The sequence below is a fragment of the Marmoricola sp. URHB0036 genome (genome assembly GCF_000426045.1).
GTDB lineage: Bacteria > Actinomycetota > Actinomycetes > Propionibacteriales > Nocardioidaceae > Marmoricola.
Genome location: NZ_AUEP01000014.1, coordinates 114,448 through 168,927, shown reverse-complemented (window position 1 = coordinate 168,927; position 54,480 = coordinate 114,448). Strand labels below are relative to the sequence as shown.

57 protein-coding genes (2 of these 57 cut by a window edge) are annotated in these 54,480 nt (G+C 70.4%); 24 read left to right on the top strand and 33 right to left on the bottom strand.

The annotated features are described in order from the left end of the window. Positions 1 to 649 carry the 5' portion of an ABC transporter ATP-binding protein gene (locus H976_RS0116990; RefSeq protein WP_051276951.1) on the bottom strand. It extends 527 nt beyond the left edge of the window, so 649 of the gene's 1,176 nt are visible here — the first part of the coding sequence; the start codon lies at positions 647 to 649; its stop codon lies beyond the left edge, outside the window. Continuing rightward, positions 633 to 1,826, bottom strand: a complete 1,194-nt coding sequence (locus H976_RS26955) for a spermidine/putrescine ABC transporter substrate-binding protein (RefSeq protein WP_036226957.1) — start codon at positions 1,824 to 1,826, stop codon at positions 633 to 635. Before H976_RS26955 ends, H976_RS0116990 begins: the two co-directional genes overlap by 17 nt. A 184-nt stretch (positions 1,827 to 2,010) precedes the next feature. On the opposite strand from H976_RS26955, the gene H976_RS0116980 reads away from it, so the two are divergent. The 3 genes from H976_RS0116980 (at position 2,011) to H976_RS0116970 (ending at position 4,465) form a co-directional block, all read left to right on the top strand. Continuing rightward, positions 2,011 to 2,490, top strand: coding sequence for an Lrp/AsnC family transcriptional regulator (locus H976_RS0116980; RefSeq protein WP_027862514.1), 480 nt, complete (start codon positions 2,011 to 2,013; stop codon positions 2,488 to 2,490). Continuing rightward, entirely contained in the window at positions 2,475 to 3,866 is a 1,392-nt protein-coding gene (locus H976_RS0116975) for an FAD-binding oxidoreductase (RefSeq protein ID WP_231388969.1), read from the top strand. Before H976_RS0116980 ends, H976_RS0116975 begins: the two co-directional genes overlap by 16 nt. A gap of 128 nt (positions 3,867 to 3,994) precedes the next feature. Next, the gene (locus H976_RS0116970; protein WP_027862512.1) at positions 3,995 to 4,465 is read left to right on the top strand and encodes an Lrp/AsnC family transcriptional regulator; all 471 of its coding nucleotides are present in this window, start codon (positions 3,995 to 3,997) and stop codon (positions 4,463 to 4,465) included. Here the strand turns inward: H976_RS0116970 and H976_RS0116965 are convergent. Then, positions 4,462 to 6,114: a long-chain fatty acid--CoA ligase gene (locus H976_RS0116965; RefSeq protein WP_027862511.1), complete on the bottom strand. Its 1,653-nt coding sequence runs from the start codon at positions 6,112 to 6,114 to the stop codon at positions 4,462 to 4,464. The two genes, H976_RS0116970 and H976_RS0116965, sit on opposite strands and share 4 nt — an antisense overlap. Before the next feature lie 88 nt (positions 6,115 to 6,202). Between H976_RS0116965 and H976_RS0116960 the strand changes: the two genes are divergently transcribed. From H976_RS0116960 to H976_RS0116950, 3 genes are read left to right on the top strand one after another with little or no spacing between them, the layout of a single operon-like run. After that, positions 6,203 to 7,084 carry an SDR family oxidoreductase gene (locus H976_RS0116960; RefSeq protein ID WP_027862510.1) on the top strand — a complete coding sequence of 294 codons (882 nt, stop codon included), beginning with the start codon at positions 6,203 to 6,205 and terminating at the stop codon, positions 7,082 to 7,084. An 11-nt stretch (positions 7,085 to 7,095) separates the two neighbouring features. Beyond that, the gene (locus H976_RS0116955; RefSeq protein WP_027862509.1) at positions 7,096 to 7,635 is read left to right on the top strand and encodes a carboxymuconolactone decarboxylase family protein; all 540 of its coding nucleotides are present in this window, start codon (positions 7,096 to 7,098) and stop codon (positions 7,633 to 7,635) included. Position 7,636: 1 nt separating this feature from the next. Beyond that, positions 7,637 to 9,430, top strand: a complete 1,794-nt coding sequence (locus H976_RS0116950) for a gamma-glutamyltransferase family protein (protein ID WP_027862508.1) — start codon at positions 7,637 to 7,639, stop codon at positions 9,428 to 9,430. On the opposite strand, the gene H976_RS29010 is transcribed toward H976_RS0116950, so the two are convergent. Beyond that, the gene (locus H976_RS29010; protein ID WP_051276950.1) at positions 9,431 to 10,369 is read right to left on the bottom strand and encodes an SCP2 sterol-binding domain-containing protein; all 939 of its coding nucleotides are present in this window, start codon (positions 10,367 to 10,369) and stop codon (positions 9,431 to 9,433) included. A gap of 36 nt (positions 10,370 to 10,405) precedes the next feature. Next, positions 10,406 to 11,350 (bottom strand): DNA-3-methyladenine glycosylase, encoded by a 945-nt coding sequence (locus H976_RS0116940; RefSeq protein ID WP_027862507.1) that lies wholly within the window; start codon positions 11,348 to 11,350, stop codon positions 10,406 to 10,408. 41 nt (positions 11,351 to 11,391) lie between these two features. On the opposite strand from H976_RS0116940, the gene H976_RS0116935 reads away from it, so the two are divergent. Continuing rightward, positions 11,392 to 12,933 carry an ATP-dependent DNA ligase gene (locus tag H976_RS0116935; protein ID WP_027862506.1) on the top strand — a complete coding sequence of 514 codons (1,542 nt, stop codon included), beginning with the start codon at positions 11,392 to 11,394 and terminating at the stop codon, positions 12,931 to 12,933. A gap of 11 nt (positions 12,934 to 12,944) precedes the next feature. On the opposite strand, the gene H976_RS0116930 is transcribed toward H976_RS0116935, so the two are convergent. Next, complete coding sequence (locus H976_RS0116930) at positions 12,945 to 13,127, bottom strand: hypothetical protein (protein ID WP_027862505.1); 183 nt, start codon at positions 13,125 to 13,127, stop codon at positions 12,945 to 12,947. Positions 13,128 to 13,259: 132 nt separating this feature from the next. Between H976_RS0116930 and H976_RS0116925 the strand changes: the two genes are divergently transcribed. Next, positions 13,260 to 13,934 carry a TetR/AcrR family transcriptional regulator gene (locus tag H976_RS0116925; protein ID WP_027862504.1) on the top strand — a complete coding sequence of 225 codons (675 nt, stop codon included), beginning with the start codon at positions 13,260 to 13,262 and terminating at the stop codon, positions 13,932 to 13,934. 108 nt (positions 13,935 to 14,042) lie between these two features. Here the strand turns inward: H976_RS0116925 and H976_RS0116920 are convergent, their stop codons facing one another. Then, positions 14,043 to 15,323, bottom strand: a complete 1,281-nt coding sequence (locus tag H976_RS0116920; RefSeq protein ID WP_027862503.1) for an acetyl-CoA C-acetyltransferase — start codon at positions 15,321 to 15,323, stop codon at positions 14,043 to 14,045. Positions 15,324 to 15,550: 227 nt separating this feature from the next. On the opposite strand from H976_RS0116920, the gene H976_RS0116915 reads away from it, so the two are divergent. Continuing rightward, positions 15,551 to 16,888 carry a 3-oxoacyl-ACP reductase gene (locus H976_RS0116915; protein ID WP_027862502.1) on the top strand — a complete coding sequence of 446 codons (1,338 nt, stop codon included), beginning with the start codon at positions 15,551 to 15,553 and terminating at the stop codon, positions 16,886 to 16,888. Positions 16,889 to 16,892: 4 nt separating this feature from the next. Then, positions 16,893 to 17,768, top strand: coding sequence for a MaoC/PaaZ C-terminal domain-containing protein (locus H976_RS0116910; protein WP_196804126.1), 876 nt, complete (start codon positions 16,893 to 16,895; stop codon positions 17,766 to 17,768). A 3-nt stretch (positions 17,769 to 17,771) separates the two neighbouring features. Here H976_RS0116910 and H976_RS0116905 read toward each other — a convergent pair whose 3' ends face one another. Together H976_RS0116905 and H976_RS0116900 are read right to left on the bottom strand one after the other, a co-directional pair. Further along, on the bottom strand, positions 17,772 to 18,635 hold the full coding sequence (locus H976_RS0116905; protein WP_027862500.1) for an acyl-CoA thioesterase II: 864 nt from the start codon (positions 18,633 to 18,635) through the stop codon (positions 17,772 to 17,774). 164 nt (positions 18,636 to 18,799) lie between these two features. Beyond that, on the bottom strand, positions 18,800 to 19,708 hold the full coding sequence (locus tag H976_RS0116900; protein ID WP_027862499.1) for a proteasome assembly chaperone family protein: 909 nt from the start codon (positions 19,706 to 19,708) through the stop codon (positions 18,800 to 18,802). 114 nt (positions 19,709 to 19,822) lie between these two features. Here H976_RS0116900 and H976_RS0116895 point away from each other — a divergent pair, with 114 nt between their 5' ends. Further along, a complete protein-coding gene (locus H976_RS0116895) occupies positions 19,823 to 20,563 on the top strand; it encodes a DNA alkylation repair protein (protein ID WP_027862498.1) in 741 nt (246 codons plus the stop codon). On the opposite strand, the gene H976_RS0116890 is transcribed toward H976_RS0116895, so the two are convergent. The 5 genes from H976_RS0116890 to H976_RS0116870 are packed head-to-tail and all read right to left on the bottom strand — an operon-like array spanning position 20,554 to position 25,612. After that, positions 20,554 to 21,861 (bottom strand): hypothetical protein, encoded by a 1,308-nt coding sequence (locus H976_RS0116890; RefSeq protein WP_155918379.1) that lies wholly within the window; start codon positions 21,859 to 21,861, stop codon positions 20,554 to 20,556. The two genes, H976_RS0116895 and H976_RS0116890, sit on opposite strands and share 10 nt — an antisense overlap. Continuing rightward, a complete protein-coding gene (dxs, locus tag H976_RS26945) occupies positions 21,839 to 23,779 on the bottom strand; it encodes a 1-deoxy-D-xylulose-5-phosphate synthase (RefSeq protein WP_081682981.1) in 1,941 nt (646 codons plus the stop codon). Before dxs ends, H976_RS0116890 begins: the two co-directional genes overlap by 23 nt. 55 nt (positions 23,780 to 23,834) lie before the next feature. Further along, entirely contained in the window at positions 23,835 to 24,770 is a 936-nt protein-coding gene (locus H976_RS0116880) for an SMP-30/gluconolactonase/LRE family protein (protein ID WP_036226953.1), read from the bottom strand. After that, positions 24,767 to 25,204, bottom strand: coding sequence for an NUDIX domain-containing protein (locus tag H976_RS26940; RefSeq protein ID WP_036226951.1), 438 nt, complete (start codon positions 25,202 to 25,204; stop codon positions 24,767 to 24,769). Before H976_RS26940 ends, H976_RS0116880 begins: the two co-directional genes overlap by 4 nt. A 33-nt stretch (positions 25,205 to 25,237) precedes the next feature. After that, entirely contained in the window at positions 25,238 to 25,612 is a 375-nt protein-coding gene (locus H976_RS0116870; protein WP_027862495.1) for a hypothetical protein, read from the bottom strand. Positions 25,613 to 25,785: 173 nt separating this feature from the next. Between H976_RS0116870 and H976_RS0116865 the strand changes: the two genes are divergently transcribed. The 3 genes from H976_RS0116865 to H976_RS0116855 all read left to right on the top strand — a co-directional run bounded on the left by H976_RS0116865 (position 25,786) and on the right by H976_RS0116855 (position 28,089). Then, positions 25,786 to 26,232, top strand: a complete 447-nt coding sequence (locus H976_RS0116865) for an SsgA family sporulation/cell division regulator (protein WP_027862494.1) — start codon at positions 25,786 to 25,788, stop codon at positions 26,230 to 26,232. Between the two features lie 131 nt (positions 26,233 to 26,363). Beyond that, positions 26,364 to 26,753: a YciI family protein gene (locus H976_RS0116860; protein ID WP_027862493.1), complete on the top strand. Its 390-nt coding sequence runs from the start codon at positions 26,364 to 26,366 to the stop codon at positions 26,751 to 26,753. A 112-nt stretch (positions 26,754 to 26,865) separates the two neighbouring features. Beyond that, entirely contained in the window at positions 26,866 to 28,089 is a 1,224-nt protein-coding gene (locus H976_RS0116855; protein WP_027862492.1) for a DUF6596 domain-containing protein, read from the top strand. Here H976_RS0116855 and H976_RS26935 read toward each other — a convergent pair. From H976_RS26935 to H976_RS26930, 5 genes are read right to left on the bottom strand one after another with little or no spacing between them, the layout of a single operon-like run. Continuing rightward, positions 28,086 to 28,559, bottom strand: a complete 474-nt coding sequence (locus H976_RS26935; RefSeq protein WP_051276949.1) for an XdhC family protein — start codon at positions 28,557 to 28,559, stop codon at positions 28,086 to 28,088. The genes H976_RS0116855 and H976_RS26935 overlap by 4 nt on opposite strands. A gap of 18 nt (positions 28,560 to 28,577) precedes the next feature. Continuing rightward, a complete protein-coding gene (locus H976_RS0116845) occupies positions 28,578 to 29,306 on the bottom strand; it encodes a sulfite exporter TauE/SafE family protein (protein ID WP_027862491.1) in 729 nt (242 codons plus the stop codon). 6 nt (positions 29,307 to 29,312) lie between these two features. Continuing rightward, positions 29,313 to 29,717 carry a YjbQ family protein gene (locus H976_RS0116840; RefSeq protein ID WP_027862490.1) on the bottom strand — a complete coding sequence of 135 codons (405 nt, stop codon included), beginning with the start codon at positions 29,715 to 29,717 and terminating at the stop codon, positions 29,313 to 29,315. Further along, complete coding sequence (locus tag H976_RS0116835) at positions 29,714 to 30,283, bottom strand: GNAT family N-acetyltransferase (RefSeq protein ID WP_027862489.1); 570 nt, start codon at positions 30,281 to 30,283, stop codon at positions 29,714 to 29,716. The genes H976_RS0116840 and H976_RS0116835 overlap by 4 nt, the downstream gene beginning before the upstream one ends. Beyond that, complete coding sequence (locus H976_RS26930; RefSeq protein WP_081682979.1) at positions 30,273 to 30,641, bottom strand: thiamine-binding protein; 369 nt, start codon at positions 30,639 to 30,641, stop codon at positions 30,273 to 30,275. The genes H976_RS0116835 and H976_RS26930 overlap by 11 nt, the downstream gene beginning before the upstream one ends. 90 nt (positions 30,642 to 30,731) lie before the next feature. Between H976_RS26930 and H976_RS0116825 the strand changes: the two genes are divergently transcribed. Then, positions 30,732 to 32,756 carry an ATP-binding protein gene (locus tag H976_RS0116825; protein ID WP_027862488.1) on the top strand — a complete coding sequence of 675 codons (2,025 nt, stop codon included), beginning with the start codon at positions 30,732 to 30,734 and terminating at the stop codon, positions 32,754 to 32,756. A 72-nt stretch (positions 32,757 to 32,828) separates the two neighbouring features. Here H976_RS0116825 and H976_RS0116820 read toward each other — a convergent pair whose 3' ends face one another. Next, positions 32,829 to 35,711: an aconitate hydratase gene (locus H976_RS0116820; RefSeq protein WP_027862487.1), complete on the bottom strand. Its 2,883-nt coding sequence runs from the start codon at positions 35,709 to 35,711 to the stop codon at positions 32,829 to 32,831. Positions 35,712 to 35,849: 138 nt separating this feature from the next. Between H976_RS0116820 and H976_RS0116815 the strand changes: the two genes are divergently transcribed. Further along, the gene (locus tag H976_RS0116815; RefSeq protein ID WP_027862486.1) at positions 35,850 to 36,878 is read left to right on the top strand and encodes an aldo/keto reductase; all 1,029 of its coding nucleotides are present in this window, start codon (positions 35,850 to 35,852) and stop codon (positions 36,876 to 36,878) included. A gap of 3 nt (positions 36,879 to 36,881) precedes the next feature. Here the strand turns inward: H976_RS0116815 and H976_RS0116810 are convergent, their stop codons facing one another. Genes H976_RS0116810 through H976_RS0116790 form a run of 5 tightly spaced genes read right to left on the bottom strand, consistent with a single transcriptional unit; the run spans position 36,882 to position 43,068 of the window. Then, positions 36,882 to 37,730 carry an SDR family oxidoreductase gene (locus H976_RS0116810; RefSeq protein WP_027862485.1) on the bottom strand — a complete coding sequence of 283 codons (849 nt, stop codon included), beginning with the start codon at positions 37,728 to 37,730 and terminating at the stop codon, positions 36,882 to 36,884. 43 nt (positions 37,731 to 37,773) lie between these two features. Further along, on the bottom strand, positions 37,774 to 38,121 hold the full coding sequence (locus H976_RS0116805) for an MmcQ/YjbR family DNA-binding protein (RefSeq protein ID WP_196804125.1): 348 nt from the start codon (positions 38,119 to 38,121) through the stop codon (positions 37,774 to 37,776). Then, positions 38,118 to 39,200, bottom strand: coding sequence for a class I SAM-dependent RNA methyltransferase (locus H976_RS0116800; protein WP_036226948.1), 1,083 nt, complete (start codon positions 39,198 to 39,200; stop codon positions 38,118 to 38,120). Before H976_RS0116800 ends, H976_RS0116805 begins: the two co-directional genes overlap by 4 nt. Beyond that, complete coding sequence (locus H976_RS0116795) at positions 39,193 to 40,980, bottom strand: sulfatase (protein ID WP_155918377.1); 1,788 nt, start codon at positions 40,978 to 40,980, stop codon at positions 39,193 to 39,195. Before H976_RS0116795 ends, H976_RS0116800 begins: the two co-directional genes overlap by 8 nt. A gap of 60 nt (positions 40,981 to 41,040) precedes the next feature. Next, entirely contained in the window at positions 41,041 to 43,068 is a 2,028-nt protein-coding gene (locus tag H976_RS0116790) for an APC family permease (protein ID WP_027862481.1), read from the bottom strand. A gap of 72 nt (positions 43,069 to 43,140) precedes the next feature. On the opposite strand from H976_RS0116790, the gene H976_RS0116785 reads away from it, so the two are divergent. Genes H976_RS0116785 through H976_RS0116775 form a run of 3 tightly spaced genes read left to right on the top strand, consistent with a single transcriptional unit; the run spans position 43,141 to position 44,964 of the window. Beyond that, positions 43,141 to 43,788, top strand: a complete 648-nt coding sequence (locus H976_RS0116785) for a TrkA family potassium uptake protein (protein ID WP_369759037.1) — start codon at positions 43,141 to 43,143, stop codon at positions 43,786 to 43,788. 2 nt (positions 43,789 to 43,790) lie between these two features. Beyond that, entirely contained in the window at positions 43,791 to 44,474 is a 684-nt protein-coding gene (locus tag H976_RS0116780; protein ID WP_027862479.1) for a TrkA family potassium uptake protein, read from the top strand. Positions 44,475 to 44,529: 55 nt separating this feature from the next. After that, a complete protein-coding gene (locus H976_RS0116775; RefSeq protein ID WP_027862478.1) occupies positions 44,530 to 44,964 on the top strand; it encodes an SRPBCC family protein in 435 nt (144 codons plus the stop codon). A 9-nt stretch (positions 44,965 to 44,973) separates the two neighbouring features. Here H976_RS0116775 and H976_RS0116770 read toward each other — a convergent pair whose 3' ends face one another. The 4 genes from H976_RS0116770 to dut are packed head-to-tail and all read right to left on the bottom strand — an operon-like array spanning position 44,974 to position 47,252. Further along, a complete protein-coding gene (locus H976_RS0116770; RefSeq protein ID WP_231388968.1) occupies positions 44,974 to 45,678 on the bottom strand; it encodes a DUF3159 domain-containing protein in 705 nt (234 codons plus the stop codon). 31 nt (positions 45,679 to 45,709) lie between these two features. After that, positions 45,710 to 46,078 carry an OB-fold nucleic acid binding domain-containing protein gene (locus H976_RS0116765; RefSeq protein ID WP_027862476.1) on the bottom strand — a complete coding sequence of 123 codons (369 nt, stop codon included), beginning with the start codon at positions 46,076 to 46,078 and terminating at the stop codon, positions 45,710 to 45,712. A 44-nt stretch (positions 46,079 to 46,122) separates the two neighbouring features. Continuing rightward, positions 46,123 to 46,767, bottom strand: coding sequence for a DUF3710 domain-containing protein (locus tag H976_RS0116760; protein WP_027862475.1), 645 nt, complete (start codon positions 46,765 to 46,767; stop codon positions 46,123 to 46,125). Beyond that, positions 46,764 to 47,252 (bottom strand): dUTP diphosphatase, encoded by a 489-nt coding sequence (dut, locus tag H976_RS26925; protein ID WP_051276948.1) that lies wholly within the window; start codon positions 47,250 to 47,252, stop codon positions 46,764 to 46,766. Before dut ends, H976_RS0116760 begins: the two co-directional genes overlap by 4 nt. 52 nt (positions 47,253 to 47,304) lie before the next feature. Here dut and H976_RS0116750 point away from each other — a divergent pair, with 52 nt between their 5' ends. Together H976_RS0116750 and H976_RS0116745 are read left to right on the top strand one after the other, a co-directional pair. Continuing rightward, positions 47,305 to 47,796: a DUF3093 domain-containing protein gene (locus H976_RS0116750; protein ID WP_027862474.1), complete on the top strand. Its 492-nt coding sequence runs from the start codon at positions 47,305 to 47,307 to the stop codon at positions 47,794 to 47,796. Between the two features lie 40 nt (positions 47,797 to 47,836). After that, positions 47,837 to 48,187 (top strand): DUF4235 domain-containing protein, encoded by a 351-nt coding sequence (locus H976_RS0116745; protein ID WP_051276947.1) that lies wholly within the window; start codon positions 47,837 to 47,839, stop codon positions 48,185 to 48,187. Positions 48,188 to 48,273: 86 nt separating this feature from the next. Here the strand turns inward: H976_RS0116745 and H976_RS0116740 are convergent, their stop codons facing one another. The 3 genes from H976_RS0116740 to H976_RS0116730 all read right to left on the bottom strand — a co-directional run bounded on the left by H976_RS0116740 (position 48,274) and on the right by H976_RS0116730 (position 50,658). After that, positions 48,274 to 48,564, bottom strand: coding sequence for a DUF4193 domain-containing protein (locus H976_RS0116740; RefSeq protein WP_027862472.1), 291 nt, complete (start codon positions 48,562 to 48,564; stop codon positions 48,274 to 48,276). Positions 48,565 to 48,770: 206 nt separating this feature from the next. After that, complete coding sequence (locus H976_RS26920; RefSeq protein WP_051276946.1) at positions 48,771 to 49,574, bottom strand: inositol monophosphatase family protein; 804 nt, start codon at positions 49,572 to 49,574, stop codon at positions 48,771 to 48,773. Positions 49,575 to 49,578: 4 nt separating this feature from the next. Next, a complete protein-coding gene (locus H976_RS0116730; RefSeq protein ID WP_196804124.1) occupies positions 49,579 to 50,658 on the bottom strand; it encodes a ferrochelatase in 1,080 nt (359 codons plus the stop codon). 25 nt (positions 50,659 to 50,683) lie between these two features. Between H976_RS0116730 and H976_RS0116725 the strand changes: the two genes are divergently transcribed. Genes H976_RS0116725 through H976_RS29005 form a run of 3 tightly spaced genes read left to right on the top strand, consistent with a single transcriptional unit; the run spans position 50,684 to position 53,849 of the window. Then, the gene (locus H976_RS0116725) at positions 50,684 to 51,859 is read left to right on the top strand and encodes an MFS transporter (protein ID WP_027862521.1); all 1,176 of its coding nucleotides are present in this window, start codon (positions 50,684 to 50,686) and stop codon (positions 51,857 to 51,859) included. 9 nt (positions 51,860 to 51,868) lie between these two features. Beyond that, positions 51,869 to 53,164, top strand: a complete 1,296-nt coding sequence (locus H976_RS0116720) for a D-arabinono-1,4-lactone oxidase (RefSeq protein ID WP_027862470.1) — start codon at positions 51,869 to 51,871, stop codon at positions 53,162 to 53,164. Between the two features lie 55 nt (positions 53,165 to 53,219). Continuing rightward, complete coding sequence (locus tag H976_RS29005) at positions 53,220 to 53,849, top strand: trans-aconitate 2-methyltransferase (RefSeq protein WP_155918373.1); 630 nt, start codon at positions 53,220 to 53,222, stop codon at positions 53,847 to 53,849. A 79-nt stretch (positions 53,850 to 53,928) separates the two neighbouring features. On the opposite strand, the gene H976_RS0116710 is transcribed toward H976_RS29005, so the two are convergent. Then, positions 53,929 to 54,480: the 3' portion of a trimeric intracellular cation channel family protein gene (locus H976_RS0116710; RefSeq protein ID WP_027862469.1), read on the bottom strand. The gene runs 78 nt beyond the window's last position; only the last 552 of its 630 coding nucleotides appear in the window; its start codon lies off the right edge, out of view — the gene reads right to left on this strand; it ends in the stop codon at positions 53,929 to 53,931.

Below are 54,480 nucleotides of genomic sequence, written 5' to 3'. Positions count from 1 at the left end.
TGGTGTCGGCCATGGTCATGGCCTCCTCCTGGTCGTGCGTCACGTGCACGAAGGTCAGCCCGACCTCGGTCTGGATGCGCTTGATCTCGATCTGCATGGCGCGCCGGAGCTTCAGGTCGAGAGCGCCCAGGGGCTCATCCAGCAGCAACACCTCGGGACTGTTGATCAGGGCCCGGGCGAGGGCGACGCGCTGCTGTTGCCCACCGGAGAGCTGAGCCGGCTTCTTGCGGGCCTGGGTGTCGAGCTCGACGAGGTCGAGCATCTCGCGGACCGCCTTGTCGACCTCCTTGCTCTTGCGGCGCCGCAGGCCGAAGGCGACGTTCTCGTAGATGTCGAGGTGCGGGAACAGCGCGTAGTTCTGGAAGACGGTGTTCACCGGGCGCCGGTAGGGCTTCTCCCAGGTGATGTCCTTGCCGCTCAGGGTGATCGTGCCCGAGGTGGGCGTCTCGAGACCGGCCACCATGCGCAGCGTCGTGGTCTTCCCGCACCCGGACGGCCCGAGCAGGGCGAAGAAGGACCCGGTGGGTACGTCGAGGTCCAGCGACTTCACGGCCGTGAAGGCTGCGAACTGCTTGGTCAGGCTGCGGAGGCGCAACCCCTCGTAACTCTCGACGCCCGACCGGGTCGGGGCTTCAGCCACCTGTGACATCGGAAAACTCTCCTTCGTACTTCTGCGACTGCTTCTCGTCGAGCACCATGAAGTCGAACGTGTTCTTGAGGTCTTCCTCGCTGGGGAAGATCAGTGGGTTGTCGACGAGGGTGTCGTCGATCTTCACCATCTCGTCGCGAGCGCCCTCGACCGGGCAGATGTAGTTGACCCAGGCGGCCAGCTTCGCGGCCACCTCGGGTTCGTAGTAGTAGTCGATCCACTTCTCGGCGTTGCCCTCGTGGGTGGCCTTGTTGGGCACCAGCATGTTGTCGCTCCAGAGCGACAGGCCCTCCTCGGGCACCACGAACTTGATGTTGGGGTTGTCGTACTGCGCCTGGATCACGTCGCCGGACCACGCCTCGCAGGCGACGATGTTGCCCGCGGTGAGGTCCTGGATGTACTCGTTGCCGGTGAACGCCCGCACCTGGCCGGCCCTGACGGCCTTGTGCAGCTCCTCGATCGCCTTCTCCCACTCGGCATCGGTGAACTTGTCAGGGTCGGCGCCGACGACCTTGAGCATGAACGCCATCGTGTCGCGCATCTCGGAGAGCAGCGTGATCTTGCCCTTGAGCTCGGGCTTGGTGATCAGCTCCTGGAAGCTGCCCACGCCCTTGATCAGCTTGGAGTTGTAGGCGATGCCGGTCAGCCCGCTCTGCCACGGCGCCGAGAAGTTGCGGTCCTTGTCCCAGGAGCGCCCCTGCAGCGGCTTGATCAGGTTCTTGTGCAGGTTGGGGACCTTGTCGGCATCGATCGGCTGCACCCAGCCGAGGCCGATCATCTTCGCGGCCATCCAGTCGGTCAGCACCATCAGGTCGCGCCCGATCGGCTCACAGCCGCCGAGCTGGTTGCGCACCTTGGCGAAGAACTCGGCATTGTCGCTGACGTCGTCGGTGTAGTCGACGCTGACGCCGGTCGCCGCCTCGAAGTCCTGGAGGGTGTTCTTCTGCTTCTTCGTGGCGGGGTCGATGTAGGCCGGCCAGTTGGAGACCACCAGCTTCTTCTGGGTGCTGGACAGATCGTCGGCGAAGCACTTGGCGGGGTCCTGCACCTGCGAGGGTGAGCCGAACAGCGGGAGCACCGCGAGGCTTCCGACCCCGAAGGCGGCCACACCGCCCGCCTTGAGGAAGGTGCGCCTGCTGGGGCCTGCGCCTGCCGAGCCTGTGTTCCTGCCGACCACCCGGACTCCTCCCGTTGACGGGGGTACCTTCGCACGGAGGGTGGTCCTCGGACAAGGGATTCCGTTGCGACGACACACGAACGCCACGGAACCGTTACAGCGGAGGTAGTCCAGGAACGGTTTCTTGCGTCTGAACGGGCCTGGACGCTTGCCATCCACGTGCCTGTGCCACCACGATTGCCCGATGGGCGACAAGGCTGCGAACGGGAACCGGACCCCCGTGCTCGACGACGTGTCCAAGTCCATCATCGAGCAGCTGCAGCAGGACGGTCGCCGGTCCTACGCCTCCATCGGCAAGGCGGTCGGGCTCTCCGAGGCGGCGGTACGCCAACGGGTGCAGCGCCTCACCGAGGCCGGCGTGATGCAGATCGTGGCGGTCACCGACCCGCTCCAGCTCGGCTTCGGGCGGCAGGCCATGGTCGGCATCCACGTCGACGGCGGCATCCAGCCGGTGGCCGACGCCCTGGCGGCGATGGACGAGGTCATCTACGTGGTGATGACGGCCGGCACCTACGACGTGCTGTGCGAGGTGGTCAGCACGGGTGACGAGGAGCTGCTCGACCTGGTCTCGGGCCGCATCCGGGCCGTCCCCGGCGTACGCACCACCGAGACGTTCGTCTACCTCAAGCTGGCCAAGCAGACCTACTCGTGGGGCGTCCGCTGACCGACTACCGCTCGCTCTCGCTGTGGCACGCCACGGTCGACGACGACTTCACGCCACGCCCGTCGCTGCCCGGCCCCGCGTCGTACGACGTCGCGATCGTCGGCGCCGGGCTGACCGGCCTCTGGACTGCCTACTACCTGCACCGGGCCGACCCGACGCTGCGCATCGTGGTGCTCGAGGCCGAGGTGGCCGGCTTCGGCGCCTCGGGCCGCAACGGCGGCTGGTGCAGCGCACTGTTCCCCACCTCGTGGCAGAAGCTGGTCGCCGCCTCCTCGGAGGACGGCGCCAGACGGATGCTCCGGGCCATGCAGGAGACGGTCCGCGAGGTCGGCCGGGCCGCGGCGGCCGAGGGCATCGATGCCCACTTCCACCAGGGCGGCACCGTGACGCTGGCCAGCTCGCAGGTGCAGCTGGAGCGGCTCCGCGGCGAGGTCGCGAGCGCGCATGCCCGCGGGTTCACCGAGGAGGACGAACGCCTCCTCGAGCCCGACGAGGCGTCCGCGATGCTGGCCGCCGACCCGGTCCTGGGTGGCACGTTCACTCCGCACTGCGCCGTGATCCACCCGTCGCGACTCGTGCGCGGCCTGGCTCGGGTGGTCGAGGCGAGCGGGGTGCCCCTCTTCGAGCACACCCGCGTGCAGTCCATCGCGCCCGGCCGGGTGGAGACCGACTTCGGCACGGTCCGGGCCGAGATCGTGCTGCGCGCGACCGAGGGCTACACCGCCCAGGTGGCCGGGCTGCGCCGGGCGGTGGTGCCGGTGTACTCGCTGATGGTCGCGACCGAGCCGCTGACGGACGAGATGTGGGAGACCATCGGGCTCGCCGACCGGCCCTCGTTCACCGACGCCCGCCACCTGATCATCTACGGCCAGCGCACGGCCGACGGCCGGCTCGCCTTCGGCGGTCGCGGTGCGCCGTACCACTACGGCTCCCGCATCCAACCGTCCTACGACGCGGCGCCGCGGGTGTTCCACGAGCTGCGCACCGTGCTGCGCGAGATGCTGCCGCAGCTGCGCGGGGCCGAGTTCACCCACCAGTGGGGCGGTTGCCTCGGCATCACCCGCGACTGGTCCGCCTCGGTCGGGCTGGACCGGAGCACCGGCCTCGGCTGGGCCGGCGGGTACGTCGGCGACGGCGTCGCCACCACCAACCTGGCCGGTCGCACGCTCACCGACCTGGTCACCGGGGGCGACAGCGACCTCGTGACACTGCCCTGGGTCGGCCACCGCAGCCGATCCTGGGAGCCGGAGCCGCTCCGCTGGCTCGGCATCAACGCCGGACTGCGCACGATGTCCTTCGCCGACGTCGAGGAGCGCTGGACCCACCGGCCGAGCACCGTGGCCCGCCTGATGGCGCCCCTGACAACCGGCCACTGAAGCGCGACCCTCGCCCGGAAAGCCGCCACCGCACCGCGCTCTGCGACTATGGTTTGCCGGGGACTCGGGCAGTCCGGGAGGCAATGGTGATCAAGGGTGAGATGGACCGGGAGGACGACCATCCCCTCGTGAACCGGCGTCCCGTCCGCAACCCGCTCGACCCCGTGTCGAAGTCGATCATCGAGATGCTGCAGGTCGACGGCCGCCGCGCCTACGACAGCATCGCTGCCGAGCTCGGCATCAGCGAGGAGTCGGTCGTCCAGCGGGTCGAGCAGCTGACCGACTCCGGGGTCATCCAGATCACCGCGGTGTCCGACCCGCTCCAGCTCGGCTTCGCGCGTCAGGCCATGCTCGGCATCACCACCGAGCGCACCCTGACCAAGCAGGTCGCCAAGTCCCTGGCCGAGATCCCCGACGTCGTCTACGTCGTCCTCACCGCCGGCGGTTTCGACATTCTCGTGGAGGTGGTCGGCGAGAGCGACGCCCACCTGCTCGAGCTGGTCACGGCGCAGATCCGGCCGATCGCCGGGGTGGTGTCGATCCACACCTTCCTCTACCTCGAGCTGGAGAAGCAGACCTACACCTGGGGCGTGCGCTAGCTCTTCGCGTCCTCCACGTCGATCTCGTGCTCGGCGTACCACTTGCGAATGACCTTCTTGTCGAACTTGCCGACGCTGGTGCGCGGCACCTGGTCGATGAAGGCCCAGGAGTCGGGCAGCTGCCACTTCGCGAAGTCCTTGCTCAGGAACTCGCACAGCTCGGCGGCGGTCAGCGTCGCACCCTCGCGTACGACGACCGAGGCCAGCGGCCGCTCTCCCCACTTCTCGTCCGGGATCCCGATGACCGCCGCCTCGACGACGTCGTCGTGCGCCATCAGGGCGTTCTCGAGGTCCACCGAGGAGATCCACTCGCCGCCTGACTTGATCACGTCCTTGGCCCGGTCGGACAGGCGGATGTAGCCGAGCTCGTCGATCGAGCCCACGTCGCCGGTGCGCAGCCAGCCGTCGTGGAACTTCTGGTCCACCTCGGGGTCGTCGGAGTTGTAGTAGCCACCGGTGACCCACGGGCCGCGCACCTCGAGCTCGCCCACGGCCGTGCCGTCCCACGGCTGCTCGCTGCCGTCGTCGGCCACGATCCGTCCCTCGACGCCGCAGGCGACCCGGCCCTGGCTGCCGCGGTAGGTCCACTGCGCGTCGCCGTCGGCGCCGACCGGCGGCAGCCCGGCCGACGCGACCGGAGACGTCTCGGTCATCCCCCACGCCTGCAGCACGAGCAGGCCGTGGCGCTCCTCGAGCGCCTTCTGCAGGGAGACGGGCACGGCGGAGCCGCCGCACAGGATCAGACGAAGGGAGTCGGGCTTCTTGCTGGGGTCCTTGTCGAGGTAGCCCAGCACGTCGTTCCACACGGTCGGAACGGCGCCGGAGACGGTCGGCTTGCTCTCGTTCATGAACCGGCACAGCGGCTCGGCCTGGAGCCAGCGGTCGGGCATGCACAGCGAGGCGCCGGACATCAGGGCGGCGTAGGCCAGGCCCCAGGAGTTGGCGTGGAACATCGGCACGATCGGCAGCACCCGGTCGTGGAAGCTGATCGAGCCGATGTTGCCGGTCGTGACCATCTGGGAGTGCAGCCACGCCGACCGGTGGCTGTAGACGACGCCCTTCGGGTTGCCGGTGGTGCCGCTGGTGTAGCACATCGCCGCGGCCGAACGCTCGTCCACGTCGGGCCACTCGAACTCCTCGGGCTGGTCGGCCAGCAGGTCGTCGTAGAGCAGGACCTCCTTGCCGCTCTCGCGCAGCGAGTCGAGGTCGGCCGACGCGGCGTCGGGGCCGGCGACGATCACGTGCTGGACCGTCTTCATCTCCGGCAGGTGCGGAGCCAGCAGACCGACGAGCGAGTCGTCGACGATGACGATCTGGTCCTCGGCGTGGTTGGCGATGTAGACGAGCTGCTCCGGGAACAGCCGGATGTTGAGCGTGTGCAGCACCGCCCCCATCGACGGGATGGCCAGGTAGGCCTCGAGGTGCTCGGCGTTGTTCCACTGGAAGGTGGCCACCCGCTGGTCACTGTCGATCCCCAGCGAGCGCAGGCCGTTGGCCAGCTTCGCGGCACGCTTGCCCAGCTCGGCGTAGGTCTCGCGGCGGGTGCCGTCGGCGGTGGCGGTGACGACCTCGGAGTCCGCGTGGACGGTGGTGCCGTGCTTCATCAGGCCGCCGATGGTGAGCGGGAAGTCCTGCATGGTGCTGCGCATGGGGGTCGCCTCCAGGGTTGCGGTGTGTCGCCCCGAGCCTGTCCTACCGGCCAAGCGATATCCAGACCCGGTTCACTAGTGTCGGGGCATGCGTCCACGACGGCTCCGCCGGCTCGACGGGTTGAACGTGTTCATCACCGGGGCCGCGAGCGGCATCGGCCGGGCCACGGCCGAGGCGGTGGCCGCGGGAGGCGGTCGGTTGTTCCTCACCGATGTGCAGGCCGAGCCGCTCGCTGCGGCTGCAGCGTCGATCCGGGAGCGAGGCGGAGAGGTGGTGCACGCCGACCCGGTCGACCTGACCGACCATGACGGCGTACGACGACTGGCGCGGCGGGTCACCGAGGACCACGGCGCGATGGACGTGGTGATGAACGTCGCCGGCATCTCGGCCTGGGGCACCGTGCAGTCGCTCTCCCACGAGACCTGGCGCCGGCAGGTGGAGGTCAACCTGATGGGTCCGATCCACGTCATCGAGGAGCTGGTCCCGCCGATGGTCGAGAGCGGCCGCGGGGGCCACCTGGTCAACGTCTCGTCGGCCGCGGGGATCATCGGGATGCCGTGGCACGCGGCGTACAGCGCCAGCAAGTTCGGCCTCCGCGGCGTCTCCGAGGTGCTCCGCTTCGACCTGGCGCGCCACGGCATCGGGGTCTCGCTCGTGTGCCCGGGCGCGGTGCATACCCCGCTCACCGACACCGTGCAGATCGCGGGCGTCGACACCACCGGTCCGCGGTTCCGCAAGGCGCAGGCCAGGTTCCACGAGCGCGCGGTGTCTCCGGAGACCGCGGCCGAGGCGATCCTCACGGGCGTACGACGCAACCGGTACTGGGTCTACACCTCCCCCGACATCCGGCTGATCCACGCCGTGCAGCGGTACTGCCCACCGGCGTACTCCCTCGCGATGCGGGTCCTCAACCGCAGCGCCAACCGTGCCCTCCCCGAGGTCGGCCGTGCCCGCCGGGCCGAGGCATGAGTTCACCCCACATGAGCACCCCCCGCATCTCCCCCGGCGGCCTGCGCGAGCTCGGCCTGCCGATCTGGGCCTTCACCCGTCTGGCCGGGCGCGTGACCCGTACCGACCCGCCGCGGATCTTCACCACCCTCGGCCGCCACCACGGCCTGTTCTGGGGCTGGTTGCACTTCGCCGGCAAGCTGATGCCCGGGGGCAGGCTGCCCCGGATCGACACCGAGCTGGTGATCCTGCGGGTGGCGGCCGTCCGCGGCAGCGACTACGAGTTCAACCACCACGCCCTGCTGGGACGACGAGCCGGCCTGGACGCTGGCGACATCGAACGAGTCCGCTCGGGGGCTGACGCCGCCGGCTGGGACGACCGCCAGTCGCTGCTGCTGCGCGTGACCGAGTCACTACTCGACCACCGCGACCTCGACGACGCGCTGTGGCACGAGCTGCGCGCCGCGGAGGACGAGCGCACCTGCATCGAGCTGCTGATGCTGGTGGGCCACTACGACATGCTCGCCACGACCCTGCACACCCTGAGGGTGCAACCGGAGGACCACCACTGAGATGACGTTCACCACCAGGCCCACCCTCGAGGGCACGTTCGGCATGGTCTCCTCCACGCACTGGCTGGCCTCGCAGTCCGCGCAGCGGATGCTCGAGCTGGGCGGCAACGCCTTCGACGCCGCCGCTGCCGGGGGCTTCGTGCTGCACGTCGTCGAGCCGCACCTCAACGGTCCCGGCGGGGACCTGCCGGCGATCGTGGCGACCGCGACCGACCCGACCCCGCGCGTGCTGTGCGGCCAGGGACCGGCCCCGGCGGGTGCGACGCGCGAGGCCTTCGCCGCCATGGGTCTCGACCACGTCCCCGGCTCTGGTCCCCTGGCCGCAGCCGTGCCCGGCGCGGTGGACGCGTGGCTGCTCCTGTTGCGGGACCACGGCTCGCTGCCGTTGGCGACCGTCCTCGAACCGGCCATCGGCTACGCCCGCCACGGTCATCCGCTGCTGCCCCGGGTCGCCGCGACCATCGACCGGATGCAGGAGCTGTTCCGCGAGAGCTGGACGACCTCGGCCGACCTGTGGCTGCGCGACGGGCGGGTCCCGCGGGCAGGCGAGCTGTTCGCCAACCCCGTCTACGCCTCGGTGCTCGAGCGGCTGGTCGAGGCGGCCGAGGATGCCGGCTCCGACGTGGCCGCGCAGGCACAGGCGGCTCGCGACGCCTGGGCGTGCGGCTTCGTCGCGGAAGCGGTCGAGGCCTTCCGCGGCACCGCCTGGCGACACTCGGGGGGCGAGGTGCTGCCCGGACTGCTGGGCGGCGACGACCTCGCGGCCTTCTCGGCCACCTGGGAGGAGCCGGTCTCTGCGGAGTGGCACGGCGTGCAGGTCGCGAAGACCGACCTCTGGGGCCAGGGACCAGCGCTGCTGCAGGTGCTGGCGATGCTCGACGTGCTCGGTCCGCAGTCGCTCGACCCGGACACCGCGGAGAGCATGCACGCGATCGTCGAGTCGTGGAAGCTGGCGATGGCCGACCGCGAGGCCTGGTTCGGCGACCGGAGCCCGGTCTCGGTCGAGGAGCTGCTGGCGGCCGACTACGTGGCCGAGCGGGCCGCCCTGGTGGGGGCGGTCGCCGATCTCGGCGCACGACCAGGGGCGCCGGGTGGCCGCGAACCTCGACTGGCCCAACACGTGCAGCGCCTGGTCGCCGGAGAGGACACCGGCCGTTCGGCCGACGTGACCACCGGTGAGCCGACGGTGCAGCGCGACGGCACCGTCAGCGGCGACACCTGCCACATCGACGTCGTCGACCGCTGGGGCAACATCATCTCGGCCACGCCGAGTGGCGGCTGGCTGCAGAGCTCCCCCACGATCCCGGAGCTCGGCTTCTGCCTCGGCAGCCGGGCCCAGATGTTCTGGCTCGACGAGGGGTTGCCGGCCTCGCTGGTGCCCGGCGCCCGACCGCGTACGACGCTCACCCCGACCCTCGTCCTGCGCGACGGCGTGCCGGTGCTGGCGTGCGGGTCTCCGGGCGGCGACCAGCAGGACCAGTGGCAGTCGCTGTTCCTGCTGCGCCACGTTGTCGGCGGCCTGGACCTCCAGGAGGCGATCGACGCCCCGATGTTCCACAGCACCAGCTTCCCGGGCTCCTTCCACCCGCGCGAGATGGAGCGGGGCGTGCTGGTCGTCGAGGACCGCGTCCCCGACGACGTCCTCCAGTCGCTCCAGCAACGCGGCCACGTCGTGATGACCGCCGGGCCGTGGGACCTCGGCCGGATGTGCGCCGTCAGCCGCGACCCCGCCACCGGCGTGCTCCGCGCCGGCGCCAACCCTCGCGGCATGCAGGGGTACGCCGTCGGGCGCTAGCTAGGACTTGCGGGGTTCGGGGGGCACCATCACGGCGTTGAGGGCGAGTGCCTTGGTGCGGTCGCCCTTGACCTTGAGGGCTCCGGTCAGCACTCCCCGCACCGGGTGCAGCTGACCGGTCGCCAGGCGCAGGAAGTCCGCGCCCTCGACCGTGATGGTCGCGTCGCGCCGCTGTCCCTCGGGCGGGCTGGTCTCGATGGTGCACGTCCCGTCGGCGACGTGCACGACGTAGCGGTCGACCTCACCATCGGCGCGACCACCGATCCGGAAACCGACGGACAGCTTCAGCTCCGCGGCCTTCTCGGCGTCGATGAACTCGGGGAAGCGGCGGAAGACCTCGGCGAGCACGATCGGCCGGAAGCCGCCCGACATCACCGCCCGCATGTGCTTGCCGGACGTCGTGGCCACGGCGGTCGCCACGTCGACCGGGTCCAGGGCGCTGGGGTCGACGGCCGGCTGACCGCTGCCGGGGACCGTGAAGACGCTGCCGACCGCCAGGGCCAGCATCGCGTCGCCGTCGATCGCCAGCCCGGCACCGAGGTAGAGCAGTGCGGCGTTGGACTGGCCGGTCACCAGCCGGACGAAGTCGACGATGTCGGCAGCGATGGTCACGTCGGGAGCGGCGCCCTCCTCGAGGGTGACGGTCCCGGCGTCGAAGCGGACGGTGTGCCTCTCGACGTCCTTCTTCGACCGCGCCAGCTCGAAGCGCACCACGCCGGTGATCTCGGCCAGCCGCTCCGGGTCGGCGAACTCCGCGAAGCGGTCGAGGATCGCGACCACTCCCTCGGCCCGGAAGTGATCGAGCTCGATCAGCGAGCGCAGCTCGCCGTCGCTGGCCGAGCGGATCACCTCGGTGATCTCCAGGACGTCGGAGGTGCGGAAGAAGGCGTTCAGCTCATCCGCGGACATGGCGGCGAAGCGGTCGGTGACGTCGGACAAGCTCGGGACTCCCGTCGGGTGGCTGCTGCTGCGACGTTAACGCGGCAGGTGCGTGCGGGGAGCCATCCGGGGTCCGCGTCGTGGGCGGGACAGTCCGGCGAGCTCCACGAGTCGCTGTACCCGGTGTCGGTGTCCGGCATACGGCTCGAGGAGCACGGCCAGTCCGTCGTCGTCGACCGGCTCCCCTGTCAGCACGTAACCGATGTTGGCGGGGATGTGGTAGTCGCCGAAGCTCACGGCGTCGGCGTCGCCGAGCGCCCGGAAGCGCACCTCGGCGCTGGTCCACACCCCGATGCCGGGCAGGGTGCGCAGCCGGCGGTCGAACTCGACCGGCTCCTGGCGACCGGCCCGTTCGAGCGACGATGCGACTCGCGCCGCGTGCTGGATCGGGCGCGACCGGGCTCCGTCGACGGGCAGGCGGAGCCACTCCCAGGACGGGACCGCGCGCAGCTGCTCGGGAGTCGGCTGGATCCACAGCCGCACGGGCGGATCGGCATCGCTGGGAGGTCCCGGCGCGCGCTCACCGAAGCGCCGGACCATCCTCTGGAACGCCCCGAGCGCCTCCTGCCCGGTGACCTTCTGCTCGATGATGGTCGGCACCAGCGACTCCATCACCAGGTCGGTGGCGCCCAGCCGCCAGTGCGGGTAGCGACGCCACGCGTCGGCGATCGGCTTGTGCAGCGGCGTGAACCCGGCCGGGTCGTCATCGGCGCCAAGCATCCGCGGCAGCCGGTCGAGCACCCACTCGGCGCCGGCACCCCAGGCCTCGCCGGTCACCGTGCCGTCGGCAGGGTCGGACTCGAGCCGCAGGGTGGCCGGTCCGTCGGGTGTGCGGATGCCGCGCCAGATCGCGCCGTCCGGCGTACGTCGGTAGGTGGGGTCGCCGGGCCCACGGCGATGGTGGGAGAGCACGAGTCCCACCGGGCACGGCCACTCCGGTCGCCACACCCGGGTGCGCGATGCGGAGACGGTGGTGCCCATGGCCGCAGAGTATGTCGGCAGCGGCTGACACCATGACGGGCATGTTGCTCGCCAGGCTCGTGGAGGTCTCGACAGCCGTCGCCGCCACCCGTTCCCGACTCGAGAAGCGCGACCTGATCGCCGACCTGCTGCGTGAGGCTGCCTCGACAGGAGGGGCCGACGAGATCGACATCGCGGCGTCGTACCTCTCCGGCACACTGCGCCAGCGCCGCACAGGCGTGGGCTGGCGTGGGCTCGCCGACGCGCCCACCCCGGCCGGCGAGCCCTCGCTGACTCTCAGCGAGGTCGACTCGGTGCTCGAGGAGATCAGTGCGCTGTCGGGTTCCGGGTCAGCGAGCGCTCGCAAGTCGGCCGTGGCAGCCCTGTTCGGTCGGATGACCGGTCCCGAGCAGGACTACCTGCGCAACCTGATCACCGGCAACGTCCGTCAGGGCGCCCTCGACTCGGTGATGCTCGACGCCATCGCGACGGCCGCCGACCTGCCGGCGAAGGCCGTGCGCCGGGCGGCCATGTTCAGCGCCCCGACCGGGCCGATCGCGGTCGCGGCGCTGATGGCGGGAGAGGCCGCGCTCGAGGAGTTCAGCATGCTCGTGGGGCGGCCGGTGCGGCCCATGCTCGCCGCCTCGGCGCCCGACGTGACCGCCGGTGTGGAGAAGGTCGAGGGTGAGTTCGCCGTCGACACCAAGCTCGACGGCATCCGGATCCAGGTGCACAAGCACGGCGACGAGGTGTCGGTGTTCACCCGCAGCCTGGAGGAGATCGGCTCCCGGCTGCCCGAGGTGGTCGCTGCGACCCGCACGCTCGAGCCCACCGACCTGATCCTCGACGGAGAGGCCATCGCGCTCGACGAGACCGGCCGGCCGCGCCCGTTCCAGGAGACCGCGTCGACGACGTCGACGAAGGCCGGGGCCACCGGCATCCAGCCGTTCTTCTTCGACCTGCTCCTCCACGAGGACGAGTCGCTGATCGAGGCGCCGACCCGCGAACGACTCGCCCGGCTGGACTCTTCAGTCCCGGAGAGCCTCCGGGTCCGGCGGCTCGTCACCTCCTCGGCCGACGACGCCCAGGAGTTCTTCGCCCGGGCCGTCGCCGACGGCCAGGAGGGCGTCATCCTCAAGCGCCTCGATGCGCCGTACGACGCCGGCCGTCGTGGTTCGGCCTGGGTCAAGGTCAAACCCCGGCACACCCTCGACCTCGTGGTGCTCGCCGTCGAGTGGGGCAGTGGTCGCCGTCAGGGCTGGCTCTCCAACATCCATCTCGGCGCCCGCGATCCCTCGACCGGGGGCTTCGTGATGCTGGGCAAGACCTTCAAGGGCATGACCGACGAGATGCTGGCCTGGCAGACCGAGCGGTTCACCGACCTGGCCACCTCGCCGACCGACGGATCGTCGTACGTCGTGGAGCTGCGGCCCGAGCAGGTCGTGGAGATCGCCTTCGACGGCCTCCAGCGATCGACCCGCTACCCCGGCGGCCTGGCGCTCCGGTTCGCCCGGGTGCTGCGCTATCGCGACGACAAGACCGCCGACGAGGCCGACACGATCGAGACGGTGCGCGAGCTCGGCGGCGTCACGGCCGTGGGCTGACCAGCGGCGGTCTACTGGCTAGGACCGCCTGGTGACCCGTGGCGGTACTCGCTGCCCTCGCGCGGCTTCGGCAGGTACCGCGTTGTGTGGCCGTCCTCCGGCAACCCTCGAGAGCTACGGCGCTTCAGGTCGAAGTAGAACGCGACACACAGCACGACGACGATGACGCCGGCGAAGAAGATGACCAGGGACACGATGCGCTCCTCTCGACCCGAGAGAGACGGCTGTGCTCCTCATCGTGCGCCCGAAGTGCCGGTGGCGCTACCCCACGACAGCAGCGAGCAACGTCACGCGTGTGTAAACGAGAGTTGCACTAACATGACGCCATGACGACCGCCCGTACGACGACCCGCCAGCCGGCCGCCGCGCGCCGCCGTGCGCGCGAGCGGGAGATCCTCCAGGCGACCCGCGAGCTGTTCGACGAGAGCGGTGTGCGCGACGCGCAGATCGAGGACATCGCCAGGGCTGTGGGCGTGAACCGCGCGATCATCTACCGCCACTTCAGCGGCAAGGAGGAGCTGTTCGCGCTCACCCTGGTCAGCTACCTCGACGACCTCGAGACCCGGCTCGGCGACGCCGCCGCGAGCAAGCGCACGCCGGCGTCGCGCCTGGCGGCAGTCGTGGAGGCGTTCGTGGACTTCGGGCTGGAGTACCCCGCCTTCGTGGACTGCGCGCAGACGCTGATGCGCCGTCCCGGACCCGAGCTGCTCGAGGAGATCAGCGAGAGCTCACTGTTCCGGCTGGGTCGCGGCATCTCCGCCTGCCTGGTCAAGCTCAGCGAGGTGCTCGAGGCCGGCAACGCCTCGGGCGACTTCGACGTCAAGGACCCGACGCTGCTGGCCAACCACATGTACGCCAGCGGCCTCGGCGCCCTTCAGCTCGCCCGGGTCGGGATGCTGGTCAAGGAGTCCGCCCCCGGCATCCCGGCCATCTCGCCGGTCTCCCCCGACGACGTACGCCGCTACCTGGTCGCCACGGCCAAGGCGCTCGCGGCCGGCTGACGCCCCGGGTTTCCCCGGACGTCCGGGGATTCTGGGGGCTGGCAGGCAAAGTTCTGCCCGCCAGCCCGGAGTTTCCCCGGACGTCCGGGGAAACCGAGCCGCGCCGGGTTACTTCTCGAGGATCGCCGTGACGCCCTGGCCACCGGCGGCGCAGATGGAGATCAGGCCGCGGCCCGAGCCCTTCTCGTTGAGGATCTTGGCCAGGTTGGCCACGATGCGGCCGCCGGTCGCGGCGAACGGGTGGCCGGCCGCGAGCGAGGAGCCGTTGACGTTCAGCTTGGACCGGTCGATCGAGCCGAGCGGGGCGTCGAGGCCGAGGCGCTCTTTGCAGAACACCGGGTCCTCCCACGCGGCGAGCGTGGAGAGCACCTGCGAGGCGAACGCCTCGTGGATCTCGTAGTAGTCGAAGTCCTGGAGCGAGAGGCCGTTGCGCTCGAGCAGCCGCGGGACGGCGTACGCCGGAGCCATCAGCAGGCCCTCGCCGCCGTGCACGAAGTCGACCGCAGCCGTCTCGGCGTCGACGAAGTAGGCCTGCACGGGGAGACCGTGCTCCTCGGCCCACTCCTCCGAGGCCAGCAGCACCGTCGAGGCGCCGTCGGTCAGCGGCGTGGAGTTGGCGGCGGTCATGGTGGCCGCCTCGCCCTTGCCGAAGACCGGCTTGAGCTTGGCCAGCTTCTCGATCGAGGAGTCGGCGCGCAGGTTCTGGTCGCGCTCGAGCCCGTTGAAGGGAGTGATCAGGTCGTCCTGGAAGCCACGGTCGTACGACGCGGCGAGGTTGTGGTGGGAGGCCACGGCCAGCTCGTCCTGGGCCTCCCGGGTGATCTGCCACTCGAGCGCGGTCAGGGCGGCGTGCTCGCCCATCGAGAGCTTCGTGCGGGGCTCACCGTTCTGCGGGATCTCGATGCCGATGTCGGTCGGCCGGATCGCGCCCAGGGCCTTGAGCTTGCCGGCGGTGTCCTTCTGCTGGTTGACCTTGATCAGCTTCTTGCGCAGCTTCTCCGAGATCGCGATCGGGGCGTCGGAGGTGGTGTCGGAGCCACCGGCGACGCCGGCGTCGATCTGGCCGAGCGCGATCTTGTTGGCCACGTAGACCGCCGCCTGGAGGCCGGTGCCGCACGCCTGCTGGAGGTCGGTGGCCGGGGTCTCGGGGGCGAGCTTGGAGCCCAGCACCGACTCCCGGGTCAGGTTGAAGTCCCGGCTGTGCTTGAGCACCGCGCCGGCCACGACCTCGCCGAGACGCTCGCCCGCCAGGCCGAAGCGGTCCACCAGGCCGTCGATGGCAGCGGTCAGCATCTCCTGGTTGGAGGCAGAGGCGTAGACGCTGTTGGAACGGGCGAACGGGATCCGGTTGCCGCCGAGTACGGCGACGCGGCGAGTGTTGGGCTGCATCTGGGAATCTGCTCCTGCCAAGTCGGGCCAAGTCGGTTCGGTCGCTCCATCCTCCCGTCCCGCTGGGGGAAAACAAACCCGGTGAGTGCCAGATCACGAAATCTGGACGTCGAGTTACACCACTCGTTACATTCGTCGTCTACTGGCTGGTAGGGCCCTGCCCTCGACCCGGCCGTACCGTAGTTCCGAAGCAGACTCCCCAGCACACCAGAGGAACGCAGAAGCTGATGACCGACCACTACCAGTCCTTCGTCTCCAGCCCCGTCGGCCGGCTGTTCGTCAAGAACCTCGGCCTGCCCGACCCCACCAAGCTCGAGCGGTGGACCGAGGGCGCCCCGGTCGTCGACGGCACCGTCGTCACCGGCGGCAGCGGTCGGCTCGGCAAGGCCCTGACCGTCGCGCTGGACAACCTCGGGGTGAGCAACGTCGGCGTCGCGCCCGAGGGCGAGAAGTTCAAGGCCCTCGTCTTCGATGCCACCGGCATCACCCACTCCACCGACCTGATCGCGCTGCAGCAGTTCTTCACCCCGCTGATGCGCAGCCTCACCTCCAACGCTCGCGTGCTCGTGCTCGGCACCGTGCCCGAGCTGGTCGAGGACAAGGCCGAGCGCGTCGCGCAGCGCGCCCTCGAGGGCTTCACCCGCTCGCTGGGCAAGGAGATCGGCCGGGGCAGCACCGTCAACCTGGTGTACGTCGCACCAGGTGCCGAGGAGACCATCGAGTCGACCCTCTCGTTCTTCCTGTCCCCCAAGAGCGCCTACGTCTCGGGCCAGGTGGCCCGTCTCGGCGCCACCGGCACCACCGAGGCCGCTCCGGTGGCCGACCCGGCGAAGCCGCTCACCGGCAAGGTGGCCATCGTCACCGGCGCCTCGCGTGGCATCGGCGAGCAGATCGCCCGGGTGCTGCACCGCGACGGCGCGACGGTGCTCGGCATCGACGTACCCCAGGCGGCCAGCGAGCTGCAGTCGCTGATGAAGGAGCTCGACGGCGACCACCTCACCCTCGACATCACCGGCAAGGACGCGCCGCAGCGCATCGCCCAGCACGTGAAGACCAAGTTCGGCCAGGTCCACGCGGTCGTGCACAACGCCGGCATCACCCGCGACAAGAAGCTCGCCAACATGGGCGAGGACCGCTGGAGCTCGGTGATCGCGGTCAACCTGACCGCCCCCGAGCGGATCAGCCGCGAGCTCCTCGACCAGAAGCTGATCGAGGACAACGGCCGCATCGTCGGCGTCTCCTCGATCGCGGGCATCGCCGGCAACGTCGGCCAGACCAACTACGCCGCCTCCAAGGCCGGCGTGATCGGCCTGGTGGACAGCCTGGCCGACGACCTCGACGACGGCATCACGATCAACGCGGTCGCACCCGGCTTCATCATCACCCAGATGACCGCCGCGGTCCCGTTCGCGACCCGCGAGGTCGGCCAGCGGATGAACGCGATGAGCCAGGGTGGCCTGCCGGTCGACGTGGCCGAGGCAATCGCCTGGTACCTCTCCCCCGGCTCGACCGCCGTCAACGGCAACGTCGTCCGCGTCTGCGGCCAGATGATGCTAGGAGCCTGACCCCATGGCCGAGCGCACCATCGAAGGCCAGTCCAACCCGCTGCCGACCATGCTCAAGGCCACGCTGCCGGTGCTGCCCGGGGTGAACCTGATTCCGGGCATCGCCAAGAAGGGCGGCGAGCTGCCCGACCTGACGCTGCGTCGCAACGACATCGAGGTCGACACCGAGCACGTGGCGGCGTACGCCCGGGTGTGTGGGTTCGAGCCCAGCCAGACGCTGCCGTTCACCTACCCGCACATGCTGGCCTTCCCGCTCCACATGGGGATCATGACCGACGCGTCGTTCCCGTTCCCCGCCATCGGCACCGTGCACGTCGGCAACACGATCACCCAGCACCGGCGCATCTCCCCGACTGAGCGGCTGGCCGTCTCCGCCTCCGCGGTCAACCTCCGCCCGCACGCCAAGGGACGCGTCTTCGACCTCGTCACCACGGTGAGTGCTGCCGGCGAGACGGTGTGGGAGTCGACCTCGAACTACCTGCGCGTCGGCCGGGGTGACGACGAAGCGAGGCCCGAGCACGACCCGTTCGACGTCGTCGCCGGCACCGGCATCGTCTGGAAGCTCTCGGGCAGCCTCGGTCGCGAGTACGCCGCCGTCTCCGGTGACCACAACCCGATCCACCTCTACCCGCTGAGCGCCAAGGCCTTCGGGTTCAAGCGCCAGATCGCCCACGGCATGTGGAGCAAGGCCCGCTGCGTCGCTGCCTTTGCCAACCGGCTCGGCGACGAGGCGACGGTCGAGGTCGAGTTCAAGAAGCCGATCTTCCTGCCGGGCTCGGTCGCGTTCGGCTCGCGCGTGGTCGACGGCGGCCTCGACTTCTCCCTGACCAACCCCGGCAACGGGGCCCCGCACCTGGTCGGGCGCGCCCGCACCGACTGACGCTCACTCCCCGGGGTGCACCCGGATGAGCCCCTCCTGGGCCACGCTCGCCACCAATCGGCCGTCCTGGCTGAACACCCGCGCGATGGCGAGCCCACGCCCGCCCGAGGCGGATGGGGTGACCTGGTCGTAGAGCCACCACTCGTCGGCCCGGAACGGCCGGTGGAACCAGATGCTGTGGTCGAGCGAGGCCGCCTGCATGCCGGGTGAGCCGATGTAGCGACCGTGCGGCACGAGCGTGGCGCCGAGCAACGTCATGTCGCTGGAGTAGGTGAAGGCCGCGAGGTGCGAGAGCCGGTCCTCGGGCAGGGTGCCGTTGACCTTGATCCACAGCCGCGCGCGGCCCGCGACTGCGTCGTCGACGATGCCGCCGCCCGATCCGGAGTGACCGGCGTGCCGGACCTCGAGCGCAGCCCACTCGCGCTCCCACTCCTCGGTGTCCCGACCCGAGTTGGGGCTGGCCTCGGCCAGGCTCGGGCAGTCCTCCGGCGCGGGTACGTCGGGCATCGGGTCCTGGTGGTCGAGCCCGGGCTCGGGGACCTGGAAGTTCAGGGTCATCGCGAAGATCGGCCGGCCGTGCTGGCGCGCGATCACGCGACGGGTGGCGAAGCTGCGACCCTCACGGACCCCTTCCACGTCGTACACGATCGGGACGGCGGTGTCGCCCGGCCGCAGGAAGTAGGAGTGCAGCGAGTGCACCTGGTAGCCGTCGGGCACCGTGTGGTTCGCCGCCGCCAGGGCCTGGGCAGCCACCTGACCCCCGAACACCCGCTGGAGCAGGGTGGCCGGCTGGCGTCCGCGGAACAGGTTGTCCTCGATGACCTCGAGGTCGAGCAGCGCCATCAGCTCGTCGACGGAGGCGGGCATCAGGCCGTGCCTCCAGGTCCTCGTCCGTCGCGAGCGTCGTCCCGCGGAGTGCCTCGCAAGGCGGAGGAGGAAGGCGATGTGGGTCTATCGATGACTGACGACAACGAAGCGGGGTGCCCGCGGGGCGGCGCGTAGCAGGACATGGGACCTGGAGTCACGGCCTGTTAGTCCTCCGGCTCTTCGAGGCGGGCGAGGAACTGCTCGAACTGGGCGCCGATCTCCTCACCGCTGGGCAGGGGTTCGTCGTCGGCGAGCAGGTTGGCCGCCTGGCTGTGGTAGGCGTCGTACTGCTGCTCGAGGCCGGTGACCACGTCACGGACGTCGTCGGAGTCGGCGATCTGGGTGGCGATCTCGACCTGGCGCGACTCGCCGGCCTCCTTGAGCGAGTCGAGGTCCCACTGGAGCCCGGTGACGTCCTCGAGCCCCTCCAGCAGGGCGACCGCGGCCTGCGGGTAGTCGAACTGCGCGACGTAGTGCGGGATGTGCGCCACGAACCCCATCGCGTCGTGACCCCACTCCCCCAGCCGCAGCTCGACCAGTGACTGCGCGCTCGCGGGCACCCGGATCTCGCCGCGCCACACGTTCTCCTGCACCAGCAGGCGGTGGGCGGTGGCGTGGTTGGTCAGCTGCACCGGCCGCGTGTGCGGCACAGCCATCGGCACCGACCCCATCGAGACCACGAGGCGTACGTCGAAGTGCTGCACGACGGCGCGAACCGCCTTCGCGAACGCCTCCCACCGGATGTCGGGCTCGGGCCCGCTCAGCAACAGGTACGGCGAACCGAGGCGGTCCTCCATCAGCCGCACCACCAGCCGTGGGGCCTCGTAGTCGGCGTAGTGGTCCTCGACGAACGTCAGCGGCGGCCGTCGCGCGCGGTAGTCGTAGAACTCGTCGACCTCGAAGCTCGCCACCACGCGGCCGCTGGTCTCACCGATGAGGTGGGTGCTGGCGAGCGCGGAGGCGTTGCCCGCGTCGAGGAACCCGTCGAGAGCGGTCACCAGCACCGGACCCTCGGCGCGCCCGGACAGCTCCGGGACGTCGTCGACGATGTGCACGAACCGTGCGTCGGTCACTGGGGCTCCTCCGTGGTGGGTGCGGGCGTTGTCTCCACACTAGTCACGCCAACAGCGGGGCCGTCCACGGTATGCCCGGGCGAGTCCGTCGGTCCCGAGCGGCACAATCGGCGGATGACCGCGTCCGACGCCGAGCTGGTGAGCTCGATCCGTGGCGCCCTCGCCGATGCCGCCGACCCGGCCAAGGCGGCGCCGATGCAGGCCTACATGAAGTCAGGGATGCCCTACCGCGGCATCCCGAGCCCGCAGCTCAAGGCGGTGCTCCGGCCACTGCTCGCCGACCATCCGCTCGACGAGGAGACCTGGCTGGCCACCGTGCTGGCGCTGTGGGACGAGGCCCGCTTCCGCGAGGAGCGCTACGCCGCCCTGGCGCTGGTCCGGCACCCACTGCACCGTGAGCACCGTCAGCCACACACGATGTCGCTCTACGAGCACCTCATCAGGACCGGGGCCTGGTGGGACCTCGTGGACGAGGTCTCCACCCACCTGGTCCGCGAGCTGCTGCTGGCCCAGCCTGGCGAGGTCAGGCCGGTCATCCAGGAGTGGGCGGTGGCCGACGACCTGTGGGTACGCCGCAGCGCGATCATCTGCCAGGTCGGGGCAGGGGACGCCCTCGACCAGTCACTGTTGGCCGAGGCCATCGAGGCCAACCTCGACGGCTCGACCAGGACCACACCCGCCCTGTCGCCGTACGGCCGGGAGTTCTTCATCCGCAAGGCGATCGGCTGGGCCCTGCGCGACCACGCCCGTGTCGATCCCGACTGGGTGAGCGCCCTCGTCGAGCACCACCACGACGAGCTCGCCGGGCTGTCGCGGCGCGAGGCGCTCAAGCACGTCCAGACAGCTCAGCCGTAGATGTTGCGGATCCGCGCCGCTGCCCGCCGCGCGAGCTCGTGGCTGTCGAAGCCGAGCACCTGGTCGAGGACGCGGTCCTGGTCGACGTCCGCGGTCCCCTGGCCACCGTTGTGCATGGCGTCGATCAGCTCCCACAGGCGGGCCTCGCCGAAGGTGTCGGCGATGTAGTCGAAGGCCATCCAGCTGAGCGCGTAGTGCCACTCCTGGTCACTGTCGTTGAAGCCCTTCGACACCGGCATGGTCGCGTCGACGGTGCGGGCACGTTGGAGCGCGGAGGTCGGGATGATCCGCTCGCGCAGCGGCACCTCGCGGGCGCCGAGGTACTCCGCGATCCCTTCCGAGACCCACGTCGGCGCACCGTCGTCGCGCACCCCGATGGCGACGTGGCTCAGCTCGTGGCGGGTGATCCGGCCCAGGAACGGCTGACCCGCACGCACCGAGCTGGGCATCAGCAGCATCCGGGTGGAGGCCACCTGCGAGCGCTCGCCATCGGCGTACGTCGGGAACGTCATCGCCCCGAGGTGGTCGATCGCCCCACCGGGCACGTCGCGGAAGGACTTGAGCACACGCGGGTCCTCCACGCTGTAGACCACGACCCTGCCCGACCAGCTGAACGGGAGGGCCCGGTCGAGCTGGTCGATGCCGTCACGCACGGCCGCCATCACCGTTGCCGCCGAGCCGCTGGTCTCACGATCGAAGATGCCGAGCACCCCGGGCTCCTCGCGCACGTTGATCGCGGTCAGGTCCCACGGCGCCGGGTTGCCCCGGAACAGCTGCTTGCCGGTGGCCGTGCGATCGGCGACGAGCGTGGCGCGCCCGTCCTTGAAGGAGAACGCGAACCCGACCGTGCGCTGGACGGGCACGGCGTCGAAGTCGCGGAGCTGCATGGTCAGCTGCACCTGCGGGACGTGTACGTCCTGCCCCCAGCTCGGAGCCGGCTTCACGCCGTCCCACTGCCCCGAGGTCACCTGGTAGCTGAACCGGGCGAGAGGCAGCTGGACGAGGTTGCGGAAGTACCGGCGCTGCCGGGCCATCAGCGCGGCGTCCTTGTGGTCGACCCTGCGCAGGAACAGGCCGAGGTCGTGGTCGCGGACGGCCCGCGCCCGCTGGGCGAGGATGCGCTGCTCCTGCGCCTGCGCATCGGCAGAGCTGATCCGGCTGCTGCCGACCGGTTGGTCGGCCTGGTCGTCGCCCCCGCCGCAGCCGGCCAGAGTGACCAGGAGTGCGAGGACGGCCGCGACCGCGGCCGACCGCAAGCGGCCGGGCCGAGGGATGTCAGTCCAGGCGGCCGCGGTCAACCGGGGACGCGACCGGGATGTCGCCCTCGGCTCCGGGATGGCCGTCGCCGCGGTCGAGGGCGGTGACGTCCTCGACGATGCCGCGCGCGAGCGCCTGGGCAGTGAGCCCGATGCGCTCGAGGATCGCATCCCGCTTGGCATGGTCGAGAAACTCCTGGGGAATTCCGTGCTGGCGGAAGGGGGTCTCCACCCGCTCGTCATTGAGCAGCTGCAGCAAGGTCGAGCCGCAGCCACCGACCCTGCCGTTGTCTTCAACGCAGACGACCAGCCGATGGTCACGGGCCAGGTCCACCACGGCGGGATCCCAGGGCTTCACCCAGCGCGGGTCGACCACGGTGACGCCGATGCCCTGGTCGGCCAGGCGCTGCGCCACCTCCACGCTCACAGCGGCCATCGAACCGATGCCGAGGATCAGCACGTCGCGGGCGCCGTCACGCACGAGCACGTCCATGCTGCCCGCCTTGCCGACCGGCTCCATGTCGGCCGCCGGTGGCCCCTTCGGGATGCGCAGCACCGTCGGGGCGTCGTCGACGGTGACGGCCTCACGGAGCAGCTCGGCCACGCGGGCGCCGTCGCGGGGGGCAGCGAGCCGCAGGCCGGGGACGACCTGGAGGATCGACATGTCCCACATGCCGTTGTGACTGGCCCCGTCGTCGCCGGTGACACCGGCGCGGTCGAGGACGAAGGTGACGCCACACCTGTGCAGCGCGACGTCCATCAGCACCTGGTCGAAGGCCCGGTTGAGGAAGGTCGCGTAGATCGCCACCACGGGGTGCAGGCCACCCATCGCGAGGCCCGCGGCACTGGTGGCGGCGTGCTGCTCGGCGATGCCGACGTCGAAGGTGCGCTCGGGGTACGCCGCCGCGAAGCGATCGAGGCCGACCGGGTAGAGCATCGCCGCCGTGATCGCGACGATGTCCTGCCGTTCGGCCCCGAGGGCGACCATCTCCTCGGAGAAGAAGTCGGTCCAGATGCGGCCCTTCGGCGAGCCGACCCCGGTCTCCACGTCGAACGGCCCGATCTGGTGGAACTGGTCGGCCTCGTTGCGCACGGCCGGGTCGTAGCCGAAGCCCTTGTGCGTGTGCACGTGCACGATCACCGGTCCGCCGAACTTCTTGGCCTGGCTCAGCGCCTGCTCGATCGCGGGTCGGTCGTGCCCGTCGATCGGACCGACGTACTTCAGGCCGAGGTCCTCGAAGAGCCCTTGGGGCGCGAGGGCGTCCTTCATGCCCTTCTTCATCGCGTGCAGGGCGTCGTACACCGCCGGGCCGACGCCGCGGACTCCGTTGAGACGGCGCTTGACCAGGTCGAGGATCTGCTCGTAGCGCGGGCTGGTGCGCAGCGCGGTCAGGTGGTTGGCGAGTCCTCCGACCGTCGGCATGTAGGAGCGCCCGTTGTCGTTGACGACGATGACCAGCCGACGGTCGTCGCCCTCGGCGATGTTGTTCAGCGCCTCCCACGCCATCCCCCCGGTCAGGGCGCCGTCGCCGATCACGGCCACGACGTGGCGGTCCTCCCCGCGGATCGAGTAGGCCTTGGCCAGCCCGTCGGCGTAGGACAGCGACGTGGAGGCGTGTGAGTTCTCGACGACGTCGTGGTCGGACTCCGCCTGGCTCGGGTAGCCGGACAGCCCGCCCTCGCTGCGCAGGGTGTCGAACCGGCCGGCCCGACCGGTGAGCATCTTGTGCACGTAGGCCTGGTGGCCGGTGTCGAAGACGACCCGGTCGCGCGGGGACTCGAAGACCCGGTGGATGGCGACGGTCAGCTCGACGACGCCGAGGTTGGGGCCGAGGTGGCCGCCGCGCGGGGCGCAGGTGCGGATCAGCTCGTCGCGGATCTCGGAGGCCAGCTCGGTGAGCGCGCGGTCGTCGAGGTCGCGGAGGTCCTGCGGACCTGAGATGTGCTCGAGACGGCCCATCGGCGCTGCTCCTTCCCGCTCCCTTGACCGGCCCGGAGACCGGCAAAACACGAGTCTAGACGGCGACCGCCGGGAGGCTCACCACCGCCAGTGCGGCCTCCTCCAGGCTGCCCAGCCACACCTCACCCTGGTGCTCCCGGACACCGGTGACCATGTGATAGCTCCCGGCGTCCGCGTCGACGTCGTGGACGAGCCGTCCGGCGTCGTCGTAGGCCTGCACGCGGACCGTCTTCCTGGGCTTCGGCTGCAGCACCTGCGGCACCCGCGTCACGACCTTCTGCACCACCGAGGGCGCGCGGTTGCGGATCGCCTCCACCACCGGGTCGACCGGCGAGGCGATCGTGACCCAGATCAGCCCGTCGCTGCCGCGCGCGATGTTGTCGGGGTAGCCGGGCAGGTCCTCGACCAGCAGGTCGCGGGTCCCGGCCCGCTCACCGCTCAGCCACAGTCGTACGACGGTCCGGCGGGCCGTCTCGGCGACGCAGACGAAGGACTCGTCGACCGACAGCGCCACCCCGTTGGCGAAGGCAAGACCGTCGAGGTGCACCTCGACGGTGCCGTCGGCGCGGCGGCACAGCAGGCGACCGGTCTGCGTGTTCTCGACGAAGTCAGCCTTCCACTTCGCGATCGGGTAGACGGTGCTGCTGTCGGAGAACCAGATGTCGCCGTTGGACGCCACCGCGGCGTTGTTGCAGAAGACCATCCGGTGCCCGTCGACCTCCGTCACCAGCCGCTCGACGACGCCGGTGGTGGTGCTCATCGTCAGCAGCCCGGCGTTCGCGTCGGCGATCAACAGCCGGTCGGGGCCGTAGAGCTCGATGCCGAGCGGACGACCACCGGTGCCGCCGACTCGGCGGACCGCGCCGTCCCGGGCCACCCGCCAGATGCTGCCGTCGGCGGTGCCGGTCCACGCGAAGCCCTCGTCATCGATGACGACGTCCTCGGCACCCATGGCGGGCACCTCGATCCGGCGGGTGCTCGTCTTCCTCATCGGCGGGTCCCTTCGTCGAGGCTGCGGTAGAGGTCGGAGGTCAGGAACAGCGGCAGGAAGTAGGCGCACGACTCGGCCTTGTCGAGCGCCGCCGTCTCCGCCGGGTCGACGAACACGATGGCTCGTCCCTCGCCGAGCACGATGTCGTCGTCGGTCAGGTCCACGCGCCCGGCGTACACCCGGTAGTCGCTGTGGTGGCCGTCGGAGTACTCGAACTCGGTTGCCTGCCACAGGACGAGGTCCTCGGCGGCGATCTCGATGCCCGTCTCCTCGCGGATCTCGCGACCCATGGCCTCGTCGTAGTCCTCGCCGTCCTCGACGTGCCCCCCGACCATCCCCCACTGGTTGGCCGCCCGCGGCGCGTGCTCGTCGCGGTGCTGGAGGAGCACGTGACCGCGGGCGTCGACGAGGAAAACGACGGCGATCCGGGGCATGCCGGCCAGCGTAGACACGCTCAGGGGCCTGCCCTAGAGGCGGGCCACGAACCGCCGTCCACGCAGGGCCTCCTCGACCAGGCCGGCCGAGCGGCGCACGCCGAGCAGGCGCGCCGACTCGCGCTGCCAGGTCTCGACGGCCGCCTCGACGACCAGGCCGTCGGCGACCTCCCGCAACCCGCCGCGGGCCTCGCTCAGTCCCCGGTTGACCGCCGCCTGGCAGGCCTCGACGTAGAGCACGGCGAACCGGGCCAGCACGACCGGGTGCCGGCGTACGGCGGGATAGGTGCGGTACTCGGGCGGACAGAGGTCGAGCAGCCACGCCATCGCGGTGGTCTCCCAGTCGGGAGCCCCCGGCGGCCGGACCGGTGCGGGCCATCCCGGAGGGGCCACTGGTCGATCGGACATGCCTTGAGTCTAGAGAATGTTCGAACAGGTGTTCGTACCAGTCCGTGGAAAGTAGACCACCGGTCCGGATTATGTAGACCAGTTGGGGGAATCGTGTCATGGAATGAGACATGGCTCGTTGCACCACCACTAGGCACCACTCCAAGAACCAACGACCAGCTCGAGGACTCACGATGGAGAAGCACCCCGCCACCTCCGGCCCCACCAGCGAGACCACCGAGGTCGTCCTCCGGACGGCTGTTCCGTTCCTGTCGGGCGAGAGTGCGACCGAGCACCTCGACGGCGAGTTCTCCTTCGACCCGGCCGATCCCTACGCCGTCACCATGAAGCTCGAGGCCCGGTCCGGCAGCGTCACCTGGACCTTTGCCCGTGAGCTGCTCGCCGAGGGGCTCTACCACCCCGCCGGCGACGGCGACGTCCAGGTCTGGCCCTGCCTGAGCAACACCGGCGACGCCGTCGTGATCGTCGAGCTGTGCTCCCCCGACGGGACCGCACTGCTGCAGACCGGCTCGCGCGCCGTCCAGTCGTTCGTCACCTCCATCTACGACGCCGTGCCGGACGGCACCGAGAGCGCGCACGTGAGCATCGACGCCCTGGTCGAGCAGCTGCTCGCCCACTGAGCACGACCGGCCCGACGGGCCGGAGCAAAAACCCGATCCCCGGAACTGTCGATTTCTGCGGCACCGGTTCGTCACAGTGATGTGGCGGACCCGCCACGGACATCCGCGCACAACTTCCGAGAGGACCGGCCATGACCGACACCTACATCTACCTGATCCGCGAGAGCGACTGGGACTCCGACCGCTTCCTGCCGGGCGGTGAGCCCGCCAGCCAGGAGGAGATGGCGGCCACCTTCGGCGAGCACAAGGCCTTCCAGGCCGCGGTCGCCGAGCTCGGGGCACGCATGGTCGGCGGTGAGGCGCTGCAGAGCGCCAAGCACGGCGGCGTGGTGACACCCGGCAAGGGCGAGGCCAAGGTCGACGACGCCGTCTACACCGACAGCCCGTACGCCGACTCCAGCGAGCTGATCACCGGCTTCTACGCCGTCGAGGTCGACGACGAGGCGACCGCGCGCAAGATCGCCGCCCTGGTGCCGACGGGCGGCACCATCGAGTGGCGCAAGGTCTTCCCGATCATGTGAGCCGGACGCCGGCCCCGTCCAGGCGGAGCGACCAGAGCGTTGATCGCGCTGCCCCGGTTTCCCAACACGTGTTGTGAAACCGGGGGCCGCCGGCATGGGCGAGCATGGGGTCGTGCGCCCGACCAGCCCCGAGATGAACACCGAGTTCCGGGCCGCCTGGCCGCGCATCGTGCGCGTCCTGGCGGCGTGGTCGGGCAGCCTGGACGACGCCGAGGAGTACGCCGCGGAAGCGGTGGCGCGGGCCGTGGCCCGTGACGACATCGACGACCTGGCGGCCTGGTGCGTCCGCGTCGCCAAGCGGGCCTGGATCGACGACCACCGTCGGCGCGGCACCTTCGCGCGCCTGGCACCGGAGCTGGCGTCCGAGGAAGCAGTGGCTGCCGTGGAGACCGGAGAGCTGCCCGACGAGCTCGATGACCGACTCGCCCTGCTGTTCGTCGCCTGCGACGAGGAGCTGGCACCGGGCGCACAGATGGTGCTCGCCCTGCGCGTCGTCTGCGGGCTCACCATCGCCGAGACGGCGATGCACCTCGGCGTGCAGGAGAGCGCTGCCGCGGCCCGGCTGACCCGGGCCAAGAAGGCCCTGGCGCAGGCCCGGGGCGAGTTCCAGGTGCCGGACGCGCAGGAGCGCCTGGTCCGGCTGCCGGTCGTCCTCGACTGCGTCGCCGGGATGTTCACGGTCGCGCACCGCACCGTCCTCGACCCTCGCGACCCGCTCGCCGACCTCGGTCGCCAGGCCCACTCGATCGCCGACGCACTGGTGACGGTCTTCCCGGACGACACCGAGGTGCGGGGGTTGCGAGCCGTCATCCGGCTGGGTCTCGCTCGACGGCCGGCGCGGGTGGACCAGGACGGCGTCGCCCTCACCCTCGACGAGGTGGACCGCTCCCGCTGGGACCACCAGCTGCTGAGGGCCGGTCTCGACGACGCAGCGTTCGCCGCGTCCGGGGACGGCCGGTTCGCGTTGGAGGCGGCGATCTCCGGCGTGCACAGCATCGCTCCCACCGTCGCGGAGACCGACTGGCGGCGCGTCGTACAGCTGTATCGGGCCCTCGAGCAGGTGTGGCCCTCCCCCGCCGTCGACGTGGCCAGGCTCACCGCCGAGGCCCAGGTGGCCCTGTCCGAGGGGACCGGGCTCGGTGGCATCGAGGACCAGCTCGCGACGCTTGCGGACGAGGGGCCGTCGTACGCCCGGAGGGACGCGGCCTTCGCCCTGGCCGACCTGTGCTGGCGAACCGGTCGACGCGAGGCCGCGGCTGCGCGCTACCGAGTGCTCGCGACCGAGAGCACGAACGAGGCGGTGCGCCGGTTCTGCGAGAGCCGCAGCGGGATCTAGGCGCGCATCGGGCCGCCGGGGCGGCCGTAGGACTCGGCCACGATCTCGGCCACCACCGAGAGTGCGATCTCGCCGGGTGCCTTGCCGCCCGTGTTCAGGCCGGCCGGCACGTGCAGCTTCTCGAGCCCGGCGACGCCTTCCTCCCCGAGCTCGGCGAGCACGGCCTCGGAACGTCGGCGGCTGGCCATCATTGCGACGTACGACGCCGGTGAGGCCAGGGCGTCCCGGAGCACCTGCGGGGCGTCGGGGGCGTCGTGGTCGCAGAGCACCACGGCGTCACCCTCGCGCAACGGCAGCTCGGCGATCGCGGCCCTCCCGCGGCCCTTCTCGTCCTCGGCGACCAGGACGACCTCGCGACCGGCCGTCCCGGCGATGGTCTCGATCGCCTCGGCGATCGGGTTGCGGGTCAGTACGACGACCCGCCCCTGGACCGAGTCGTCGGACCAGGGCTGCTCGCGCGTGGTGGTCATGGACCCACACTGGCACGGCTAGAAGAGGCTGCGCACCAGCAGCAGCAGCGCCGATCCCGCGCAGATGGCCAGCACGGCGTAGCGGACCAGCCGGTCGGGCAGCACCGGCTGGAGGCGCGCCCCGGCCCAGGCGCCGAGCACGAGGCACGGCGTCAGCAGCGCGACCATCGGCCACGCGTCGGTGTCGAGGTGGCCGCTGAGCCAGATGCCGACCAGGCTCATCGCGGCGCCGACCGTGAACACCACGGCGAGCGTCGAGCGGATCTGCTGCGGGGAGCGGTGCTGGTAGAGCAGCGCCACCGGCGGCCCGCCGATCGAGGTCGCCGTGCCGGCCAGGCCGGAGAGCAGCCCGGCCAGGCCGAGGGTGCTCCGGCGTACTGGCAGCTCGAGCGGCGCCAGGGAGAGCAGTACGGCGAACAGCACCATTGCGCCCACCGCGACCGCCACCGCCCGGTCGGAGAAGAGCGCGAGGAACAGGACGCCGAGCGCCACCCCCGGCACGCGGAACGGCAGCACCCAGACCAGGCCGGGCCAGTCGATCTCGGCACGGGACCGGGCCAGGGTGAAGAACGGGAGGAGCACGGCCAGCACGAGCGGCAGCTCGGGCATCAGCGACGGCGTCACCATCGTGACGACCGGTGCCGAGACCAGGTTGAGTCCCAGCCCGACCAGACCCTGCATGGTGGCGCCGAGCAGGACCACGCAGGCGAGGAGGGCGACGACTCCGATGCTGTAGCCGAGAACCACCCCGTGTCAGCCGGTCAGGAAGGAGAACCGCACCTGCCGGTCGGGGTTGTCCACGTTGAGGTCGACCAGGCAGATGCTCTGCCAGGTGCCGAGGGCCAGGGTCCCGTCGAGCACAGGGACGGTGGCGTACGGCGGGACCAGCGCCGGCATCACGTGCGACCGACCGTGACCGGGAGAGCCGTGCCGGTGCCGCCACCGGTCGTCGGCGGGGAGCAGGTCACCGAGGGCGGCGAGCAGGTCGTCGTCGGAACCCGCTCCGGTCTCGATGACCGCGATCCCGGCGGTGGCGTGGGGGACGAACAGCTGGAGCAGCCCGTCGCCCTCGCCGGCGACGAAGGCGGCGCAGTCGTCGGTGAGGTCCAGGACCACCTCGGCATCGCCGGTGCGGTAGTCGCGTGTCTCTGACTTCATCTCAGCAGCTCCTCGATCTCGGCCAGCCTCGGGTCGCGCAGCCCCGCCGCGTCGTACCGCCACCAGATGTCGGGGTACACCAGCCGTCCTGTCATCCATTCCTCGTGCGTGTCGAAGCGAACCACCTGGAAGGCCGGGGCCGGCGTCCGGGTCGTCGCCGGCGCAAAGCCGTGCCGGTCGGCGCGCTCGAAACCTCTCGCTCCGTAGTACCCCGGATCGCCCTCAAGGAAGAGCAGGGGGACGCCGGCTCGGGCAGCATCCAGGGCAGCGGCGAGCAGCCGCGACCCGACACCGGTCCCCTGTCGCTCGGGTACGACGCTCAGCGGGCTCAGCACCCACACCTCGACCAGCTCGCGACGAGCATCGACCCACGCGTGCGAGAGGCCCACGTGGCCGACGACCTCACCGCCGGCCTCGGCGACCAGGCTGCCGCGCAGCAGGTCGGAGGCGGCGAGCTCGGTCCAGAGTGCCGCGACGTGCTCGCCCTCGTCGGCGAAGGCGGCCCGGACGACCTCGGCGACGGGATCGCCCGTGCGTTCCGGGCGGACGACGAGCTCACCCGTCACGCAGGTGCTCCTCGACCCGCTCCACCTTGGCCGACAGCTGGCCGTCGTACCCCGGTCGGATGTCGGCCTTGAGGACGAGGCCCACGCGCGGGTAGCTGGCCGCCGCCACGTCGACCGCCTGCTTGACCACCGCCATCACCTCGTCCCACTCGCCCTCGATGTTGGTGAACATGGCGTTGGTCTCGTTGGACAGGCCCGAGGCACGGATGACGCGGACGATCTCGGCGACGACGTCGCTCACTCCGCCGTCCGCGTCCTCGGGGCGAGCGACACCTCCGGGATCGGGTACGGCATCGTCTGGGTTGTCCGAGAAGTCGTATCGACGACCGGTTGGGCTGATGCTGATCGCGACGAGCATGTCCCCAGCCTTCCATGGGTGAGTTGGTCCACATAGTGGGCGGGTTCACGGCACGATGTGGGGGGCAAGCAGAGCCACGAAGGAGCAGGAATGTCCCGGAGCGAGAAGCTGCAGTGCTTGCTGCTGCTCGTCCTCGTGACCATCCCGGTCTCCATCCCCAAGCTCCAGGCCACCGGCTTCGGCGGGTGGCCTGCGGTCGGGTTCTCGGTCGCCCTGTTCATCGTCGCCGGACGGGGGTGGCGCTGGTGGGCCTTCGGCCTCCAGTTCGTCCTGGTGAGCGTGGCCCTGACCTTCAGCTACGACGTCGCGCTCCCCCTCGGAGCGGCCGGGGCCCTGGCGGTCATCGTGCCCGCGCTGGTCAGCGCCCACCTGCTGCGCGCGGAAGGTGGCCGGCTCCGGCTCGACCAGGTCGACAACGTCCGCTACCACACGGTCACTGCGGCGTCCTCGCTCCTCTGCGGGCTCGGAGGAGCCGCAGCGGTGGCGGTCGGGCTGGGCCCCAGGGAGGCCCCGATCGCCGGGCTGATGTCGTTCCTGGCGGCGCTGACGGCCCAGCTCGTCGTACTCCCGCTGGTGGTGCGCACCTCGGACCGACGCGCCGCCGCGGGCCACCTCGAGCTGCCCTTCCAGCGGCTGCTCATGCTGGCCGTCACGCTGGCCGTGTTCTGGCCGAACACCCGCCTGACCATCGCCTTCGTCACCCTCCCCGTGCTGAGCTGGGCGGCGATCCGCGCCACCCGGCGGGAGGCACACATCCAGCTGTTCCTCGTGTGCGCGGCCGCCTACGCCTTCACCTTCTCCGGTCACGGCCCCCTCGCAGCGAACATCCGAGGCGTCCCCGACGACCTCACTCCGGCGCTGTTCTACCTCTACGTCGCGGCGGCCGCCTACCTCGTCGTACCGATCTCCCTCACCGTCGAGCAGCTCTTCACCATGACCGGACAGGCGACCCGCTCGGCCACCACGCTCCAGCGACTCCTCGACTCGGCCGGGGGGACGGTGATCATCGCCACCGACGGCGTCGGTCGGATCACCCACTACAACGCCGGTGCCCAGCAGCTGATCGGCTACGCGCCCGAGGAGGTGATGGGTCTCAACCCCGGCATCTTCCACACCCCGGAGGAGATCGCCCGCCACGCGACCCACTTCGGCGTACCTCCCGAGCACATCCGTGTCGTGCTGGCCATGGTCGAGGCCGGCGAGCGCCGCGACTGGGAGTTCGTCCACAAGGACGGCAGCAAGCGGATGACCTCGCTCACGCTGAGCGCTGTCACCGAGCCCGACGGCACGGTGGTCGGCTACATCGGGGCCGGGGAGGACATCACCGAACGCGTGCGCGTCCAGGACGCCCTGCTCACGGCCCTGGACCGCGAGCACGCCTCGGTGCTGCGGCTCGAGGAGGTCGACCACGTCAAGCAGGAGCTCGTCTCCAACGTCAGCCACGAGCTGCGGACGCCGATCACCAGCATCGCGGGCTACGCCGAGCTGCTCAGCGACGGGATGCTGGGCGAGCTGACGGAGGGACAGGCGGACGCCGTCGAACGGATCGAGCGGAACACCACCCGGCTGGGTCTCCTCGTCGAGGACCTGCTGACGCTGTCCAAGGCGGAGTCGGGTCAGCTCGAGTTCGTCCGGGAGCGCGTCGACCTGCGCCACGTCGTCCGCGAGGGCTACGAGCTGCTGGAGGAGCTGGTACGCCTGCGCGCCATCGACGTGAGGTTCGAGCTGCCCGACGACCCGGTGGTGATCCTGGGGGACGCGCCACAGCTCGAGCGGGTGGTGATGAACCTGCTCAGCAACGCCATCAAGTTCACCCCCGACAGCGGGCGCGTCGCCGTCACGCTGAGCCAGACGGGCGACGGCGCCTCGCTGGTCGTCTCCGACACCGGCATGGGCATCTCCGAGGAGGACCAGAAGCACCTGTTCACGCGGTTCTTCCGGTCGGCGGCGGCGACCCAGCAGGCCATCCAGGGCACCGGTCTGGGCCTGAGCATCGTGCACGCGATCGTGACCCAGCACGGTGGCGCGGTCTCGATCGACTCCGCCCCCGGCCGGGGTACGACGGTCACGGTGCTGCTGCCGAACGGCGCGGCCGAACTGCCGCACCCCTCGTGACCTACCAGAGAGCTGCTTGCGTCATACGTTTCGTGGCCTGGAGGCCACGAAACGTATGACGCACAGCGGGTCTCAGCTCTTCCGCAGGTTGCGCAGCACGTACGGCATGATCCCGCCGTTGCGGTAGTAGTTCGCCTCGCCCGGGGTGTCGATGCGCACCTTGGCGTCGAACTCGACGTCGCCCGCCTTGACCTTGACGGTCTTGGGGGTGGTGCCCTCGTTGAGCTCGCTGACGCCGGTGAAGGAGAACTCCTCCTCGCCGGTCAGGCCGAGCGACTCGGCCGTCTCGCCCTCGGGGAACTGCAGCGGCAGCACGCCCATGCCGATCAGGTTGGAGCGGTGGATGCGCTCGTAGGACTCCGCGATCACGGCCTTCACGCCGAGCAGCGCGGTGCCCTTGGCGGCCCAGTCACGCGAGGAGCCCGAGCCGTACTCCTTGCCCGCGAGTACGACGAGCGGGATGCCCTGCTCGAGGTAGTTCTCCGAGGCCTCGAAGACCGTGGTCTCCTCGCCGTCCCGGGTGAAGTCGCGCGTGAACCCGCCCTCGGTGCCCGGTGCCAGCTGGTTGCGCAGCCGGATGTTGGCGAACGTGCCCCGGATCATCACCTCGTGGTTGCCACGACGCGACCCGTAGGAGTTGAAGTCACGCTGCTGCACGTCGTGCTCGGCGAGGTACTTCCCTGCCGGGCTGTCCTTCTTGATCGCACCGGCCGGGCTGATGTGGTCGGTGGTCACGGAGTCGCCGAGCTTCAGCAGGACGCGTGCACCCTCGATGTCCTGCACGTCCTCGGGCTCCTCGGGCATGCCGTCGAAGTACGGGGGCTTGCGGACGTAGGTGGAGTCGGGGTCCCACTCGAAGGTGTCGCCCTCGGGCGTGGGCAGCGACTTCCACTGCTCGTCGCCGGCGAACACGTCGGAGTAGTCGTTGGTGAACATCTCCGAGGTGATCGCGCTGGCGATGACCTCCTCGACCTCCGCGGCGCTCGGCCAGATGTCCTTCATGAAGACGTCGTTGCCGTCCTCGTCCTGGCCCAGCGGGTCGTTGTAGAGGTCGACGTCCATCGAGCCCGCGAGCGCGTAGGCCACGACGAGCGGCGGGGACGCGAGGTAGTTCATCTTCACGTCGGGGTTGATCCGGCCCTCGAAGTTGCGGTTGCCGGAGAGCACCGAGACGACGGCGAGGTCGTTCTCGTTGACCGCGTCGCTCACCTCGGGGATGAGCGGGCCGGAGTTGCCGATGCAGGTCGTGCAGCCGTAGCCGACGAGGTTGAACCCCAGCTTGTCGAGGTACGGCGTCAGCTCGGCGCGCTCGTAGTAGTCGGAGACGACCTTCGACCCGGGGGCCAGCGTGGTCTTGACCCAGGGCTTGGTGGTGAGGCCCTTCTCGACGGCGTTCTTGGCGAGCAGCGCCGCGCCGATCATCACCGACGGGTTGGAGGTGTTGGTGCACGACGTGATCGCCGCGATCGCCACCGCACCGTGGTCGAGGTCGAACTCGGTGCCGTCGCCGAGCTTCACCTTCGCCGGGTCGGACGGGCGGCCCGAGCCGCTGCCGGCCGGGTGGTTGCGCCAGTCGTGCGGAGCACCGTCGCCGTTGCCGCCCTCGGAGTGCGAAGGGGCGTCGCTGGAGGGGAACGAGTCGTCGGACTGCTCGTCGACCTTGGAGTGCTCGGCCTCGTCGGGCTTCTCCTGCGCTGGCACGCCCTCCTTGTCGGAGCCGCCTTCGGGCTCGCCGTCGTCGACGTAGTCGGCCAGCGCAGAGCGGAAGGCCTCCTTGGCGTCGGAGAGGGAGACCCTGTCCTGCGGTCGCTTGGGGCCGGCCAGCGAGGGAACGACTTCCGCGAGGTCGAGCTCGAGCCGCTCGGAGTAGCGCGGCTCGGCGTCAGGGTCGTGCCAGAGGCCTTGCTCCTTGGCGTAGGCCTCGACGAGAGCGATCTGCTCGGCGTCGCGGCCGGTGAGCTCGAGGTACTTGGTGGTCTCCTCGTCGATCGGGAACACCGCGATCGTGGACCCGAACTCCGGGCTCATGTTGCCGATCGTGGCGCGGTTGGCCAGCGGCAGCGCCGAGACGCCGGGGCCGTAGAACTCCACGAACTTGCCGACCACGCCGTGCTGGCGGAGCATCTCGGTGATGGTCAGCACGAGGTCGGTGGCGGTCGCGCCCTCGGGCAGGTCGCCGTTGAGCTTGAAGCCGACCACACGCGGGATGAGCATCGACACGGGCTGGCCGAGCATGGCCGCCTCGGCCTCGATGCCGCCGACGCCCCAGCCGACCACGCCGATGCCGTTGACCATCGTGGTGTGCGAGTCGGTGCCCACGAGGGTGTCGGGGTAGGCCAGCAACTCGCCGTCGACCTCACGGGTGAACACGACGCGTGCGAGGTGCTCGATGTTGACCTGGTGGACGATGCCGGTGCCCGGCGGGACGACCTTGAAGTCGTCGAAGGCGCCCTGGCCCCACCGCAGGAACTGGTAGCGCTCGCGGTTGCGTTCGTACTCGATCTCGACGTTGCGCTCGAACGCCTCCGGCGTACCGAAGACGTCGGCGATCACGGAGTGGTCGATGACCATCTCGGCCGGGGCCAGCGGGTTGATCCTCGACGGGTCACCGCCGAGGTCGGCCATCGCCTCGCGCATGGTCGCCAGGTCGACGACGCACGGGACACCGGTGAAGTCCTGCATGATGACGCGGGCCGGGGTGAACTGGATCTCCTTGTCCGGCTCGGCATCCGCGTCCCACCCGGCGATGGCCTTGATGTCGTCGGCGGTGATGTCCGCGCCGTCCTCGGTGCGCAGCAGGTTCTCGAGCAGCACCTTGAGGCTGTAGGGCAACGACGCGACGTCGAGACCGTCACCCTCGACCGCGTCGAGCCGATAGATCTCGTAGGACTTCCCGTTGACGTCCAACGTGCCCTTGGCACCGAAGCTGTCCGGTCGATCTCCTGGGCTCGCCATGGTTCTCCTCACGTCTGCGGGTGGTCCGCTGTCTCTGTTCCCATCTTGCCCATGCCCACGCGGGACGGAAAGGTCAGGGAACCCTTAGTCAAAGTATCTTGACGTCAAGAGACTAGCATGCGCCTCTAGGGTGGTTCCATGCGCTATCGATCCCTGGGAAACAGCGGTACGGCGGTCTCCGAGCTCTGCCTCGGCACCATGACCTTCGGCAACGAGACCGACGAGGCGGGGGCCCACGAGCAGCTCGACCGGTACGTCGAGGCCGGCGGCAACCTGGTCGACACCGCCGACGTCTACACCCACGGGGTCTCCGAGCAGATCATCGGCCGTTGGCTGGCCGACCGACCCAGCGACGTCACCGACCGGGTGGTGCTCGCCACCAAGGGGCGGTTCCCGTTCGAGCCGGGGCCCAACGCGGGCGGCGCGTCGGCCCGCCACCTCACCCGGGCGATCGACGCCTCACTCGAGCGGCTGGGACTGGACTCCGTCGACCTCTACCAGGTGCACGCCTGGGACCCGCGGACCCCGCTGGAGGAGACGCTGCGCACCCTCGACGGGTTCGTGCGCTCGGGCCGCACCCGCTACTACGGCTTCTCCAACTACACCGGCTGGCAGCTGACCAAGGCGGTCGGCCTGGCCCGCGAGCTCGGCCTGGCGGCGCCGGTCACGCTCCAGCCGCAGTACAGCCTGATCGTGCGCGAGATCGAGTGGGAGGTCGTCCCCGCCGCCCTGGACGCCGGTCTCGGGATGCTGCCCTGGAGCCCCCTGGGCGGCGGCTGGCTGACCGGCAAGTACCAGCGCGACCAGCGGCCCACCGGCGACACCCGCCTCGGTGACGACCCGGGACGCGGCATGGAGGCCTACGACCGGCGCGGTACCGCCCGGACGTGGGACATCATCGAGGCCGTCCAGCGGATCGCCGAGGCGCGCGGCACCTCGATGGCAGCGGTCGCGCTGGCCTGGGTGACCGACCGGCCCGGCGTCACCTCGACGATCCTTGGCGCGCGCACCCTGGAACAGCTCGAGGACAACCTGTCCTCGGTCGAGGTGCGCCTCGACGACGACGAGCGCGCCGCTCTCGACACGGCGAGCGACCTGCAGGCCACCGACTACCCCTACGGCGAGCTGGGCGTCGACCAGCGCGACCGCGACCTGGCGACCGGCTAGCGGCTAGCTGCCGCTGCCCTGGGCAAGCTGGGCAACGTCGTCCCACGCCTCCCAGGTCTCGATCCGGGAGGCGTAGTCGGCCTTGGCGATGGCCAGCGGGGCCGCGCCGAAGAACACCCGCAGCGGCGGCTGGTCGGAGTCGACCACGCGCAGCAGGGCGTCGGCGGAGGCGGAGGGGTCGCCCGGTCCGGAGGTGTTGCGCTTGGCCCGTGCCTCCTCGAAGCCCTGCCGGACCTCGTCGTACGCCGGGAGCGGGGTGGTGTGCCGGGACGACGGACCCGCCCAGTCGGTCGAGAACCCGCCCGGCTCGATCAGGGTGACGTGGATGCCGAAGCTCTCGACCTCGGCCGCCAGCGCCTGGGAGAAGGCCTCGAGGGCCCACTTGGAGGCGTGGTAGGCGCCGATGTTCGGGAAGGCCGAGATGCCGCCGATCGAGGAGACCTGCAGGATCCGTCCCGACCGTTGCTCGCGCATGAACGGCAGCGCTGCCTGGGTCACCCACATCGCCCCGAAGACGTTGGTCTCCATCTGGTCGCGGAACTCCTGCTCGCTGAGCTCCTCGACGAAGCCGAACTGGCCGTAGCCGGCGTTGTTCACCACGATGTCGAGGCTGCCGAAGCGCTCGTGCGCCTGCCGGACCGCGGCGAAGTCGGCCTCGCGGTCAGTGACGTCGAGCTGGATCGGGAGCAGCGCGTCGCCGTACTTCGTGACGAGGTCGTCCAGGGTGGACAGGTCGCGTGCGGTCGCGGCGACGCGGTCTCCGCGCTCGAGGGCGGCGATGGCCCACTCGCGGCCGAAGCCACGCGAGCATCCGGTGATGAACCAGGTCCGAGGGGTCTGTGAGTCCGTCATGTCTCCGACGGTAGGACTTCGAGCACGCTCGAAGTCAAAAGGATCAGCGCGGTAGCCGGTCCTCGCGGGCCTGCACCAGTGCCGCGGGAGCCGACAACCGCCAGGCCTCGAAGGTGAGCTCCGCGAGCTCGTCGCGATCCACGTGGTCGAGGTGGACCACCACCCAGCCGAAGCCGCCCGCGGTGAACTGCACCTCGAAGACGTCGGGACGCTCCCCCACCAGCGCCGCCTGCTCGGCCAGCGTCTGCTTGAGCCCGACCGTCCGGGTCGGCTGCCACAGGTAGCCGAAGGTGCGGGCGGACACCTCGAGCTTGGTGTAGCGGGAGTACTCCGTCAGCTGCACCTCGTCGAGCTGGCCCACCAGCTCGAGGAAGTCCGCGATCCCTGTCACCGGGCCTCCGGCACCAGCAGGGCGACGCACTCGATGTGGTGGGTCATCGGGAACAGGTCGAAGACGCGGAGGTCCGCGAGTGCATAGCCCTGCTCGGCGAAGTAGCCGATGTCCCGGGCCAGTGCAGCGGGGTCGCAGGCGACGTACGCCACGGCCCGCGGCCCGAGGTCCGAGATCGCCCGGACGACCTGGCCCTTGGCGCCGACCCGTGGTGGATCGAGCACGACGACGTCCGCGGCCCCCACACCGCGGTGCAGGACGCGGTCGACGCGGCCGGCCACGCTCCGCGCCCAGGGGTACGACGCCAGGTTGGCCCGCGAGTGCCGGGAGGCGGCCTTGTCTCCCTCGACGGCCACCACCGCGCCAGCCGGCCCGACCGCATGGGCCAGGAAGGCGGCGAACAGACCGACGCCGGCGTACAGGTCGAGCACCGACTCCCCCGGCTGCACGTCGACCATCTCGAGCACGCACTCGACCAGGGTGCGCGGCGCGTTCACGTGCGGCTGCCAGAACCCGTCGGCCGCCACCTCGAGCACTCCGGTGCCGGTCGAAGTCTCGACCTGCTCGACCACGACGCCGTCCTCCGGCTCGCGCGCGGCCGGATGCGCTATCAGGCAGTGGTCGATCTCGACCACCTCGTGCGAGCGGTGCTTGCGCAGGCCCAGGCCACCGTCGGGCAGATGGACGTACTGCATCCGGCTGCGCCAGGCGAGTCCGTCCGACGGCGGCACCTCCTCGACGACCACGTCCCGTTCGAGGCCGGCCAGCCGCTGCAGCTGCTCGGAGACCACGGCCGCCTTCAGCCTGCGTTGTTCCTCCAGCGTCACGTGCTGGAAGTCGCAGCCGCCGCAGAGCCCGGGGCCGGCGTACGGGCACGGCGCCTCGACGCGCTCCGGGGAGGCGAGGTGCACCTCGACCGCGTCGGCCCGCAGGAACCGCCCGTCGTCCTCGGTCACCTCGGCCGTGACCCGCTCCCCCGGCAACGCGTGCCGGACGAAGACGACCTGTCCCTCGTGGCGGGCCACGAAGTGCCCGCCGTGCGCGACCGGGCCGATCTCGAGCTCGAGCCGCCTAGTCATAGGGACGCTCGGCCTCACGGCGCCAGGCCCGTACGGACGCGTCGAGCCGCCTCACGACGTCCGGGTGCTGACCGGCCACGTTCTCCTGCTCCAGCGGGTCGTGCACCAGGTCGTACAGCTCCGCCGGCTTGCGGTCGAAGTTGTCGATGAACTTCCACGGCCAGTCCTGGACGCCCGTGCAGATGCGGTCGTAGCCGCAGTCGAAGAACTGCTGTCGGTGCGACGTACCGAGGGGGCCGAAGATGTCGACCCCTGGGTAGGGGGTCCCTTCGAGCTCGAACCCGGCCAGCTTCGCCAAGGTGGGCAGTACGTCGACCTGGCTGGCCGGCGTCCGCACCGGGCCGGGAGGCACACCCGGACCGGTGAACACCGCAGGCACCTTCATGACCTCGTCGTACGGCACACCGGTGTGGAAGTCGAGACCGTGCTCCCCGAAGGCCTCACCGTGGTCGCCGATCACGAGCAGGTCGGTGTTGCCCCAACGGCCGGTGCGCTTGAGCATCGCCACCACCTCCGCCACGAACGAGTCGGAGTAGTGCACGGCGCTGAGGTAGCGGTTGCGGGTCTTGTCGGAGACCCAGGAGCCGATCCACGACTGGGGGATGTCGTAGTCGTGGTGGGTGGCCAGGGTGCTGTACCCGAGGACGACGTGCTGGTTCTTCGGGATCCTCCGCAACCACGCCTCGCTGGGTGCGAGCGCCGCCTTGTCCTCGAGGCCGAAGTAGTTGACGGTCGCGAAGCCGTGCGTCCGGCGGAGGTCTTCCCGCCCGACCACCGTGTCGAAGCCGAGGTTCTTGAACATCTCGGTGTCGTTCTCGAAGTAGGTGTAGCCCGACTGGAACCAACCGGTCCGGTAGCCGCGCCTGGCCAGCAGCCTGGGCAGGCAGACCCGGCTCGGCCCGGCCGAGGAGGCGGCGGCGTTCTCCGAGACCGGCTCGGGCCAGGTACCGCACATCACCGCCGCCGTCGCCTGGCTGGTGTGGGAGATGACCACGCTCATGTTCTCGACGTCGGCACCCGTGCGTGCGAGGCCGGCAAGGTGGGGGGTGGTGGCCAGCTCCCGGTCGCCCAGGGTCGTCGCGCGTCGCGAGGTGGACTCGAGGAAGATCACCACGACGTCGCGAGCGGGTCCGTCCTCCACGGCGCGTGCCGGACCGACCAGCGCGCTGCCCTCGCGCCCACTGACCGTGCGCACCACGTCCTGCGCCATCGACTCCGCGATGCCCATCGGCGCGCTCTGACCCGCGTGTCGATCCGGTACGCCGACCGGGAAGACGAGCGCGACCACGACCGCGCAGGCGGCGACGACCAGCAGCAGCGGGCGGTTGACCGATGATTCCCTGCCGCGCCGGCGGAGCAACCAGGCGACCACGGGTGTGGTGACGATCGGTTGTACGACCACGGCCACCAGCAGCACCTGCAGGTAGCGCGGGGTGGCGACGGTAGCCATCGGCACCATGATGTTCGGGTGCTCCACCAGGATCTGGAGCATGGGCCAGTCGAGGTACGCCGTGGTGGACACGAGCACACCGACACTGGTCAGCTCCAGGAAGTTCCAGAGGCAGTGGCACACGACGAGGGCCACCAGCCAGACGCGTGGATGCCGGCCACCGAGGACGGCGAAGGCGAAGAGGATCAACGCACCCCAGGTCGCGATGTCGGCGACGGACAGGACGACCTGGTGTCCGAGCCCGGCGTCGGGGGCGCCGATCTGCAGCATCGCCAGCCGGCCCAGCAGGACCAGCACCATGGTCGGTAGGGCCAGCGCCCACAGGTACACCAACTGGTACCTGTTCAGCTCCGAGAAGCGCTGCGTGCGTGGTCGTGGATCGGGGCGCATCTACCGCCCAGACCGGGTGCGGCCACGGCGTACGTCGCCCGGCCGCGCGCGCTGGAACTCCCACTCGTCGCGCTCCTTGGCCACCTCGGCGCCGCGCAGCTGGTAGGGCACGGAGGTGACCATCACACCCGGGGTGAACAGCAGGCGGCCCTTGAGCCGCAGGGCGGTCTGGTTGTGCAGGACCTGCTCCCACCAGCGACCGACGACGTACTCCGGGATGTAGACCGCCACCACCCCGCGCGGGTTGGCCTCGCGGATCTCGACGGCGTAGTCCACGATCGGCCGGATGACCTCGCGGTACGGCGAGTACAGCATCTTCAGGGGTACGTCGATCCGCTGGGCGTCCCATTCGTCGAGCAGCTTGTTGCCGCTCACGCCGTCGGTGTCGACGAACACCGCCTCGAGGACGTTGGGCCGGGACGCCTTGGCGTAGGCGAGGGCCCGCATCGTCGGCTTGTGCAGCTTGGAGACCAGCACGATCGCGTGCACCCGCGTCGGCATCATCTGGTCGCTGTCGCCGATGACCAGCTCCTCGGCCACGCGGTCGTAGTGCGCCCTGATCGAGCGCAGGATCGCGTAGAAGACGATCATCGCGAGGATCGCGATCCAGGCGCCGGCCAGGAACTTGGTCAGCAGCACCACCACGAACACGGAGGCCGTCATCGCCAGGCCGAAGGAGTTGATCAGCCGCGACCGGAACATCTTCCGCCGGGCACCTGGGTCCTCCTCGGACTTCAGGTGGCGGGTCCAGTGCCGGATCATGCCGAGCTGGCTGAGGTTGAAGGAGACGAACACCCCGACGATGTAGAGCTGGATCAGTCGCGTCGGTTCGGCGTCGAAGGCGATGATCAGGATGATCGCGAAGCCGGCCAGGATCAGGATGCCGTTGCTGTAGGCGAGGCGGTCGCCGCGTGAGCCCAGCTGCCGGGGCGCGAACCCGTCCTGGGCCAGGATCGAGCCCAGCACCGGGAAGCCGTTGAACGCCGTGTTGGCCGCCAGGATCAGGATGATGCCGGTCATCGCGACCACGTAGTAGAAGCCCGGCGAGAAGTCGCTGAAGACCGCGCGTGAGATCTGGGCGATCACGGTGTGCTGGTCGTAGCCCTTGGGCAGCGCGCTGCCGTCGGCATTGGTCAGTCGGTCGAGGTCGTGCGGATCCACCATCCGCAGGCCCATGCGATTCGCCAGGATGATGATGCTCAGCATCATGGTGACCGCGATCGCGCCCAGCAGGAACAGCGTCGTGGCAGCGTTCTGGCTCTTCGGCTTGCGGAAGGCCGGAACACCGTTGGAGATCGCCTCGACACCGGTCAGCGCGGCACACCCCGAGGAGAAGGCACGTGCCAGCAGGAAGATCATCGCGGCCTGCGAGATGTCACCCTCGTACCCGGGAGCCGGATGGACGATCTTGTCGGCGCTCTCCACGTCGGGCAGGGTGCCCTGGGCAGCGCGGATGGCGCCGTACACGGCCATCCCCATGACGCCGATCATGAAGCCGTAGGTGGGGACCGCGAAGAACGCCCCCGACTCCCGGACGCCGCGCAGGTTCAAGGCAGCGAGCACCATCACCAGCACGACGGCCACAGTCGCCTCGTGCCCGGAGAACGCGGGGATGGCCGACGCGGCGTTCTGCACGCCCGAGGACACCGAGACCGCGACCGTCAGCACGTAGTCGACGAGCAGGGCCGAGGCGACGGTGACGCCGGCGTTCTTGCCGAGGTTGACCTTGGCGACCTCGTAGTCACCGCCTCCGCTGGGGTAGGCGTGCACGTTCTGCCGGTACGACGCGACCACGGTCAGCATCACGACGGCGACCGCGAGGCCGATCTTCCAGCTGTAGACGTACGCCGAAGCACCGGCGACCGAGAGCATGATGAAGATCTCGTCCGGCGCGTAGGCCACCGAGGACAGTGCATCGCTCGCGAAGACGGGCAGGGCGATCCGCTTGGGCAGCAGCGTCTCGCCCAACTGGGAGCTGCGGAGCTTGCGCCCGAGCAAGATCCGCTTTGAGACATTTCCAATGCCCACGTAGCGAGGCTAGAGCACATCGCTACACGCCGGAGGCAGACCCACTACTGTGGCCGGGTGCACGTCGTGATCATGGGTTGTGGCCGCGTCGGTTCGACGCTCGCCCGAAGCCTCGAGGACCGCAACCACACCGTGAGCATCATCGACAGCAACCCCGACGCCTTCCGCCGTCTCGGCCCGTCCTTCAACGGCACCAAGGTGACCGGCTACGGCTTCGACCAGGCCGTGCTCACCGAGGCCGGCATCGAGCGCGCGGACGCCTTCGCGGCCGTCAGCAGCGGCGACAACTCCAACATCATCGCCGCCCGGGTGGCCCGCGAGACGTTCGGGATCCAGCAGGTCGTGGCCCGCATCTACGACCCGGGCCGGGCCGAGGTCTACCAGCGGCTGGGCATCACCACGGTCGCGACGGTCAAGTGGACCGCCGACCAGGTGCTGCGCCGGATCCTGCCGGCCGGCGCCGAGCCCGACTTCCGTGACCCCTCGGGCACCATCCGGGTCGACCAGATCCTCGTTCCCGACGCCTGGGTCGGCCACCGGACCGTGCAGTTCCAGGAGCAGGCTCTGTGCCGCATCGCCTGGATCGACCGGCTCGGCGAGGGCATCCTGCCCAGCCGCGAGTCCGTGCTCCAGGAGGGCGACCTCCTGCACATCGTGATGCGCGAGGAGAAGGCCAACGGCGTCTACGACGTCCTCAAGAAGGGTCCGGAGGACGACTAGTCATGCGCGTAGCCATTGCAGGAGCAGGAGCCGTGGGGCGTTCGATCGCCCGCGAGCTGATCGGCAACGGTCACGAGGTGCTGCTGATCGACAAGGACCCCGCCTCGATCAAGCCCGACCGGGTGCCTGACGCGGAGTGGCTGCTGGCCGACTCCTGCGAGCTGTCCTCGCTGGAGGAGGCCCGGCTCGAGGACTGCGACGTGGTGATCGCGGCCACCGGTGACGACAAGGCCAACCTGGTCACCTCGCTGCTGGCCAAGACCGAGTTCGGCGTGCCCCGCACGGTCGGCCGCGTCAACCACCCGAACAACGAGTGGCTGTTCACCGAGGCCTGGGGGGTCGACGTCAACGTGTCGACGCCGCGCATCATGTCGGCCCTGGTCGAGGAGGCGGTCACGGTCGGCGATCTGGTGCGGCTGTTCACCTTCCGCAAGGGCAACGCCAACCTGGTCGAGATGACGCTGCCGGCCGACTCGCCGTACGTCGGCAAGCCGTCTGGCCTGATCCCGTTCCCGGAGAACTGCTCGCTGGTGACGATCCTGCGCGACGGACAGGTCTACACGCCCGACCCCGACCAGCCGGTCGAGTCGGGCGACGAGCTGCTCCTCGTCGTACCCGCGGAGATCGAGGAGGAGCTCGAGAAGATGCTCGCCCCGACCGAGCACGGCGGCGACCGAGAGGGCTGATCCGCCCGTCTAGTCCGCGGCCCTGTCGAGGCCGCATCAGGCATAACGTCGAAGCATGCTCACCGTGGAAGAGTCCCTGGTCATCGACAAGCCCCGCGCCGAGGTCTTCGACTTCTTCGCGGCTCCCGAGAACATCCCGGTCTACAGCAGCAACGTGGTCGAGTACGACGTCGTCTCGGGCGGAGCCCACGACATCGGACGCGAGGCGAAGTTCGCGGTCAAGGTGGTCGGCGTACGCCTGGAGTACACCGACGAGCTGGTGGAGTTCGTCGAGAACGAACGCGTGAAGACCACCAGCAAGGAGGGGCGGATCCCCTACTCGATCACGCTGACCTTCGCCGACGAGGGTGCCGGCACCAAGGTGTCCTGGCTGCAGGAGGTCGAGCAGCTCGGTGGCGTCTTCAAGTTCGGCGACGGCCTGGTGATCAAGATGTACTCCAAGGACGTGCGCTCCAACCTGGAGAAGGCCAAGGCCCTCCTGGAGGACTGAGGGTCACGGCTAGAGCTGCGGCTCGGGCTCGCCCGGCCGGAGCGGCGTGGCGTTGCGCGAGAGCAGCCACACCATCACGGCCAGGGCCGCCACCTGCAACGGCCAGCCCATCGCCAGCTTGGCGACACCGAGGGCGGCGACGGCGGAGTCCTTCGACCACCAGCCGTTCCGGCCCGCGAGGTAGATGGGTCCCTGCACGGCGACGCGCACGATGCACGGCAGGGCGAGCAGCCAGGTCAGCCGGCTGCACAGTCGTACGACGTTGCGGTCGGCGTGCCACGCGGTCGGGTCGCCGGCCACGCTGCCCACGATGAAGCCCACCAGGGGCCAGCGGATCACGATCGTCAGCACCATCACCATGGCGTAGCCCAGGTTGTAGAGCAGCCCGGGGAGGAAGTAGGCCAGGGCCTGGTCACCCTCGTCTCCCCCACCTCGGGCAGCTCGCCACGCGAAGAGCGCGCCGATTCCGATCCCCACGAAGGCGTTGAGCACGAACTGCACCGACGAGCGGTGCACCAGCCGCACCACCAGCAGCACCCCGGCACAGGCGAGGCTGAGGATGATGGCCAGCCGCAGGTCGTGGCGGGTCAGGAACACCACGGTGAAGACGACGGTCGGGACGGCCGCCTCGAGCATGCCGCGCACCCCACCCAGGGCGTCGGAGAGCTGTTTGCGGACGACCTGCTCGACCGTGTGCGTGGTCGCGTCCGTCACCGGCAGCCCACCGTGCAGATCAGGGCGTGGATCATCGCGTCCTCAGCTCGTAGCGGGGGTTGTACATGACCCGCTGGTTGTCCTGGACGCCGATGCGTCCCTCGACGCGGATCGCCCGGCCGGGCGTGATGCCCCCGATGCGCCGCCGTCCGAGCCACACCACGCTGATCGACCCCGACCCGTCGTAGAGCTCCGCCTCGAGGGCGGGCACACCTCCACGCGGGCGCAGGGTGACCGTCTTGAGGGTGCCCTGGACGATGACGCGCTGGCGGTCGGGAGCCTCACTGATCGTGACCAGCCCGGCCTTGCGGGTGTCCTTGCGCAGCTCGCGGGCCTCGGCGCGGTCCTGGTTCGCCCAGCGACTGATCGTCGCCCGCAGACCGTCCTTGTGCTCCGCCATGCGCCGAGCGTAGTCACTCGGCGGTGAAGCGCGAGTGACCCCGATCAGTCGACCTGGCGCGCGTCGGGCGGCAGCGTGAGCCGCAACGGCGCACCGGGCACCATCGCCTCGCGTCCCCGACGTACGACGACCGACCGGATCGTCTCCTCCCAGGGGGCGGCCGACTCCGGCTCGGCGGCCGGCTGGCCCATCAGCGTCGCGCGGAGCAGCCAGTTGGGTCCTTCGTGGCCGCTGATCCGGCTGACCTGGGTCGCTGGCTGGCCGTCGGGCAGCTGCACCGGCACCTCGCAGACCAGCTCGATGCCGAACGGGCCGTCGTGCTCGGTGGCGGTGCCACCCATCCGTGCCGTCTCCGCCGAGATCCGCGGCCGCAGCTCGGCCCAGCTGCCACCACCGCGAGCCGCCGCGAAGGCACGGAGCTCGAGCGCGCCCTGCTCGTCGACCAGCACCGCGGCGATCACCTCGCCGCTGTCCTCGTCGACCTGGAGGCGCATCTCCATCGGGCCGGCCGGGGTGATGACCAGGCTGCCGAGGTCGATGCCGTCACGCTCGTCGAGGTCCTCGACCTCCGAGGCGTCGAAGGGCCCGGACGAGGTGTCCAGGACGGGTGCCGGGTCGCCGGGCTCCCCGTCGACGGCATCGTCGGCCTCCGCCGACTCCTCGACGCGTTCCTTGCGGCCGAACCTCACCGTGTCGTCCCTCCCGAGGCGATCCCCTCCGGCTGCTGCCGGGACGCGACGAACCCTCCGGTCGAACCGTAGCCGCCGTCACCGCGGGCCGAGTCGGGCAGGTCGTCGGCCTCGACGAAGGCCGCCGTCTCGAAGCGCTGGATCACCAGCTGGGCGATGCGGTCGCCCCGGCGTACGGCGAACGGCTCGTGCACGTCGGTGTTGACCAGGCAGACCCTGACCTCGCCCCGGTAGCCGGCGTCGATCGTGCCGGGGGCGTTCACGATCGAGATGCCGTGCTTGGCCGCCAGCCCGGACCGCGGGTGCACCAGGGCGACGTACCCCTCCGGCAGGGCGAGCGCGATCCCGGTCGGCACGAGCGCACGCTCTCCGGGCTGCAGGGTGAGGTCGACGGCCGAGTGCAGGTCGGCGCCGGCGTCGCCGGGATGGGCGTACGACGGCAGCGGGAGCCCCGCGTCGAGGCGCTTGATCGAGATCTCCACCATGTCTCGCGACCCTACCCGCGGGCGCGGACCGGTCGAATGACAGGCTTTGACCGTGGCATCGTCGACCTCCGCGCAGGACGCCCGTGCGTCCGCGGGCAGCTATCGCGAGCGCCTGTTCGTGCCGCTGCGCTGGTGGGTGCAGGCCACGATGCTGCTCGCCACCCTGTGGCTGGCCTTCATCGTCTCGATGCCGGCCGTGGCCGCGTGGACGGCCACCGCTGTGCTCGTGCTGATCACCTTCGCAGGGTTCGCCTGGATCGGCAGCGCGCGCGTCGAGGTGCGCGACGGGACGTTGTACGCCGGCACGGCGCACATCCCGGTCGCCCTGCTCGGTCCGGTGGAGCCCCTGGACGCCGTGGAGACCCGCCGGGTGCACGGGGTCGATGCGGACGCCCGGGCGTTCCTGGTGACCCGGCCCTACCTGAAACGGTCGGTGCTGGTGCCCGTCCTCGATCCCGACGACCGCACGCCGTACTGGCTCATCTCGACGCGTCACCCCGATCGCCTGGCTGCCGCCCTCGGCGCCCGGCAGGCTTCTGACTAGTGTTATCGGGTACTCCCCGGAGTGACCCGAAAGGCAGGACATGGCCAAGGACAAGAGCCAGAAGAAGGAAAAGCAGAAGGACAGCTCGAAGTTCTGGAGCATCCTCTCGCTCGCTGCTGCGCTGATCGCCGCCACGATCGCGAAGAAGGGCCTGAACACGTCCTGGAAGGCGGCCACCGGCAAGAACCCTCCGGCGAACCCCGCCGACCCCGACGTGGATGTCTGGGAGGCCGTGCTGTGGGCCACCGTGAGCGGCACCGCCATCGGTCTGGCCCGGATGCTGGCCACCCGCCGTGCGGCCATCTACTACGCGAAGTCGACCGGCCACCTGCCGCCGAACCTGCAGAAGGACGACCAGGACGCCGACGCTGCGCCCGCCGACGCGACCTGAGCGAGGCGCAGACAGCACCCGATGGACAGACGAAAGGGCCGCCCCCGTGGGGGCGGCCCTTCGTCGTTGTCGTCCTGAAGTGTGCGTCAGGCGCAGTCGCGGCAGATGAGCTTCTTCTCGTCCGCGAGCTGGCTGCGGTGGTGCACGAGGAAGCAGCTCATGCAGGTGAACTCGTCCAGCTGCTTGGGCTTCACCTCGACCGCCAGCTCTTCGTGCGAGAGGTCAGCGCCGGGGAGCTCGAAGGACTCGGCAGCTTCTGCCTCGTCCTCGTCGACCTTCCCGGAGTTCTTGTCGTGACGCCGCGCCTTGAGCTCTTCGAGGCTGTCCTCGTTCTGCTCTTCCTCGGTCTTCCGAGGTGCGTCGTAGTCGGTTGCCATTCCTTCTCTCCTGCTCCCAAGTCCCAGTGGTTCTCGCGGCCTGCCCCCGTAGTCCGCGTGACGGCGCAGATTGTGCACCACTCAGGGCCAATGTGCACACTCGAACCACCGACTGGTCTTCACGGCTGGCAGACCACACGAGAACGCGCGTCGTCCCACGGTTGTTCCCGCGCCTGCCGAAGACACTCCTGCGGGTGCCCAGCGGGTCAGGCAGACCCGACTCCGAGGAAGTCGCAGGCGAGCACCAGATCGGAGAATTCGGACCAACCGAGCGCGGGCGCGCACACCACGAGGTCGTGACCGACGACGGAGGTCCAGATCTCCAGGGCTGCCCCGGCCTCGATCGCGATCAGCCCACCGGCGGCGTAGTCCCAGATGTGCGGGCCCTCCTCGACGTAGGCGTCGAGCTGACCGGACGCGACAGCGCACAGGTCGAGGGCACAGGATCCCTGACGCCGGATGTCGCGGACCCGGGGCAGCATCCGCGCCACCGCCTGCGCCCCCCGTTCGCGCACCTCGGTCTCGTAGCCGAAGCCGGTCCCGACCAGCGACTGCTCGAGGCCCGGCGGGCGGCGTACCTCGATGGGCTGGCCGTTGCAGGTGGCTCCGGCACCGAGGGTGGCGGCGTACTCCAGGCCGGACACCGGACTGAGCACCACCCCGGCCACGACCTCGTCCCCGCGCGCGGCCGCGATCGAGACGGCGTACTGCGGGATGCCGTAGAGGTAGTTCACCGTGCCGTCGATCGGGTCGACGATCCATCGGATCCCGGACGTGCCGGCCACGTCGTCGCCCTCCTCGCCGAGGAAGCCGTCGGAGGGCCGGGCGCCGAGCAACCGCTGGCGGATCAGCTCCTCGCAGGCCGTGTCGGCCTCGGTCACCACGTCGATCGGGCTGGACTTGGTGCCGGAGACGTCGACGCCCTGCTCGCGCATGCCGACCACGAGTCGAGCGGCATCCCGTGCCGTCTCGACGGCGAGGTCGAGCAGGTCACGATCCGAGGCGCTCACCGGTTCACTCCTCGCCGCAGAGAGCCGGCCGCGGCCCGGCGGGGTTGGCGCAGCAGCCGACCGCGCACCGGTCCCAGGTGGCATCGGAGCCGAGGGCCGTCCGCTCGGGTGACTCCCCGCGCTCGACGGCGGCGCGCTCGACCAGCAGGTCACGCACCATCGCCACGAACCGCGGGTCGACGCCTGCGGTGGCGGCCCGTGCGAAGGGCAGCCCGATCTCCTCGGCGGTCGCCCTGGCCTCGGTGTCGAGGTCGTAGATGACCTCCATGTGGTCCGAGACGAACCCGATCGGGATCACCACCACACCGGGCACGCCCTTCTCGCGCAGCGAGCGAAGGTGGTCGTTGACGTCCGGCTCCAGCCAGGGCACCTGCGGCGGTCCCGACCGCGAGCAGTAGACGAGGGCGGACGGGTACCGGTGCCCCGTCTCCTCCCGCACACGCTCGACGACCTCGGCGACGACGAGCCGGTGCTGGGCGACGTAGGCGCCTCCGCGCGGGCCGCTGCTGTCGTTCATCGCGGTCGGGATCGAGTGCGTGACGAAGGCCAGGTGTCCGCCGTGGCGGGCCTCCTCCGGCAGCTCGGCGAGGGCGGCGAGGGTGGCGTCGACCATCGGCTCGATGAAGCCCGGGTGGTTGAAGTACTGGCGCAACCGGTCGATCCGGGGGGCCCCCGGCACCGCCTCGACGGCGTCGGCCAGGTTCTCGCGGTACTGCCGACAGCCGCTGTACGACGAGTACGCACTCGTCAGGATGGCAGCGGCGCGGGTCACCCCGTCGGCCCGCATCTCCTCGAGGGCCTCGGTGAGGAACGGGTCCCAGTTGCGATTGCCCCAGTAGACGGGCAGGTCGATGCCGTTGGCCCACAGGTCGGCCTTGATCGCGTCGACCAGGTCGCGGTTCTGGTCGTTGATCGGGCTGCGGCCGCCGAACTGGAAGTAGTGCTCGCCGACCTCCTCGAGCCTCGCGTCCGGGATGTTCCTGCCGGCCGTCACGTTGCGCAGGAAGGGCACCACGTCGTCGGGCTTCTCGGGACCACCGAAGGAGACCAGCAGGAGCGCGTCGTACGGGTGCGGATCGGACATGTTCCCCAGCCTAGGCTGGCCCTCGATGCTCACCACCTATCGCCGGGTGTACTCGCGCCCCGGCGCCTTCGCGTTCTCGGCCACCGCGCTGGTCGCGCGGCTGCCGATCTCGATGATGACGCTGGGCATCGTGCTGCTGGTCAGCTCGCTGAGCGGCTCCTACGGGCTCGCCGGGCAGGTGTCGGCGGCGTACATCGTGGGCAACGCGGTCTTCGCGATCCCGCACGGCCGGCTGGCGGACCGGTTCGGCCAGGGCAAGGTGCTCTACGTCGACACGGTGGCGTTCGCGGTGACGACCAGCCTGATGATCGCCTCCATCGTCGAGGACTGGGCGATGCCCTGGCCCCACGTCTGGGCTGCGCTGGCGGGGGCCGCGATCCCGCAGGTCGGCACGATGGTGCGTGCGCGCTGGGCCCACCTGCTGCCGGTCGCCAGTGAGCGGCACACCGCCTTCGCGGCGGAGAGCGTCTTCGACGAGGTCGTCTTCGTGACCGGACCGGCGCTGGTCACCCTCCTCGCGACGGCCGTCGCTCCGCAGGCGGGCCTCGTCGCGGCGGTCACGGTCGGGACGGTGGGCACCCTCGCCCTGGCCGTCCAGCGACGTACCGAGCCCCCGGCCCACCCCCGGGACCCGACCACCCGCCGCGACCCGATGCCATGGGGTCTGCTCGTCCCCCTGACCGTGGCGGCGATCGCGCTGGGCAGCCTGTTCGGTGCCCTCGAGGTCGCCACCGTCGCGTTCGCCGACGACCACGGCCACAAGGCGTACTCCGGACTGATGCTCGGTGCCTTCTCGCTGGGCAGCCTTCTCGCCGGTGTCGTGGCCGGCACGATCGTCTGGCGACGGGCACCCCTGGAGCGCGTCCGGATCGGCGCTGCCCTGCTGGCGGTCGGCACCCTCTCCCTACCGTTCCTGCCGAACCTCACGGTGGCGACGGTCGCGCTGTTCGTCACCGGGATGACGCTGGCCCCCACGCTGATCACGCTGTTCTCGTTGATCGAGGCCTCGGTCCCCCGGTCGCGCCTGAACGAGGCGATGGGGTTCGTGCAGACCGGGATGAGCGGCGGCATCGCCCCCGGTGCGTGGCTGGCGGGCTTGGTCGCCGACGGGTCGAGCGGCTCGGCGGCGTACTGGGTGTGCACGGTGTCGGCGGCGCTCGCAGCGCTTGCCGCCGTCTTCATCCGCAGCGGAGAGCACTAGTCTCCCGGCATGGCGACATGGACCAACTGGTCGCGGCTCAGCACCGCGCACCCGACACAGGAGGTCTCGCCCCACGACGCGGGCGAGGTCGTCGACGCCGTTCTGGCCGCACGCCACCAGTCCCTCACGGTGAAGATGCCCGGCACCGGCCACTCGTTCACCGACATCGCGATCACCGACGGACTGCTGCTCCGCCCCGGCGGCCTCCGCGGCATCGTGGCCGTCGACAAGGACGCGATGACCGTCACTGCCCTGGCCGGTACGACGCTCGCGGAGCTGAACGGCGCACTGGAGAAGCTCGACCTGACCCTGCACAACATGGGCGACATCGACGAGCAGACCGTCGCCGGCGCCATCTCGACCGGCACCCACGGCACCGGCGGCCAGCGCGCGTCGCTGAGCGCCCAGGTCTCCGGCCTGGAGCTGGTCACCGGCCGGGGCGAGCTCATGCGGGCCGATGCCCAGCAGCACCCCGAGGTGCTCGACGCCGCCCGCCTCGGACTGGGAGCACTGGGCATCCTGACGGCGGTCACCTTCGACGTGGAGCCGATGTTCACCCTGGAGGCCCACGAGTCACCGATGCTCTGGGACGAGGGGCTCGACCGGTTCGAGGAGCTGGCGACCGAGAACCACCACTTCGAGATGTACTGGTTCCCGCACACCGAGCGGCTGCTGACCAAGCGCAACAACCGCACCCTCGACGAGCCCGAGCCGCTGTCACGGATGAAGCACTGGCTCGACGACGAGTTCCTCTCCAACCGTGTCTTCGGCTGGGCCAACCGGATCGGCAACCGCCGCCCCGGCCTCGTGCGCCGGATCAACGACATCTCCGGCAGCGCCCTGAGCGAGCGCCGCTACTCCGACGTGCCGCACAAGGTGTTCACCTCCAGTCGCACGGTGGTGTTCCGCGAGATGGAGTACGCCGTGCCACGGGCCGTTGCCCGTGAGGCGCTGCGCGACGTGCGCTCGACCATCGAGAAGAACGACTGGACGATCAGCTTCCCGATCGAGATCCGCGTCTGCCCGGCCGACGACGTGCCGCTGTCGACGGCGTACCAGCGCGACTCGGTCTACCTCGCCTTCCACATGAACGCGCAGACCGACCACACGGCGTACTTCCGGGGCATCGAGGACGTCCTGCGCGGGTACGACGGCCGCCCGCACTGGGGCAAGCTGCACACCCGCACCGCCGAGGACCTCGAGCCGGCCTATCCGCGCTGGGCCGACTTCCAGGCGATCCGCGAGCGCCTCGACCCCGACCGGCTCTTCACCAACGCCTACCTGGACCGCGTTCTCGGCGCCTGAGGCAGATCTCCGGGCTTGCCCACCTCCAGCTGCGGTCATCGCGCATACTGCGGTCGTGGGTCTTGCGCAGCAGTTCGGTCATCCCTCGGGGCTACTCGGTGCGCTGGTCGGGCGTGTCATGGCCAAAGGCAACGCGCAGCACACCCGATGGGTGGTGCAACAGGCCGCGGCCCGTCACGGCGATGGAGTCCGGCATGTCGCCGAGCTCGGCCCCGGGCCGGGGCTCGGGCTGGAGGCGCTGCTCGCACAATTCCCCGAGGCGCACGTCTGGGGCGTCGACCTGTCCTCGGTCATGCTGTCCCAGTCCAGGAAGCGCAACCAGTCGGCGGTGACCGCCGGTCGGCTGACCCTCCTCGAGGGTGGCGTCCCGGCGCTGAGCGCGAGTGAGCCGGCGGACATCGTGATGGCCAACCACGTCCTGTACTTCTGGCAGGACCCGGCAGCCGAGATGGCCCGGATCCGGGGCTTCCTGCGGCCCGGCGGGCTGCTCGCACTGGGCTACCAGCTCGAGGCGCAGATGCCGGCGATGGCCCAGCGGCGCTTCCCCCGCGCAGGCCACAAGCTCTACGCAGCGGATGACGAGGTGACGAGGCTGGCGGCCGCGGCCGGCTTCGGCTCCGTGACGCAGGTCGTCAAAGGCTCCGCCGAGGCGCCCGAGGGCGTGGTCATGCTGGCTACTGCCTGACCGTTGGGCCGGAGCCGCTCGACGAGTGCTCAGTAGACCTTCCACGTGGAAGGTCTACTGAGCACTCCAGGAACGACGATCAGACGCTGGCGGATCCGCGCGGCAGTGGCGCGTGCCAGTCGCGGCGCAGGGCCAGCAGCCGCATGCCGAAGCAGATGGCCACCCCGGGCAGCGCGACCCAGCCGACCGGCAGCTCCCAGTAGTTCGCGAGGACCGCCCAGGTCGCGCCCAGCAGCGCCGGCGTCGCGTAGAGCTCGCTGGAGAACACCACCGGCACCCGGCCCGCCAGCAGGTCGCGGACCATGCCGCCGCCGATGCCGGTGACCATCCCCATCAGAGCCGCGGGGACCGGCCCGAGTCCGTAGTTGATCGCCTTGAGGGTGCCGGTCACGCAGAACAGCCCGAGGCCGGCGGCGTCGAGCACGATGATGACGCGCTCCAGCCGACCGAACGCCGGGTGGAAGAGGAACGTCGCCAGCCCGGCGACGACCGGCGCTATCAGGTAGCGCCAGTCCGCCAGCGCGGCCGGCGGCGTCGCGTCGATGAGCACGTCACGCAGGAACCCGCCGCCCAGCCCGGTGGCACCGGCGAGGACCAGGACCCCGAACATGTCGAACTGCCGTCGGACGGC

What these genes read in the sequence shown, in the direction of transcription:
- H976_RS0116980 (WP_027862514.1), top strand. Translation starts at nt 2,011, where the DNA reads ATGGGCGACAAGGCTGCGAACGGGAACCGGACCCCCGTGCTCGACGAC.
- H976_RS0116965 (WP_027862511.1), bottom strand. Translation starts at nt 6,114, where the DNA reads ATGCGCAGCACCATGCAGGACTTCCCGCTCACCATCGGCGGCCTGATG.
- H976_RS0116960 (WP_027862510.1), top strand. Translation starts at nt 6,203, where the DNA reads ATGCGTCCACGACGGCTCCGCCGGCTCGACGGGTTGAACGTGTTCATC.
- H976_RS0116955 (WP_027862509.1), top strand. Translation starts at nt 7,096, where the DNA reads ATGAGCACCCCCCGCATCTCCCCCGGCGGCCTGCGCGAGCTCGGCCTG.
- H976_RS0116950 (WP_027862508.1), top strand. Translation starts at nt 7,637, where the DNA reads ATGACGTTCACCACCAGGCCCACCCTCGAGGGCACGTTCGGCATGGTC.
- H976_RS0116940 (WP_027862507.1), bottom strand. Translation starts at nt 11,350, where the DNA reads ATGGGCACCACCGTCTCCGCATCGCGCACCCGGGTGTGGCGACCGGAG.
- H976_RS0116935 (WP_027862506.1), top strand. Translation starts at nt 11,392, where the DNA reads ATGTTGCTCGCCAGGCTCGTGGAGGTCTCGACAGCCGTCGCCGCCACC.
- H976_RS0116925 (WP_027862504.1), top strand. Translation starts at nt 13,260, where the DNA reads ATGACGACCGCCCGTACGACGACCCGCCAGCCGGCCGCCGCGCGCCGC.
- H976_RS0116920 (WP_027862503.1), bottom strand. Translation starts at nt 15,323, where the DNA reads ATGCAGCCCAACACTCGCCGCGTCGCCGTACTCGGCGGCAACCGGATC.
- H976_RS0116915 (WP_027862502.1), top strand. Translation starts at nt 15,551, where the DNA reads ATGACCGACCACTACCAGTCCTTCGTCTCCAGCCCCGTCGGCCGGCTG.
- H976_RS0116910 (WP_196804126.1), top strand. Translation starts at nt 16,893, where the DNA reads ATGGCCGAGCGCACCATCGAAGGCCAGTCCAACCCGCTGCCGACCATG.
- H976_RS0116905 (WP_027862500.1), bottom strand. Translation starts at nt 18,635, where the DNA reads ATGCCCGCCTCCGTCGACGAGCTGATGGCGCTGCTCGACCTCGAGGTC.
- H976_RS0116895 (WP_027862498.1), top strand. Translation starts at nt 19,823, where the DNA reads ATGACCGCGTCCGACGCCGAGCTGGTGAGCTCGATCCGTGGCGCCCTC.
- dxs (WP_081682981.1), bottom strand. Translation starts at nt 23,779, where the DNA reads ATGGGCCGTCTCGAGCACATCTCAGGTCCGCAGGACCTCCGCGACCTC.
- H976_RS0116880 (WP_036226953.1), bottom strand. Translation starts at nt 24,770, where the DNA reads ATGAGGAAGACGAGCACCCGCCGGATCGAGGTGCCCGCCATGGGTGCC.
- H976_RS26940 (WP_036226951.1), bottom strand. Translation starts at nt 25,204, where the DNA reads ATGCCCCGGATCGCCGTCGTTTTCCTCGTCGACGCCCGCGGTCACGTG.
- H976_RS0116870 (WP_027862495.1), bottom strand. Translation starts at nt 25,612, where the DNA reads ATGTCCGATCGACCAGTGGCCCCTCCGGGATGGCCCGCACCGGTCCGG.
- H976_RS0116865 (WP_027862494.1), top strand. Translation starts at nt 25,786, where the DNA reads ATGGAGAAGCACCCCGCCACCTCCGGCCCCACCAGCGAGACCACCGAG.
- H976_RS0116860 (WP_027862493.1), top strand. Translation starts at nt 26,364, where the DNA reads ATGACCGACACCTACATCTACCTGATCCGCGAGAGCGACTGGGACTCC.
- H976_RS26935 (WP_051276949.1), bottom strand. Translation starts at nt 28,559, where the DNA reads ATGACCACCACGCGCGAGCAGCCCTGGTCCGACGACTCGGTCCAGGGG.
- H976_RS0116840 (WP_027862490.1), bottom strand. Translation starts at nt 29,717, where the DNA reads ATGAAGTCAGAGACACGCGACTACCGCACCGGCGATGCCGAGGTGGTC.
- H976_RS26930 (WP_081682979.1), bottom strand. Translation starts at nt 30,641, where the DNA reads ATGCTCGTCGCGATCAGCATCAGCCCAACCGGTCGTCGATACGACTTC.
- H976_RS0116825 (WP_027862488.1), top strand. Translation starts at nt 30,732, where the DNA reads ATGTCCCGGAGCGAGAAGCTGCAGTGCTTGCTGCTGCTCGTCCTCGTG.
- H976_RS0116820 (WP_027862487.1), bottom strand. Translation starts at nt 35,711, where the DNA reads ATGGCGAGCCCAGGAGATCGACCGGACAGCTTCGGTGCCAAGGGCACG.
- H976_RS0116815 (WP_027862486.1), top strand. Translation starts at nt 35,850, where the DNA reads ATGCGCTATCGATCCCTGGGAAACAGCGGTACGGCGGTCTCCGAGCTC.
- H976_RS0116810 (WP_027862485.1), bottom strand. Translation starts at nt 37,730, where the DNA reads ATGACGGACTCACAGACCCCTCGGACCTGGTTCATCACCGGATGCTCG.
- H976_RS0116800 (WP_036226948.1), bottom strand. Translation starts at nt 39,200, where the DNA reads ATGACTAGGCGGCTCGAGCTCGAGATCGGCCCGGTCGCGCACGGCGGG.
- H976_RS0116785 (WP_369759037.1), top strand. Translation starts at nt 43,141, where the DNA reads ATGGGTTGTGGCCGCGTCGGTTCGACGCTCGCCCGAAGCCTCGAGGAC.
- H976_RS0116780 (WP_027862479.1), top strand. Translation starts at nt 43,791, where the DNA reads ATGCGCGTAGCCATTGCAGGAGCAGGAGCCGTGGGGCGTTCGATCGCC.
- H976_RS0116775 (WP_027862478.1), top strand. Translation starts at nt 44,530, where the DNA reads ATGCTCACCGTGGAAGAGTCCCTGGTCATCGACAAGCCCCGCGCCGAG.
- H976_RS0116765 (WP_027862476.1), bottom strand. Translation starts at nt 46,078, where the DNA reads ATGGCGGAGCACAAGGACGGTCTGCGGGCGACGATCAGTCGCTGGGCG.
- dut (WP_051276948.1), bottom strand. Translation starts at nt 47,252, where the DNA reads ATGGTGGAGATCTCGATCAAGCGCCTCGACGCGGGGCTCCCGCTGCCG.
- H976_RS0116745 (WP_051276947.1), top strand. Translation starts at nt 47,837, where the DNA reads ATGGCCAAGGACAAGAGCCAGAAGAAGGAAAAGCAGAAGGACAGCTCG.
- H976_RS0116740 (WP_027862472.1), bottom strand. Translation starts at nt 48,564, where the DNA reads ATGGCAACCGACTACGACGCACCTCGGAAGACCGAGGAAGAGCAGAAC.
- H976_RS0116730 (WP_196804124.1), bottom strand. Translation starts at nt 50,658, where the DNA reads ATGTCCGATCCGCACCCGTACGACGCGCTCCTGCTGGTCTCCTTCGGT.
- H976_RS0116725 (WP_027862521.1), top strand. Translation starts at nt 50,684, where the DNA reads ATGCTCACCACCTATCGCCGGGTGTACTCGCGCCCCGGCGCCTTCGCG.
- H976_RS0116720 (WP_027862470.1), top strand. Translation starts at nt 51,869, where the DNA reads ATGGCGACATGGACCAACTGGTCGCGGCTCAGCACCGCGCACCCGACA.